Raw genomic sequence first — 57,671 nt, 5'->3', positions numbered from 1 at the left:
AACTGTTCGACCACGGCATCTACCGGACCAGAAACTACGGCATCTGCTCGAGCCACATCGCGCCGGCCCGCGAAGACAACTCGGCCTACAAGTTCGATGCGAGCAAGCAAGGCAACCAGTTGATGTACGCGGCCTGGTATCTGTGGCCGAACGTGACCTTTAATGTCTTCCCCGGCCGCCGCAACCTGTCGTTCATGCACATCATGCCGACCGGACCGGAGACGACCTTCGAGCATTGGGACTTCTTCCTCGACGAGGCGACTCCCAACGAGGAAGAGGTCGCGGCCATGGACTACATCAAGGGCATCCTCCAGCCGGAAGACATCGGCCTGGTCGAAAGCGTCCAGCGCGGCCTCCATTCCCAGGCCTACAGCCAAGGCCGCCTCGTCATCGACAAGGACATGACGTCCAACAGCGAGCACGGCATCCATCACTTCCAGTCGATGTACTACCGCGCCATGACCGCCAACCGCGGATAGCACGCCTTCGAGTTCGCCCGGCGGCACACGGCGCCGGGCGGCACCTTCTCCTAGAAGCCGGGACACGCTCATGAACCACAAGGTGTCGATCCGCCCGCTCGACTGCGCCATCGATGTCCGCCAAGGCCAATCGATCCTCGACGCGGCCCTGAAGGCCGGCCTCGACTATCCCTACGCCTGTCGCCAGGGCACCTGCTCGGCATGCAAGACGCAGGTCCTGTCGGGCGACGTCGAGCAACGCGCCTACGACGTCTCGGCCCTGAGCGACGCCGAGCGCGCGGCAGGCCTCGTGCTCGCCTGCAAGGCCTATCCGAAATCTGATTGCGAGGTGCAACTGGCCGACGAGGATCCGGCACTTCCTCCGCTGTCGAAGGCCGACTGCACGATCACGGGGATCGAGCGCGTGACGCATGACGTCGTGGTGGTCAGGGCTCTGCCCGACGGCGGGCTGCCGGTCCAGTTTCTGGCTGGCCAGTTCGCCGTCCTCGGGCTGCCGGGTTTTCCGGTGCGCGAGTATTCCTTCGCCAATCGCCCGGGCGCGCTGGAGCTGGAATTCCACGTCAGGGCGCGTGTCGGTGGCCACGTCAGCACCCATTTCTACGAACGGACGCGCCGGGGCGACCGCTTTTCCCTCAGCGGACCGTTCGGCAGCGCCTATCTGCGCAAGGAGCATCCCGGGCCGATCGCGCTCGTGGCCGGCGGGACCGGCTTGGCCCCGGCCAAGTCCATTCTCAACGAGGCGCTGGCAATGCCGGCGACCCGCCCGGTGGACCTGTTCTTCTCGGTGCGGTGGCAGCGCGACCTCTATTTCGACGACCAGTTCCGCGACCTGGCGGCCAGCCATCGCAATTTCCGCTTCCATCCTGTCGTGACGGACGAGCCGGACACGCGCTACCCGCGCGATATCTTTGCGGTGATGGCCGAGCACATCGCGGATTTCAGCGCCGCGAAAATCTATACCTGCGGCCCTCCCCCGCTCGTCCGCGCCTGCCAGGAATTCGTGTGCGCCCAGGGGACGCGGCCGGAAGACTGCCACGCTGACCCCTTCGTCAGCCAGGAACCGCAGCAGTTGCTGAATTCGGCCTGACAGCCGACGCGCATCCGGCCGAAAACCCGGCTTCATTTCACGTCATAGCCCAGGAGTCCTCAATTGAAATCACGTGCAGCGGTTGCCTGGGAGGCGAACAGGCCTCTGACGGTCGAGACGATCGAGATCGGTGGGCCGAAGGCCGGCGAGGTTCTTGTCGAGGTCATGGCGACGGGGGTCTGCCACACCGACGCCTACACGCTTTCGGGGCTCGATTCCGAAGGAAAGTTTCCGGCGATCCTCGGTCATGAGGGCGCGGGCATCGTCCGCGAGGTCGGCGCCGGCGTCACCAGCCTGCGGCCGGGCGATCATGTCATCCCGCTCTACACGCCCGAGTGCCGGCAGTGCAAAACCTGCCTGTCGCAGCGCTCCAATTTGTGCACCTCGATCCGCGCCACCCAGGGCCAGGGGCTGATGCCTGACAGGACGACGCGCTTCTCCTGCGACGGCGGCGAGATATTCCACTATATGGGCTGCTCGACCTTCTCCAACTTCACCGTGCTGCCCGAGATCGCGCTCGCCAGGGTGCGTGAGGACGCCCCCTTCGACAAGATCTGCTACATCGGCTGCGGCGTCACCACCGGCATAGGTGCCGTCCTCTACACGGCCAAGGTCCGACCGGGTTCCAACGTCGTGGTCTTCGGCCTCGGCGGTATCGGCCTCAACGTTATCCAGGGCGCCCGCATGGTCGGTGCCGACCGGATCATCGGCGTCGACATCAACCCGGCCAAGGCCGAGATGGCGCGCCGCTTCGGCATGACCGACTTCGTCAATCCGCGCGAGATCGGCAACGACAAGGTGGTGCAGGCTATCCAGGACCTGACCGACGGCGGCGCCGACTATTCGTTCGATGCCACCGGCAACACCGAGGTGATGCGCCAGGCGCTCGAGTGCTGCCATCGCGGCTGGGGTGAATCGATCATCATCGGCGTCGCCGAGGCGGGCAAGGAAATTGCTACCCGCCCGTTCCAGCTGGTCACCGGCCGAGTCTGGAAGGGCACCGCCTTTGGCGGTGCGCGCGGCCGCACCGACGTACCACGGATCGTCGACTGGTACATGGAGGGCAAGATCAACATCGACGACCTCATCACCCACACCATGCCGCTCGAAGAGATCAACACCGCCTTCGAGCTGATGCATGCGGGCACGTCCATTCGCTCGGTCATCCAGTTCTGAGTGCGCCCAGACGCCCCACAACCCCGCGGCGGCGGCCAGCCGGACCCGCCAGCCCCAGCGCATTCCCGGCATGGAGGAGAAGAACATGGTGTCGTTGCATCCCGCCCTGGACCATGGCGTCAAGCCAGGAACCGGCAGCTTTGCCGGCGGAACCCTGGTCTGCGCCTGCGCCGATCGGCCGGTGAAGGTGAAGATCACGGGCGACGTCGCCCACAACCACGCTTGCGGCTGCACGAAATGCTGGAAGCCCGACGGCGCAGCGTTTTCGATCGTCGCGGTGACCGGCCGCGACAATGTGGAGGTGATCGAAAACGGTGACAAGCTGGCGGTGGTCGATCCGAGCGCGCTGATCCAGCGCCACGCCTGCACCGAGTGCGGCGTCCACATGTACGGACCGGTCGAGCGCGACCATCCGTTCCAGGGCCTCGACTTCATCCATCCGGAGCGGTTCGAGGAAGCCGGCTGGATGGCACCGGGCTTCGCCGCCTTCGTCTCCTCGGTCATCGAGGCCGGCGTCGACCCTGCGGAAATGGATGGCATCCGCAAAAGGCTCGGCGATCTCGGCCTCGCCCCCTATGACTGCCTGTCGCCGGCGCTGATGGACTACATCGCCACCTGGACCGCCAGGAAGAATGGTGTGCTCAAGTAGCACCAGGGCCAACAGAGTCCACCGCACAGGTGGGCTCGCCAGACCGCACCAGAGGCGCAAGGCCAACTAGTGCCAAGCGGCATCATTGTAGGTCGTTACCGCCTCTGTATCCTTCATTAGCCGACGCTGAACCGGCAAGACACCAGGTGGAACCGGGATCCGGCAAAAGCCCGTTCGAGGCAGCCGCATCCTGCAGATCGAGACCCTCCGGATGGAGCGCGCGCTCCACGCCGCAGGCGGAGCCGTGGCCAGCGACATCAGCACTTTAGCCAACCCGGGAGGAAACCGATGGTAGCGATAACCGACACCGACATACCCAAGGAAGAGATGCGACGAGCCCTTACCTGGAAAGGAGCATTCTGGATCGCAAGCGGCGCCCCTGCCTTCGTGCTCTTTTCGATCGGCGGCCTGGCGGGAACGGTCGGCAAGCTGGCCATCGTCATCTGGGCCATCTCGATGGTCATGGGATTTATCCAGTCGTTCACCTATGCCGAAATCGCCGGGCTCTTTCCCAACAAATCAGGCGGCGCCTCGATCTACGGCGCCTCGGCCTGGCTCCGTTACGGGAAGTTTATCGCGCCGCTTTCGGTGTGGTGCAACTGGGTGGCATGGACCTCGGTGCTGTCGCTTGGCTCGTCGATCGCGGCAGCCTATGTGCTAAACACCTTCGCGTCCGTCCCCTCGTCGCATTCGGCCGAGGTGATCAACTGGATCACTGCGAACAGCGCGTCGCTGACGGGCCTTGCCTATGACGAGCAGGTGGCCAAGGCGATCGCTGCGCTCACCCCCTCCATCAGGGAATGGACCCTGTTCCACGGCCAGATCGGGCCCGTTTCCTTCTCCCTGAATGCCGCGTTCTGGATCGGCGCGGCCTTCATGCTGCTGGTCTTTGCAATCCAGCACCGCGGCATCCATGGGACCGCCAGCGTCCAGAAGTATCTCGGGCTTGCCGTCATCATCCCGCTGGCGATCGTCGGCATCGTTCCCATCCTGCTCGGCAAGGTGGATGTCGGCAACTTCCTGCCCATGGCGCCGACCAGCGGCGATTGGGACCTGACCAGCTGGACGGTCATCCTGTCCGGCCTCTTCCTTGCGGGGTGGTCGACCTACGGCTTCGAGACGGCCATCTGCTACACGCGCGAGTTCAAGGACCCCGCCAACGACACCTACAAGGCGATCCTGTCCGCGGGCCTTCTGTGCCTGGCACTCTTCATCATCGTGCCGTTCACCTTCCAGGGCGTTCTCGGCCTCCAGGGCGTCACCGACCCTTCAATCGTCGACGGATCAGGGGTTGCGCGCGCCTTGGCCATCATGGTCGGCGGTGGTCCCGTCATCCTCTACGCGCTCATCCTGATGATGGTGCTGGCCGTGCTTTTGTCGATCATGACGTCGATGGCAGGCTCGTCGCGCACCCTTTACCAGGGTTCCGTCGACGGTTGGCTGCCGCGCTATCTCGGACATCTCAACCACCATGGCGCGCCCACCAACGCGATGTGGACCGACCTGGTGTTCAACCTGTTCGTCCTGGCAGTTGCCGTTTCGGATGCGACGAGCTTCTTCTTCCTGCTCGCCGTCTCCAACGTCTGCTACATGATCTTCAACTTCCTGAACCTCAATGCGGGATGGATCCATCGCATCGATTCGCCGGATCGGCGCAGGCCCTACCGAGCCCCTACCCTCATCCTGGCAGCCGGCACGGTGTTGTCCTACGTCAACGCGGTGTTCATGGGCGCCGGCGCCAAGATCTGGCACCCGGCGGCACTCTGGGCCGGCCTGGGGACCGCGCTCCTGATCATCCCGGTCTTCTGGTACAGGCACTACATCCAGGACGGCGGCCGCTTCCCTTCGGCCGATGCCGAGAGCCAGGGTGAAAGGCGCGCCGGCGTGCTGCCCTATGTCGCCCTGTTCGGCGGGCTGGGGATCGTTCTTCTCGCGAACTGGATCTTCGTGCTCTGACGGACGGATCGCATTCGTTGCGCCAGCGATAGGCCGTCGCTGGCGGAACTCCCAACTGAAATTTCCCGTGGACCAAACCTCCTCAACCTGGTCCGTCCCTGCCGACAACGCGTGCGCGATTACCCCATAGTTTCGCAGGCGTTGTCGGTCTTTTTTGCTTTTCGGGAAGCGTCGGCCGGCGAACGGCCCTGCTTCTACCGTCCGAGTTCCTTCATCGCCTCGAGCTTGTTGGCTGCCACGACTTGCAGGTGGATGCGCGATGGCCTCGTGGGGTCGCAGAAGACGGTGTTTCGTGCGACGCGGCTGGTACGACCGCGCCCTTCGGGTGCGCCGGTGTTGGGATTGACGTCGTATTTCGGGAAGTTGGACGACGAGATGTCGAGTCGCAGCCGGTGGCCTTTCCGGAACAGGTTGGCGGTGGCGAAGGGCTCGATGGTGATCTTCATCGTTTCGCCGGGCACGCAAGGCTCGGGTCTGTCGAATCCGTTGCGATAGCGGCAGCGGAAGATACCGTCGGTCAGGATCATGGCAAAGCCAGTCGGGAACTCCTCGCTCGGCGGATAGACGTCGACCAGCTTGGCGGTGAAATCGGTGTCGGGACCATCGGTGGAGACGAACAGCTCCACGGTCAGCGGCCCGACGACGGCCATGTCCTCGGCCAGCGGCTCGGTCTCGAAGGACAGCACGTCGAGCCTTGCAGACAGCGGTAGGTTGGTGTCGTCGCAGCCGAAGAAGCGGCTGTTTTCGCGTTGATCGAAGCCACCGCCCTCGAACACAGGCTGGCCGCTGGTCAGCGCGCCGCCGATGGTGGGCACCGGCTTCCTCGGGTCGAAATCATACACGAAGGGTGCGGCATCAGCTTCAGGCAGAGCGTCCGACAGGCTGCCGTCGTGGTGGAGGTTCAACGTACATACGGCACTCGCCGGCAGCGGCCAATCGGGGGCAGCGATCCAGCGCCCGCCATGGTCGATGCGCCCGTCTCCCGTGCGGCGGCCCGTGCCGCCTCCCATCAGGAACAGTCGGACGCGCGGATCCGCCTCGACGGTGTTGTCGGTGTCTTTCAGCCAGCGGTCGAACCAGCGGCGGCGGAACTCAAGCCAGCTCGCGGCGACATTGCCGCCTAGCGCCGCCGCCGGGCCGAACTCGACATCGCCGGCGAAGGTGGCATTGCGGTTGCCGTGCAGGTTCGGCCCCATGACCACCTGCAGGTGTCGCTTTGCGTCGCGCGCAAGACCCTCATAGTTCTCGAAGGTCGTGCGCACATATGCGTCGTACCAGCTCGACACCAGCGCCACCGCAACCTTGGGAAAGGTGTCGTAGCTGTCGAGCGCATAGATGCCCGGCTGCTTCCAGTAGTCGTCGAAGGTGCCGTGGCGCCATTGCTCCAGCAGATAGTTCTCGTATTCGGGAACCCAGCGTACCGGCGAGCGGCCCTCCGACCAGGGCATGGCGGTGAACCACTTCCTGACGTCTTCTGCCTCAAGGGCACGCAGCAGGTCGGGATTGTCCTTGGCCGCCCCGCTCTCGCTTGCGTGGTTATAGGCCCAGGTCGCCTGCTTCAGCTCGAAGGCGCCGCCCTGGCGGATGCCGCAGGTGTATGCATTGGAGAAGCCGCCGGAATCGAGCACCATCGCCGCAAGACCGGGCGGGTTGAGGCAGGCGAGCGCCATCTGCGTATGCGCCGCATAGGACAGGCCCATGGTGCCGATCCTGCCGTTCGTCCAGGGCTGCCCGGCGAGCCAGGCGACCGTGTCGTAGCCGTCGGGCCCCTCGGCGAGATATTTGACGAATTCGCCCTCCGAGCCGTTGCGCCCTCGGCAATCCTGGTAGGCGACGACATAGCCGTGGCGGACGAAGTGGGTCGCCACCTCGGCCCGCGTCATCGGCCGCTCCATGCCTACCTCGATCTCGGAGCGTGAACGCTCGGCCTTGCCATAGGCCGTGCGTTCGAGAAGGACCGGCAGGGCTTCCCCCACCGGCTCTCCATTTTGCGCCGGACGATAGATGTCTGTCGCCAGACGGACCCCGTCGCGCATCGCCACCATGACGTCGCGGTGAACCACTACGCCCTCGGCAACCGGCTCGGGGGCCGGCAGTTCGAAAACACCCATCGTCTCGGCAGTCGCGTTCATGCTTACTTGACCGTCCGTGCGTAGGCGGCCAGCGTGTCCTCGGCCTTGTTGGCGGTGTAGGCGATGTCGGCGCGGCTGGCCCAGGTCACCACCGGCCAGTAGAGCGGCACGATGGCGACGTCGTTGAAGGCGATCTCTGCTGCCTCGGCCAGAAGCGCATTGCGCTTGTGGGCATCGAACTCGGCGAGTGCTGCCCGCATCTTTTCGTCATAGGCCGGGTTGGAGTAGCGGGCGCGGTTGAACGAGCCGGTGCCGGCCTCCTTGTCGTAGGTCATCAGCACGTTGTTCATGCCCGAAGCGGACGACGGCGTGGTGGTGCCGAAGGAGAAGATGAAGGCGCTGAATTCCTGCTTGCCGGCAGCACCCGCATAGACGTTGTAGGGCTGGGTGACGACGCCGTTCACCTTGAGGCCGCCGCGCGCGAAGAGCTGGCCCAGCGCCTGCGCCACGTCGCCATCGCCGGCGAAACGGTCGTTGGACGAATGGACGGTGATGCCGAAGCCGTCGGGCACGCCTGCCTCGGCGAGCAGCTTCTTGGCGCCTTCGAGGTCGATCGCGCCAGGCTCGAGCTTGTCGGAATGGCCGCCGATGCCTGCCGGCACCAGTTGGCCGGCAGGCACGCCTGCGCCCGAGAGGATGCGGTCGATGAGCAGCTGGCGGTCGACCATCTTGGAGATCGCCTGGCGCACCTTGGTGTCCTTGAGCGGGTTCGGAACAAGCTTCTTGCCGGCGCTATCGGTGACGAAGGGGCTTTCGTCCCGGGCGGAGTCCAGCGCCAGGTAGATGATGCGCGACGACGGGGTCGAATGGAGCGCGATGTTCTCGACGCCCTTGAGCGTGGCAACGTCGGCCGGCGGCACTCCGTCGATCAGGTCGACTGCGCCGGAGCGCAGGGCGGCCACGCGCGCGGCGGCATTGGAGATGGCGCGGAAGGTGACTTTCTCGAACTCCGGCTTTTCACCCCAGAACTCGTCGTTGCGCTGGAGCACGAGGCGGTCGCCCGGCACCCATTCGACGAACTTGTAGGGACCGGTGCCGATGGCCGCCGCGCCGCCGATGAAGTCCTGGCTGGTCTTGCCCTCGGTCGCCTTCTTGGAAACGATGTAGACCATGCCGGCCAGTTCCATGAACTGCGGCGTCGGCTTCTTGGTGGTGAAGCGGATGGTCTGCGGGTCGACGATCTCCATCTTGTCGATTGGGCCGACATTGGCGGTGAACGGCGCCGGGCTGTTCTCGATCTTGGAGACGCGTTCGAGCGAATAGATGACATCCTCGGCGGTCAGCGGCGAGCCGTCATGGAACTTCACGCCCTGGCGAAGCTTGACTTCCCAGGTCAGCGGATCGGTATTCTTCCAGCTCTCGGCGAGGTTCGGATGGATCTGCAGGTTGGCGTCGGGCTCGACCAGGCGGCCGAAGACCTGCTGCGCCAGGTTCTGGTTGTTGCCGGTGCGCGAGAACTGCGGATCGACCGAGGAAGGCTCGGTCGACATGCCGACGGTGAGGTCGGCGGCAAGTGCAGCGCTCGAAAGACTGGTGGCCAGAAGCAGGCCGGCGATTGTGGATCGGATCAGTTTCATTTTTTAGGCTCCCCTTGTGTTGGTTAGGTCGTGATCTCGGCCGGGCGAGCGATTGCAAGCACCGGCGTTTCGTTGAGATGGCAGGCACTGATATGACCCGGAGCGATCTCGCGCAGCAGCGGCCGCTCCATGCGGCAGCGGTCGAAGGCATGCGGGCACCGAGGATGAAAGTGACAGCCGCTCGGCGGGTGCAGCGGCGACGGGATCTCGCCCTTTACCGGGTTGAACTGGCGTCGCCGTTGCTTGATCGTCGGCACTTCCGACAACAGCGCCACCGTGTAGGGATGGTTGGGCGCGGCGAAGAACGCGTCGGCCGGTGCGCTCTCGACGATGCGGCCGAGATACATGATCGCGACGCGGTCGGAGATGTGCTTCACCACGCCGAGATCGTGGCTGATGAACAGATAGGTCAGCCCCAGTTCCTGCTTCAGCTCCATGAACAGGTTGAGGATCTGCGCCTGGATCGACACGTCGAGCGCCGAGACGGACTCGTCGCAGATGATGAAGCGGGGCTTGACCGCCAGGGCCCGGGCGATGCCGATGCGCTGGCGCTGGCCGCCGGAGAACTGGTGCGGGTAGCGCTTGAGATAGGACGGATCGAGGCCGACACGCTCCATCAGTGCCGCCACCATGTCGGGGGCCTGCCGCTTGGGCACCATGCCATGCGCCACGGGTGCCTCGCCGACGATGTCGAGGATCGTCTTGCGCGGGTTGAGCGACGACATCGGGTCCTGGAAGATCATCTGCGAGGTCAGCCGGACGGCCTTGGCCTCCTGCCGCGGCAGCGCCGAGATGTCCTTGCCTTCCCAGTGCAGCGTGCCCGCGGACTGGGGTAGGATGCCCGCCATGATGCGCCCGAGCGTGGACTTGCCGCAGCCGCTTTCGCCGACCAGGCCGACGACCTCGCCGGGATTGATCGCGAGTGAGATGTCGTCGACGGCGTGGACGACGCGCTCCTCAAGCTTGGCGCCGAACATGCGTGCGAGCTTTTCGGCATAGTCCAGTCCGCGCGAGAAGCGCCTGGACACGCCGGTGCCTTCGATCAGCGGAGTCATGCTGCCCTCTCGAATTGCGGGTTGAAGCAGCGATAGAGATGACCGTCGATGGCCGCGGCTTCAGGCTCTGCCTCGCAGGCGGCGGTTGCCGCAAAGCAGCGCAGCCGGAACGGGCAGCCCGACGGGCGCTTGAGCGGCGACGGCGCCATGCCGGGGATCGGCGTCAGCGTCTCGCCACGGTCGAGATTGGCCGGCACGGAACGCATCAGGCCAATGGTGTAGGGATGAATGGGACGGTCGAGCACGTCGTCGACCGTGCCGGTCTCGACGATGCGGCCGGCATACATGACCGCAACCTTTTGGGCGAGGCCAGCGACGACGCCGAGGTCGTGGCTGATCCAGACCAGCGACATGCCGAACTCCGTGCTCAGTCGCTGGATCACTGCCAGGATTTGCGACTGGATGGTAACGTCGAGCGCGGTGGTGGGCTCGTCGGCGATGATCAGTTCCGGCCGGTGCAGCAATGCGATGGCAATCGCCACGCGCTGGCGCATGCCGCCCGAGAACTGGTGCGGATAGGCGGCCAGCCGCTCGTCCGGCGAAGGAATGCCTACGAGGCCGAGCGCCTCGACGGCACGGGCGCGCGCTTCGGCCTTCGACACCTTGTCATGGGCGCGCACTGTCTCGACCATCTGGGTCTCGATCGACAGCACCGGGTTGAGCGTCATCATCGGGTCCTGGAAGATCATGGCGATCCGCTTGCCCCGGATGGCGCGCATCTCATGTGGCGAGCGCCCGACCAGGTCCTGCCCCTGGAACAGGATCTTGCCGCCGGTCACGCGCCCGGGCGGGTCGACAAGTCCGAGGATGGAAAAGCCGGTGATCGACTTGCCCGAGCCGGATTCGCCGACAAGCCCGAGGATTTCGCCACGGCCGACCTCGAAGGACACGCCGTCGACCGCCTTGGCGACACCCTCGCGGGTGAAGAAATGTGTGGAGAGGTTTTCGACCTTGAGCGTCATCTCAGCGCTCCGCCAGACGGGGGTTGAGCACTTCGCGCAGCCGGTCGCCGACGATGTTGATGCTGAAGACGAGCGCCAGAAGCAGCAGGCCTGGATAGACCGAGATCCAGTACTGGCCCGACAGCAGCGTCTGATAGCCATTGGCGATCAAAAGGCCGAGCGACGGCTCGGTGATGGGCAGGCCGATGCCGAGGAAGGACAGCGTCGCTTCCGCCGAAATGGCGTTGGCGATCTGCAGCGTGCCGATGACGATGATTGGCGGCAGGCAGTTGGGCAGCATGTGGCCAAACAGGATGCGCGGCTTGGACAGGCCGAGCGAGGCAGCGGCCTCGACATATTCCTTGCCGCGTTCGACGAGGGCCGCGGCGCGCACCGCGCGGGCGAATTGCGCCCACTGCACGATGACCAGCGCAAGCACCACCTTCCACACGCCCTGACCGAGCAGCGCCAGAAGCATCAGCGCGACGAGAATGGTGGGAAAGCCCAGCATCAGGTCGACGAGGCGCATGATCAGCGTGTCTATGCGGCCGCCGAAATAGGCGGCGGCAAGGCCGAGCGCCGTGCCGACGCCGAGCGCGACCACGCCGGCAAACAGGCCGACGCCCATCGAGGTGCGCAGGCCGTAGACCATGGCCGACAGCATGTCGCGCCCTTGTCCGTCGGTGCCGAGCAGGTAGAGCGTGCCGTTCATGCTTTCCGACATCGGCGGCAGCCGGGCATCGAAGAAGTCGATGGCCGCCAGGTCATAAGGGTTCTGCGGCACGAGATACGGGCCGAAGGCTGCGGCGAGGATGAGGAACAGGCAGGCGACCAGGCCGATGGTGGCCTTGGGGCTTTCCAGGATGCCGCGCAGGGAGCGCGCCCAGAAGGCCTGGTTGTCGTTGAGCTTGAGCACAGCCGCGATCATTGGCCGTCTCCCAGCCGTATGCGGGGATCGAGCATCGAGTAGACGATGTCGACGAGAAGGTTGATGACGATGAACATCGTCACGACCACGAGCAGGTAGGCGACGACAACGGGCCGGTCGAGCACGGTGATGGAATCGATCAGCAGTTTGCCGATGCCGGGCCAGGCGAAGATGGTTTCGGTGACGACGGCAAAGGCGATGACCGAGCCGAATTCCATGCCGACGACCGTCACGATCGGGATCATGATGTTCTTCATCACGTGCACCGAGACGATACGGCGCTCCGACAGGCCCTTGGCGCGGGCGAACTTGATGAAGTCGAGCGGCATCGTCTCGCGCACGCCTGTGCGTGTCAGCCGGATCACCAACGACAGCTTGAACAGCGCGAGGTTGGTTGCCGGCAGGATCAGGTGCTTGAGCCCGTCGAGGCTGGCCAGGCTGGTGGTGACGCCGAAGATCTCGCCGGTCTCGCCGCGGCCCGAAGACGGCAGCCAGCCGAGCCAGATCGAGAAGATCATGATCAGCATCATGCCCTGCCAGAAATTGGGCAGGGAGAAGCCGAGGATCGAGCCGGTCATGATGGTTTCATCGGCGACCGACTTCGGCCTGAGGCCGGCGATGAGGCCGAGCGGAATGCCGAGGATCAGCGCGATGGCCAGAGCCACGAAGGCCAGTTCCAGCGTGGCGGGCAGGCGCTGGAAGATCAGGCCGACGGCGGGCTGGTTGAAGACGAAGGAACGGCCGAGATCGCCTTGCAGCGCATCGACCAGGAACGACCAGTATTGCGCGATCAGCGGACGGTCGAGGCCGAGCGCCTGGATGGCCGCCTCGCGCTCGACAGCGCTGGCGTCGGCGGGGATCATGATGTCGATCGGGTTGCCGATGGCATAGATGCCGATGAAGACGAGGACCGACGTCGCAAACAGCACGAGCAGGCTTTGTACGACGCGGCGGATGATGAAGACGGTCATAGTGCGCGACCGTGTGGCCTGGCTCGCCCGCAAGGGCTTGGCTTGGGTGGCAAAAGAGTGTTCTCCTCGCTGCGCCGGTTCGACCGGCTGCCATTTGAGGATCGAGTTAGCAGTGACGTCGACAGAGGCGCAATCTTATGAGTTTTGTGCATTGCCTGATGCGCCCACGGTGTTTCGGCGGTGACCGGCTTGCCCACGTCAGGCGCGCGCGCATGAACCTGCGCCAGCTCGAAGTGTTCCGGGCCGTCATGCAGACCGGCTCGACCATCGGCGCCTCCGGCGTACTCAGCCTGTCGCAGTCGGCCATCAGCAGGCAGCTGACCAGCCTCGAGCAGGAAATAGGGCTGGAGCTGTTCCGGCGCGAGAAGGGCCGTCTGGTCCCCAAGCCCGAGGCCACCGCCCTGCTTCAGGAAGTCGGCGAATTGTCCGATGTGCTTGCCCGCCTCAAGCGTCGCACCGACGAGCTCAGTGCCGGCTGGTCGGGCAAGACGCTGATCAAGATGGGTTTTCCGCATTCGCTGACGACCACGCTGCTGCCGGGACTGGTGCGCGACTTCCTGGCCGCGCAGAGCGAAGTCAGTATCGAGCTGGTGGCCGGACCCTACGACGCCATCGAGCGCGCGGTCATGGGCCGTACGGTCGATTTCGGCTTCGTCCGACTGCCGACCGAGGATCGTGGGCTGCAGACCATGCCGCTTGTGTCCAGCGGCCAACTCTGCGCACTGCCCGTCGGCCATCCGCTCGCCGAACGCGAGACAGTCAGCGCCGACGACCTGTCGCGCACCGACCTTGTGCTGCTCGGCCGCTTGCGGTCGAGCCGCGAGGACATCGAGGAGCGGCTGCGGCATGCCCAGGGCACGGTGCGCTGCCGCGTCGAGACGCATTCGGTCGAATCCAGTGTGGCGATGGTCGCCGAAGGCATCGGCGTCTCGATCATCCCGGCACTGATCGGCAACCTGCTCAAGTCCGACCGGGTGGTGATGAGGCCCTTCTCGCCGCCACTGTGGAACGATTACGGCATCGCCACCCTGCGCGACACCCAGCTGTCGCGGCCGGTACTCAACTTCATCGACACGCTCAGGGAACGGCTGGTCGGCGACGGCACGATGACGAAGCCGATCGGCTAGTCAGCAGCAGCGCTGCCGGCATCGCCGTGGCGGGATGCCGGAGCTTTGGATTGGCCTCCTTGCCAAGGCTGCGACATCAACCTTCTCCGCCCCGCGGCGCGGTCAATCCGAAAGCAGCGTGCGGGTCAGCTGATGGTTCGCATCGGCAAGGCCGTCGATAATGTTGAAATGGTGACGGTCGGGCTCCACTACGGTCAACGTCGTGGCGCCTAGGCCAGTCCAGATGTTGGCGAGAAGCGCGTTCTGGCGGACGAATTCGGCGCGCTCGCCGCCGCCGACCCAGCAGGTGATGCGGGTGTCGTCCATCGGACGCAGCAAGGCCGGGCTCTCGGCCAGTGCCTCGGCTTCGTCGATCCCGAGTGTCCCGTTCATGCCGGTACTGATCAGCGGGCGCAGGTCGTGCAGGCCCGAGATCGACACGACATGACGGACGCGGGCCTGAACCTGCGGCGCGAGCGGCGAGCCTGCCGCGACCATGCGGGAAACCAGGTGGCCGCCGGCCGAATGCCCGGTCAGCATCAGGGAGCCATCCACCATTTCGGCCGCCTTGCCGATCGCAGCGCCTATCTCCGCGACGATGCCGGCGATGCGGATTTCGGGGCACAGCGTGTAGGACGGCATCGCCACCGCGTAGCCGTTGGCAATCGGGCCTGCCGACAGATGCGACCAGAAGCTCTTGTCGAGCGCCATCCAGTAGCCGCCATGCACGAAGACCACGAGCCCCCTGGGCATGCCCTCGGGCAAGAACAGATCGAGCCGGTTGCGCGGCTTGTCGCCATAGGCGATGTCGAGTTTTGCCCGCCCGGCCGAAGCCAGCGCATCGCGAAACGCCCGGGCCGGTTCCACCCAGGCCGCCGGCCAGCGGTCGCCGCCGGCGATGTTGGCGCCATTGGTATAAGCATTGTCCCAATCGTCGATGTGATGTTCGAGCACCGGCACACTCCCTGGCGGCATCGTTTCAGGCTGCTAGCAATGGCCAGCGTCGGCGGCGTCGTCAATGCTTCCCTCGTCAAAAACTTTAGGCTTGAAATAAATTGGGACTGATGCCATTCTGCGGGCCGTCCAGTCGAGAATGGGAGGTCTCGCTGCGCCGCCCGCAAGACGTGCCGAAGTTTCTTCCACGCCCGCCTTCCTTGAAGGCACTGCGCAGCGGCCGCCGATGCGACCCCTCCCCCAGAGAATGCAGATAGACAGCAAAGCCGGGCACAGTCGCGCCACGGTGAGGAAGCAGATAGGGAACAGCCGCAGAATGCTTGGACCGTCAGCGCATATCGACACCTTCACGCGCGACAACCTCCCGCCGGAGGACCAATGGCCGACGTTCCTGCTCGACGGTTTCGACTATCCCGAACATCTCAATGCCGGCGTTGAGCTGACCGACCGGCTGGTCGAAAAGGGCCTGGGCGATCACACCGCGCTGATCGGCAACGGTCGCCGCCGTACCTACAAGGAACTCTCCGACTGGACCAACCGGCTGGCGCATGCGCTGGTCGAAAACTACGGCGTCAAGCCGGGCAACCGGGTGCTGATCCGCTCGGCCAACAACCCGGCAATGGTCGCCTGCTGGCTTGCTGCCACCAAGGCCGGTGCCGTCGTCGTCAACACCATGCCGATGCTGCGCGCCGGCGAACTGGCCAAGATCGTCGACAAGGCCGAGATCACCATAGCTCTGTGCGACACCCGCCTGATGGACGAGATGGTCGCCTGTGCCAAGGACAGCCCCTTCCTCAAGAAGGTCATCGGCTTCGACGGCACTGCCAACCACGATGCCGAGCTCGACCGTATCGCCCTCGACAAGCCGGTGGTCTTCGAGGCGGTGAAGACCGGCCGCGACGATGTCGCCCTGCTCGGCTTCACCTCCGGCACGACGGGTGTTCCCAAGGCGACGATGCATTTCCATCGCGACCTGCTGATCATCGCCGACGCCTATGCGAGGGAAGTGCTGTCGGTGACGCCGGACGACGTCTTCGTCGGTTCTCCGCCTCTTGCCTTCACCTTCGGCCTCGGCGGTCTCGCCATCTTCCCGCTGCGCTTCGGTGCGGCCGCGACGCTGCTCGAGCAGGCCACGCCGCCCAACATGGTCCACATCATCGAGACCTACAAGGCGACGATCTCGTTCACCGCCCCTACCGCCTACCGCGCGATGCTGAAGGCGATGGACGAGGGTGCCGATCTGTCGTCGCTGCGCGTCGCGGTTTCGGCCGGCGAAACGCTGCCGGGGCCGGTGTTCGACGAATGGACCGAGAAGACCGGCAAGCCGATCCTCGATGGCATCGGCGCCACCGAGATGCTGCACATCTTCATTTCCAACCGCTTCGAGGACATGAAGCCTGCCTCCACCGGCAAGCCGGTAGGCGGCTACGAAGCGCGTGTCGTCGACGCCGACATGAACGAGGTGCCGCGCGGCACGGTGGGCAAGCTTGCCGTGCGCGGCCCGACCGGCTGTCGCTACATGTCGGATGACCGCCAGCTCGAATATGTCCGCGATGGCTGGAACCTGACCGGCGATGCCTTCCTGCAGGACGAGGACGGTTTCTTCCACTTCGCAGCCCGCTCCGACGACATGATCGTCAGCGCCGGCTACAACATTGCCGGCCCCGAGGTCGAGGCGGCGTTGTTTGCGCACCCCGAAGTCGCCGAATGCGCCGTCATCGGTGCCGAGGACGGCGAACGCGGCCAGATCGTCGAAGCCTATGTCGTGCTGGCGCAAGGCGTGGCGGCAGATGCCGCAACCGTCAAGCGCCTGCAGGACCATGTGAAGGCAACGATCGCGCCCTACAAATACCCACGCTCGGTGAAGTTCATCGACGCCCTGCCCAAGACCCAGACCGGCAAGATCCAGCGCTTCCGGCTCCGCGCGGAGAAGATGAATTGAGCAAACCATACGATCCCTCGGCCGAGGGCGCGCAGATGTCGTTCAAGGATCGCATGTCCTACAGCGACTACCTGCACCTGGAAAAGGTGCTGGATGCGCAGGAGCCGCTGTCGACTGCCCATGACGAGATGCTGTTCATCATCCAGCATCAGACCTCGGAGCTGTGGATGAAGCTGGCGCTGCACGAGATCAGCTCGGCCATCCGTTCCATCCGCGCCGATCGCCTCGAGCCGTCCTTCAAGATGCTGACGCGCGTGTCGCGCATCTTCGAGCAGCTGAACAGTGCCTGGGACGTGCTCAGGACGATGACGCCCAGCGAATACACCGAGTTCCGCGACTCGCTCGGCCAGTCCTCGGGCTTCCAGTCGTGGCAGTATCGGGCGATCGAGTTCATGGCCGGCAACCGCAACGTGGCCATGCTGCGCCCGCATGCGCACCAGCCGGAACTCACCGAGAAGCTGGAAGCCGTGCTCGCGCAGCCCTCGCTCTACGACGAGGCGATCCTCCTGCTCGCCCGCAACGGCTTCGACGTCGGCGCCGAGGCGAACAAGATCGACTGGCGCGAGACGCGCAGCGAGAGCGAGGAAGTGCTGGCTGCCTGGCAGGCGATTTACCGCGATCCGCAGCGCTACTGGATGTTCTACGAACTGGCCGAGAAGCTGGTCGACTTCGAGGATTATTTCCGCCGCTGGCGCTTCAACCACGTCACCACGGTCGAGCGCATCATCGGCATGAAACGCGGCACCGGCGGAACGTCGGGCGCCTCGTATCTCAAGAAGATGCTGGAGGTTGAACTGTTCCCTGAACTCTGGAAAGTTCGCACCCGGCTCTAGATCATTTTTTGCGTTACAACGAGAACACGCGGAGGGAGAACCTAATGAAGAAGATTATTGCAGCCGGCATCTTCGGCTTGTCGCTGGCGACGTCCGGCCTGGCCTATGCCGAGCCGGTCAAGATCGGCGTCATCACCACGCTTTCGGGCGGCGGCGCAGGCCTTGGCGTTGACATGCGCGACGCGTTTGCGCTGGCCATGAAGCAGTCGGGCAACAAGGACGTCGAGCTCGTCATCGAGGACGATGCCCAGAAGCCCGAGATCGCCGTGCAGCTGGCTGAAAAGATGATCCAGAGCGACAAGGTCGACCTGCTCACCGGCATCATCTGGTCGAACCTCGCAATGGCCGTGGTGCCGAATGCGGTGGCGCAGGACATCATCTACCTGTCGCCGAATGCCGGCCCGTCGGCACTGGCCGGCGCCAAGTGCAACCAGAACTATTTCAACGTCGCCTACCAGAACGACAACTTCCATGAGGCGATGGGGCAGTACGCCAACAAGGACTACAAGAAGACCTTCATCCTCGCGCCGAACTATCCGGCCGGCAAGGATTCGCTGACCGGCTTCAAGCGCTACTACAAGGGCGAGCTGGCGGGTGAGACCTACACCCAGGTCGGCCAGACCGACTATGCCGCCGAGATCGCCCAGATTCGCGATTCCGGTGCCGACTCGGTGTTCTTCTTCCTGCCTGGCGGCATGGGCATCTCCTTCATGAAGCAGTACGCCCAGTCGGGCGTCAACATCCCGGTGATGGGCCCCGGCTTCTCCTTCGACCAGGACATCTTGCCTGCGGTCGGCGATGCGGCCCTCGGCGTCAAGAACTCGGCAAGCTGGTCCAAGGACCTCGACAACGAGGCCAACAAGGCGTTCGTCGAAGCCTTCCAGGCCGAGTACAAGCGCCTGCCCTCGGTCTATGCCGCCCAGAGCTGGGACACCGCCAACCTGATCCTGTCGGCGCTCGGCAAGGCCAGCGTCAAGGACAAGGACGCTTTCCGCGCCGCCCTCAAGGCAGCCGACTTCAAGTCGGTTCGCGGCGAGTTTACCTTCAACACCAACAACCACCCGGTTCAGAACATCTATGTGCGCGAAGTGATCAAGGAAGGCGACGTGCTGACCAACAAGATCGTCGGCACCGCCTTCGAAAAGCACGGCGACGCTTACGCCGAGCAGTGCAAGATGTAGCCTTGGCAAGGCCCGTTTATTGGCGGGCCAGCCTTGAACGGAGCACTCGACCCCCACTCCGCTTCGCCGCGCTCGGCACCTCTCCCTCTCAAAAGGGGAGAGGAAGGACCAAGTCGCTGGCGACTTTACTCTCCCCCGTCGAACGGGGGGAGGTGGTTTGCGAAGCAAACCGGAGTGGGGGTCGACTTGCTTCGGCATGAAGCGTTGCAGGCCCTCCCGCAGCACTGAACCGACACTCCAGCAAGCGAAAGTATCCCTTGTCCATCGCACTGCTCATCGAGCAACTTCTCAACGGCCTGCAACTCGGGGTGATGCTGTTCCTGATGGCAGCGGGCCTGACGCTGATCTTCGGTGTTATGGGCCTGATCAATCTTGCGCATGGTTCGCTCTACATGGTCGGTGCCTTCGCTTGCGCGGCGGTTGCAGCCGCAACCGGCTCGTTCTGGATCGGCCTCGTCGCCAGCCTGATAGCGGCAGCTGCGGCCGGTGCGATCATGGAAGTGACCGTCATTCGCCGGCTCTACGAGCGCGATCACCTCGACCAGGTGCTGGCGACATTCGCGCTGATCCTGATCTTCTCGGAAGGTACACGCTGGCTGTTCGGATCGTTCCCGCTCTATCTCGATATCCCGCCGTTGCTGCAGGGTGCAGTGCCCCTACCCGGCGGCGGCCAGTACCAGCTCTATCGCCTCGCCATCATCGGCGTCGGCATCGTGGTCGCAATCGGGCTCTATTTCCTGATCTCGCGAACCCGACTCGGCATGCGCATCCGCGCCGGCGAAGCCGACCGCGAGATGATCGCGGCCCTGGGCGTCGACATCAGGACGCTCTACACCGTGGTCTTTGCGCTGGGTGCCGCACTGGCCGGGCTTGCCGGAGCACTGGTCGGCGCGTTGCAGTCGGTGCAGGTCGGCATGGGCGAGCCGGCGCTGATCCTTGCTTTCGTCGTCATCGTCATCGGCGGCATCGGCTCGATCAAGGGGGCGCTGTTCGGCGCCATCCTCGTCGGCGTCGTCGACACCATGGGCCGCTTCCTGCTGCCCAAGGCGCTCGCCCTGATGATACCTGCCGCGCAAGCCGGCCCGATCGGTGCCGCCCTTGCCTCGATGCTGATCTATGTCGTCATGGCGCTCATCCTCGCCTTCAGGCCGAGCGGCCTGTTTGCGGCGCAGTCGTGAGGCGGGCATGACGAACGCATCCCCGACGTCACGCGAAACCATCGTCAATGCGCTGCTGGCGCTGCTTCTGCTGGGTCTCCCGCTCTTGGCCTTCGCCATGGGCGAGCCGTTCTACATCACGCTTGCGACGCGCATCGCGGTGCTGGCCCTGGCCGCCGTCGGCCTCAACATCGCGCTCGGCCTTGGCGGGCTGGTGTCGTTCGGCCACGCCGCGTTCTTCGGCCTTGGCGGATACGCGGCAGGCATCCTGGCGACCCATGCCTTCGACGGGGTGCCGCTCTTTGCCGGCATCCCGGGCACGGTATCGATGCCCGTCATCTGGCTCGTCACCATGGTTGCCTGCGGCCTCGTTGCCTTGCCCATCGGTGCGATCAGCCTCCGCACCGCCGGCGTCTATTTCATCATGATCACGCTCGCCTTCGCGCAGATGATCTACTATTTCGCCATCTCCTGGCCGGCCTATGGCGGCGAGGACGGGCTCTCGATCTACGTCCGCAACGAGTTTCCGGGCGTCAACACGACCCAGCCCCTGCCCTTCTTCCTGATCTGCTATGCCGTGCTGATGGCCGCATTGGGCCTGTTCTGGCTGCTGCGCGGCTCGCGTTTCGGCGCAGCGCTGCAGGCCGCTCGGCAGAACGCGACACGACTGTCGGCCGTCGGCATCGCGCCGTTCAACATCAGGCTGGTCGCCTTCATCATTTCGGCGATGGTCACCGGCGTGGCCGGGGCGCTGTTTGCCGACCTCAACAAGTTCGTCAGCCCGTCGATGATGTCGTGGCACATGTCGGGCGAGCTCATTGTGCTGATCATCCTCGGCGGCAAGGGCCGGCTGTTCGGACCCGTCGCCGGGGCCATGCTTTATGTCCTGTTCGAGTTCGCCCTCGGCGGCATCACCGAACGCTGGCAGTTCTTCCTCGGCCTGATCCTGCTCGGCGTGGTGCTGTTTGCTCGCGGTGGGCTGCTTGGTCTCCTGGCCGGAAAGGCGCGTCATGGCTGAGCCGGTCCTCGAAATCCTGGAGTTGCGCAAGACCTTTGGCGCCCTGAAGGCCACCGACGGCGTCAGCCTGGATCTGAGGCCGGGCGAAATCCACGCCCTGATCGGCCCCAACGGTGCGGGCAAGAGCACGCTGATCCACCAGATATCAGGCTCGATCCGGCCCGACAGCGGCTCGGTCCGTTTCCTCGGCCAGGACATGGCCGGGCTGGACATGGCCGCCCGCGCCCGACTGGGGCTCGGGCGCAGCTTCCAGATATCGTCGCTGGCGCAGGAGTTTTCGGCGCTGCGCAACGTCATGCTGGCGGTGCAGGCGCGGCAAGGCTCGAGCTTCCGCTTCTTCCGTCCCGTCATGGACGACCCGACGCTGACCGAACCGGCCATGGCTATGCTGGAAAGGGTCGGCCTAGCCGGCCGCGCGCAGATGCCCGCCGCCGAACTGTCGCACGGCGAACGCCGCCAGCTCGAAATCGCCATTGCGCTGGCGCTCGGCTCGAAAGCCTTCCTGTTCGACGAGCCGATGGCTGGCATGGGGCCGGAAGGGTCGAAAAGCCTGACGAAGTTCCTCGACGGCCTGCGCCTTGAGGCGCCGATCCTTCTGGTCGAACACGACATGGATGCGGTGTTCGCGCTGGCCGACCGTATCTCCGTTCTCGTTTACGGTCGCGTCATCGCCACCGGTACGGTGGATGAGATCCGCAACGATCCCGAAGTCCGCCGGGCCTATCTCGGAGAAGCCGCGTGAGCCTGCTCGAACTCAAGGGCGTCGAGACTTTCTACGGCGCCTCTCAGGCATTATTCGGCGTCGCCCTCGACGTCCGCGAGGGCGAGGTCGTGGCGCTGATGGGCCGCAACGGCATGGGCAAGACGACGACGATCAACTCCATCCTCGGCCTCGTCCGGCCGCGCACGGGAACGATCAGTTTTGCCGGCCGACAGGTCGCCGGCCTGCGTCCGCACCGCATCGCCCGTCTCGGTCTCGGTCTGGTGCCGGAGGGACGCCGCTGTTTCCCCAACCTCACCGTCTTCGAGAACCTGGTCGCCGCAGCGCGCGGCAGCGAATGGACCTTCGACAACGTTGTGGACCTTTTTCCGCGCCTCGGCGAGCGCCGCGATCAGTATGCCAACACCCTTTCAGGCGGCGAGCAGCAGATGCTGGCCATCGGCCGGGCGCTGATGACCAACCCCAGCCTGCTCATCCTCGACGAGGCGACCGAAGGCCTGGCGCCGGTCATCCGCCAGGACATCTGGGCGGCGATCCGCAAGCTCAAGGCCGCTGGCCAGTCGATCCTGGTCGTCGACAAGACGTTATCCGAACTGTTGCCGGTGGCCGACCGTTGCTTCGTCCTGGAAAAGGGCATCACGGTCTTTTCGGGTGCGCCCGAGGCGCTGACGCCGGAGCTGCAGGACCGTTATCTCGGCGTATGAAAAAGGGCGGCCAAGCCGCCCTTTTCCTTGTCTCTGCGGCGATGGCCGCTCAGGTCACCGCCGACTTGACGGCGAAACGCGCTTCCTTCCAGGCACCGGTACGCAGGATGTCTTCCAGCACCTCGACGGCGTGCCAGACATCCTTGAATCCGACATATAACGGCGTGAAGCCAAAGCGAAGCGTAGCGGGCGCACGGAAGTCGCCGATCACGCCGCGCTCGATCAGCGCCTGCATGATCTGGTAGGCGTTGTCATGCGCAAAGGAGACCTGGCTCCCGCGCCTGGTGCCGTCGCGCGGGCTTTCGAGCGTCAGGCCGTATGCGCCGCATTTCGCTTCGACCAGCTGGATGAACAGGTCGGTGAGCGCGATGCTCTTTGCCCGCAGCGCCTTCATGTCGACGTCATTCCAGATGTCGAGCGCGCCTTTCAGCGCCCGCAGCGACAGGATCGGCTGGGTGCCGCACTGGAAGCGGCGAATGCCGGCATCCGCAGCGTAGCTCTGCTCGAAGGCAAACGGCCGGGCATGGCCCCACCAGCCGCTGAGCGGCTGGCGCGCTTCCGCCAGATGACGGTTTGCGACATAGATGAAGGCCGGCGCGCCGGGACCGCCATTGAGGTATTTGTAGGTGCAGCCGACGGCGAAGTCGGCGTTCGAACCGTCGAGATCGACCGGCAGCGCACCGGCGGTGTGGCAGAGATCCCAGACGATCAGCGCGCCGGCTTCATGCGCCTTCTTCGTCAGCGCCGCCATGTCGCGCAGTTCGCCCGACTTGTAGTTGACGTGGTTGACCAGAACAACGGCGACGCTGTCGTCGATCAACTCTTCGATCGATGGCGCGTCGACTCCTTCCAGCCGCAGGACCGTGCCTGCCCGCGTCGAGGCCACGCCCTCGGCCATGTAGAGGTCAGTCGGAAAGCTGCCGGCCTCGGCGACGATCACCGAACGGTCGGGCCGGAGCCCCATCGCCGCATGCAGCGCCTTGTAGACGTTGATCGAGGTGGTGTCGCAGACGACAGTCTGGCCCGGTGCGGCGCCGACGAGGCGGCCGAGCTGGTCGCCCAGTTCGACAGGCATTTCGAACCAGCCGGCCTTGTTCCAGCTGCGGATGAGGTCCTGGCCCCATTCCTGCCTTGCGGCTTCCGTGAGTTCGGCGAAGGCGGCGGGCGACGCCGCCCCCAGCGAATTGCCGTCGAGATAGACAAGCCCTTCGGGCAGCACGAAGCGTTCGCGCATGGGGCGCAGCACGTCGGCTGCATCCATCGCCTCGATCGCGACGAGATCGGGTATTCCACTCATGATGCGACCAATCCTTGACTATTCGCGAACGGTTTCGCGTGCGGGCGCCGGCCCGCGGCTGCGCTTGAGGCTCGGCAGTGCCAGCATGGCGAGCACGAACAGGCCGGTGGCGAGCTTGAGGTCGGGGGGTGGCATGCCGGCCGCCAGGCAGAACGATACCAGTTGGTAATAGACCACCGCACCGACAAACGGGGCGGCGAGCTGGCGCAGGACCGTCTGCTTGCCGACTATGGCTTCGCCGATCATCAGGGCCGCGAGGCCGTTGATCAGGATGCCGAGGCCCATATTGACGTCGGCAAAGCCCTGCGACTGCACCATCAGCGCACCGCCGGTGGCCGAGAATGCGCTGGCGAGGCCGACGCCGCCGATGGTGGCGACCCAGACGTTGATGCCCTGGGCTTCTGCCATGTCGGGATTGGCGCCGACGGCGCGGATGGCGGTGCCCTTCTCCGTCTTGAAGAACATGTTGAGCAGGATGAAGACCACGGCGCCGATGACGCCGGCGATGATGATCTTGCTGGCCGGGAAACCCGGCTGGACGAAGGGTGCCCAGTCGAACACGGTCGGCGCGCCAAATACCGACAGGTTGGATTTGCCCATGATGCGCAGGTTGATGCTGTAGAGCATCGTCATCATGAGGATGCCGGCGAGCAGCGTGTGGATGCGGAAGCGCAGATGGATGAAGGCGGTGCAGCAGCCAGCCAGGAAGCCGGCGATGATGGCGATCGCGATCGCCGTCAGCGGCGAAGCGCCGGCTGCCAGCAGCACGCCGCAGACGCAGCCGCCGAGCGGGAAGGCGCCCTCGCTGGTGAGGTCGGGGAAATTCAGCGTGCGGAACGGGATCATGATGCCCAGCACGACGAAGGCGAGGATGAGACTCTGCGCCAGCGTGACCGGAATCAGCGCGACGAAGCTCCAAAAGATGGTCTGGATAAGGTCCATGATGATCAGCTCGCCAGCAGCATGCGGTCGGTCTTGACGGCGAAATGGCCGATCAGGTCGGGAACCGTGACCTTTGCCTTCTCGTCGCCCGTTATCTCGAGCCGCAGCTTGCCGGCGTCGAGCATGATGACGCTGTGACCGAAGTCGACGGCGTGCTGCATGTTGTGGGTCACCATCAAGGTGGTGAGCTTGAGCGCGTCGACGGCGCGCACGGTCGCCTGCATGACGATGTCGGCGGTGCGCGGGTCGAGCGCTGCGGTATGCTCGTCGAGCAGCAGCAGCTCGGGCTCGCCGCCAACGGCCATGATCAGCGACAGCGACTGGCGCTGGCCGCCGGAAAGCAGCTCGACGCGGGTGTCGAGGCGGTTTTCGAGGCCGAGGCCGAGCAACGCCAGCCGCTCCCTGTAATCGGCGAGACGCCTGGCGTTGAGGCCCTGGCGCAGGCTGCGCTTCTTGCTGCGCAGTTCGGCGAGAAGCATGTTCTCGGCCACCGTCATCGATGCGGCGGTGCCCTTCATCGGATCCTGGAACACGCGGGCGAGCCGCATGGCGCGCTTGTGCACCGGCATCTCGGTGACATCGTCGCCATTGATGACGATCTGGCCTGAATCGAGCACCAGCGCGCCCGAAATGGCATTGAGCATGCTGCTCTTGCCGGCGCCGTTGGAGCCGATGACGACGCCGAACTCACCGGTGTTGAGCTTCAGGTCGAGGCCGTCCAGGGCAACCTTCTCGTCGGGTTGTCCCTTGTAGAATACCTTGCGTGCAGATCGGATTTCGAGCATCCGTCCCTCCCGAAAAAGGCAACGGCGCGCATGACGCCGTTGCCTGTTTTTGACGAAGTCGAAGATCAGTCGACGATGCAGCCGCAATCGGCCAGCGACTCGGGGATCTCGATGCCGAACGCTGCCATCGCCTTCTTGGAGATCGTCGGTGCGTGGTCGGCATAGGCCGGGCGCGACGGCGCGATGGTCTTGGGGTCAGCGCCCTTGAGGATTTCGGCCGCGATCTTGCCGGCGTTCATGCCGACCTGGGTGTAGTTGACGGCAAAGCTGGCCGGCACGACGCCATTGCGGACCGCACCGTCGTCGGAGTTGACGATCGGGATGCCGGCCTGGCGGGCTGCGGCCGACACGGCGGCGACCGCGGGCTGGAGCAGGTTCGAGGCAGGCGTGTAGATCACGTCCGTCTTGCCGGCGAAGGAAGCGATGCGTTGCTGGATGTCGTTGACGTTGTCGACGCCGACCGCAACGACCTCGAAGCCGGCCGAGGGGGCCACTTCCTTGATCTTTTCGAGCAGGGCGACGTCGTTCGCCTCACCCGGATTGTAGGGCACGCCGAAGCGCTTTGCGTTGGGCAGCAGCTTCTTGGTGAATTCCATGACGGCTGCCATGTCCTGCAGGTCGGTGGCGCCGGTCATGCCTTCGTCGCCTGCATCCCACGACGGAACGAGCTTGGCAGCGACCGGATCGGTGACAGCCGAGAAGACAACCGAAATGCCGGAGCCGGCGAGCGCCTTCTTGGCGATCTGCGAAACAGGCGTGGTGACGGTGTAGATGAGCTTCGGCTGTTCGGCCTGCAGCTTGGCGATCATCTGCGGCACCAGCGAGGCGTCGAAATTGGTGTGGCTCTCGGTGTAGACGACGTCTTTGCCTTCAACAAAGCCGTTTTCCGACAGCGCCTGCTTGAAGCCGGCGATCGAAGCGTTGAGCTGCGGATGCTCGCCGAAATTGGCGATACCGATCTTGATCGGATCGGCAATGGCAGCACCGAGGCTGGCAGCAAGCGCGCCGGCCACGAACAGGCCCGACAGCAGGCCGGTCTTCAGGTTTCTCATCTATTCCTCCCAGATTGACAAGGCGCCGCTCACTGAACGGCGGCATGGACCAGATCATGCGCAGTGGCGGGGCCCCTGTCAAACAATTATATATAATTCTTGCCAGTTGCTCCCATGATATATAATTTTTCGAGTCAGGCGGTCTCGCGGATGGATAGCGATGCAGGATGACGAGCACTCCACCAAGACGGAAGCGGCCTACCGGCTGCTGCGCCGCGACATCCTGACCACGCGCCTGATGCCGGGTGCGCCGCTCAAGCTGAGCGTGCTGCGCAACACCTATGGTGTCGGCTGGACGCCGCTGCGCGAGGCGCTGTCGCGGCTCGAGGCCGAGCGCCTGGTGACGGCGATTTCCAATCGCGGTTTTGCCGTCGCGCCCGTTTCGCGCGGCGAACTCGAAGACCTGGCCCGCGCCCGCATGGTGGTCGAAATCCCGCTGTTGCTGGAATCCATGGACAAGGGCGACGCCGACTGGGAAGCCATGGTCGTCACCGCCCATTATCGTTTGTCGCGCTGCAAGACGGCGGTCGAGGATTCGTCTGACGAAGCAGTCGACGACTGGGACGAAAAGCATGAAGCCTTCCATGCGGCACTGCTGGGGGCGGCCGATTCCAGCTGGCTGCAGCGCTTTCGCTCGACGATCGCCGACCAATTGCGCCGCCATCACCGTTTTCTCGGCCTGGCGCCGACGCTGCGCGCCGCTGCCGGCCAGAAGAACGGCTACGAGGAGGCCATGGCGGCTCTGCAGGAAGCGCAGTCCATCGAACCTCATACGGCCCTGATGGAAGCGGCGCTCGACCGTGACTTCGACAAGGCGAAGGCACTGATGAGCGACCACATCGGTTACACGCTGCATGTCTACGTCCACACTGAAGACAAGAGCGGCAACAGGCATGTCGCGCGCGCCGGCAGCCTGAAAAAGCAGACGGCGGCGCAATGAACGCGCCGCATCGCCCGACGCTGGACGAGATCGCCGCAGCGCGTGCCCGGCTGGCGCCCCATATGGCACGCACGCCGCTGCTGCGCCTCGATCTCGGCCTGGCTGACCGGCAGATATTCCTGAAGCTCGAGACCTTGTCGCCGATCGGGGCATTCAAGCTTCGCCCGGCGCTGAATGCGCTGTTGTCTCGCGACGCCGACGCCTTGCGCAAGGGCGTTGCCACGCCAAGTTCGGGTAACATGGCCTACGGCATGGCCTGGGCAGCCAACAGGCTTGGCGTGCCAATGGCCGCCTACATGTACCGGGGCGCGCCACAGACCAAGATCGACGGCGTACGCCGGTTGGGCGGCGAGGTCCGCTTCATTTCGATGGAGACCTGGTGGCAATACATCATCGGCGCCGAACGGCCCGACTTTCCCGAATTGCTGATCAATCCGGTGACCGACCAGGCCGTGCTTGCCGGCAATGGCTCGATCGGCATGGAAATCCTGGAAGACCTGCCTGACGTCGATTGCGTTCTGACGCCCTATGGCGGGGGCAGCATGACGTCGGGCGTTGCCAGTGCCGTGAAGGCGCTGCGGCCGCAGGCAAGAATCTTCGCCGTCGAGGACGAGAACGCAGCGCCGGTGACGGCAGCCCTTGCCGCCGGCTGCATCGTCGAGATCGAGACGCGCCGTTCTTTCATCAAGAGCATCGGCGGGCCTTCGCTGGTACCGCAACTCTGGCCGGTGGCGCGCGAGCTTATAGACGGCGCAATCACGGTCAGCCTGGAGCAGGTGACGGAGGCGATGCGCCTCTTGTTCGCCAAGGCCAAGGTCGTCGCCGAGGGCGCAGGTGCGGCTTCCGTGGCGGCTGCGATGACGAGCGAGCACGCCAAGGGCAAGGTCGTCTGCGTCGTCTCGGGTGGCAACATCGATGCCGCGGCCTACGCCACGGTGCTCGGTGGCGGCATTCCGGCGCCCTAAATCTTTCAAGCTTGTACGAACCGGCGAAACGGCACTACAAAGCCTGTTCGGACTGGCTTGCTTCCCCGGTCCGCAAGGTTGGGAAAGACCAGGCAGAAGATGGACGAGCGCAAAGAAACGACGAACGCCACCGGATGGGTCGACGGCGAGACCAAGGTGCTCGAGGCCCCCGGCGACCATGGCGCCGAGTTGCGGCTGTGGCTCAGGCTGCTCACCTGTTCGACCTTGATCGAGACCGAGGTGCGGCGTCGGCTGCGTGAGGAGTTCGACTCCACCCTGCCTCGCTTCGACCTGATGGCGCAGCTCGAACGCGCCAGGGACGGCATGGTGCTCGGCGAGGTGTCCAAGCGCATGATGGTCTCGCCCGGCAACATCACCGTGCTGGTCGAGCGGCTGGCCGAAAGCGGCCATATCAGCCGCACGACCTCACCCACCGACCGGCGCGTCCAGATCATCGCGCTGACGCCTTTCGGCCGCGCCGAGTTCGAAAAGATGGCCTCGGCGCATGGCGACTGGATCGCCGACCTGTTCGGCGGCCTTGCCCCGAAAGACGGCGCGGTCCTGCTCGACGAACTCGCCAAGCTCAAGCGTTCGGTCGTCGCTTCGCTCGGCAAGGGCAACTGATCTCGCCGGCCGCAACCTGTCCGAACAGGCTTCCGCGAGTCGCTTTGATGCGCGAGCGGCAGTGTCGAAAATAACTTTAAGCTTGAAGTTTCTCTGAAACGAGTCCATGGTGCAGGCACGGTCAAGGTCGGGCGAGCCCTGTCCTGGCGGCTGCATCACCTTCGGAGGAGAACGGCATGCGCATTGTCTGTATCGGTGGCGGGCCGGCCGGTCTCTATTTCGCACTGCTGATGAAGAAGCAGAACCCTGCGCACCATGTCACCGTCGTCGAGCGCAACCGTCCCTTCGACACCTTTGGCTGGGGCGTGGTGTTCTCCGATGCCACCATGCAGTCGATGCGCCAGTGGGACCCGGCAACCGCCGCGACGATCGAGGATGCCTTCAATCACTGGGACGATATCGAGCTGGTGTTCAAGGACCGCAAGATCCGCACTACCGGTCACGGCTTCGTCGGCATCGGCCGCAAGAAGATGCTCAACATCCTGCAGGAGCGCTGCATCGAGCTCGGCGTCGAGCTGGTGTTCGAAACCGACGTCCAGGGCGACCAGGATTTCCCGGACGCCGACCTGATCATATCTTCCGACGGCGTCAATTCCCGCATCCGGCACAAATATGCCGACATCTTCAAGCCCGACATGGTGATGCGGCCCAACCGCTACATCTGGCTCGGCACCGACAAGCGCTTCGACGCCTTCACTTTCGATTTTCAGCGCACCGAGCACGGCTGGTTTCAGGCCCATATCTACCGCTTCGACGACAACACCTCGACCTTCATCGTCGAGACCACCGATGACGTGTTCCAGGCGCATGGCATTGGCGAGATGGACCAGGACCAGTCGATCGCGTTCTGCGAGAAGCTGTTCGCCGGCACGCTCGAGGGCCACAAGCTGATGACCAATGCGCGCCACCTGCGCGGCTCGGCCTGGCTGAATTTCGGCCGCCTGATCTGTGACAAGTGGAGCCACTTCAACGGCCAAAGCCATGTCGTCTTGATGGGCGACAGCGCCCACACAGCCCATTTCGCCATAGGCTCGGGCACCAAGCTTGCCATCGACGATGCCATCGAACTGACCCGGCAGTTCGACCTCATCGGCCACGACAAGGCCAGCATCCCGGCCGTGCTGGATGCCTATGAGGAGGTGCGTCGCGTCGATGTCGCCCGCATCCAGAACGCGGCGCGCAATGCCATGGAGTGGTTCGAGGTCGTGGGCACGCGTTATGCCGACACGCTGGAGCCCGAGCAGTTCATGTATTCGATGCTGACCCGCTCACAGCGCATCAGCCACGAGAACCTGCGCCTGCGCGACAAGGAATGGCTCGAAGGCTATGAGCGCTGGTTCGCCGAGCGCGCCGGCGTCACCCCGGCGCCCAACGGTTCGGTGCCGCCGCCGATGTTCACGCCCTTCAGCATTCGCGGCATGACGTTGAAGAACCGCATCGTCATGTCGCCGATGGCGATGTATTCGGCGACCGACGGCCTGCCCGACGATTTCCACCTCGTCCATATCGGCTCGCGCGCCATGGGCGGCGCAGCGCTGGTCTTCCCCGAGATGACCTGCGTCTCGCCCGACGCTCGCATCACGCCCGGCTGCCTTGGCCTGTGGAACGACGAGCAGGCGCGTGCCTTCAAGCGCATGGTCGATTTCGTTCACCACCAGACGCCCGCCAGGATCGGCATCCAGCTCGGCCATGCCGGCCGCAAGGGCGCGACCAAGGTTGCCTGGGAAGGCATCGACCAGCCGGTGACGGAAGGCGGCTGGCCTCTGATCTCGGCTTCCGCCCTGCCTTATCTCAAACACTCCGACATGCCGCGCGAGATGACCCGCGAAGACATGGACCGGGTGACCGCCGACTTCGTCAGCGCCACCGAGCGTGCCCGCGACCTCGGCTTCGACATCCTCGAACTGCATGCCGCCCACGGCTACCTGCTGTCGTCCTTCCTGTCGCCTCTGACCAACCTGCGCGATGACGAATATGGCGGCAGCCACGAGAACCGCGCTCGCTATCCGCTTGAGGTGTTCAACGCGATCCGTGCGGTCTGGCCACAGGACAAGCCGATCTCGGTGCGCCTCTCCACCCACGACTGGTACGAGGGTGGCAACACGCCGGAAGATGCGGCGATCTTTGCCCGCATGTTCAAGGACGCCGGCGCCGACATGATCGACTGCTCGTCGGGCCAGGTGGTGAAGGAAGAGCAGCCGGTCTATGGCCGCCTGTTCCAGACGCCGTTCTCCGACAAGATCCGCAACGAGATCCAGGTGCCGACCATCGCCGTCGGCGCGATCTCGGAAGCCGACCACGCCAACTCGATCATCGCCGCCGGTCGCGCCGACCTTTGTGCCGTTGCCCGTCCGCATCTCGCCGACCCGTCCTTCGTTATGCATGAAGCGGCAAAGATCGGCTATGCGGAGCAGGCCTGGCCGAAGCAGTATCATTCGGCCCGGGCGCAATATGTAAACAACCTCGCACGCGCTGCGGCCGCAGCACCCACGGGCAAGGCATGAGCGATCAGGGCAAGAGCGGGCGCCACGCCCTGGTCACCGGTGCGGGCAGCGGCATCGGTCGCGCCATCGCCCTGGCCCTCGCGGCAAACGGTCATCGCGTCAGCCTCTGCGGCCGGCGTGCAGCGCCGCTTGAGGCCGTACGCGCCGAGATCGCCGCTGCCGGCGGCGAGGCCTTCGTGATCGATGGCTTCGACGTCACCGACGGGCAGTCGATCGACAGTGGCATCGGCAAGGCCAGCGCTTGGGGCGGCCACATCGCCGTATTGGTCAACTCCGCCGGCGAGGCGCCATCGGCGCCATTCGACAAGACCGATCTTGGCATGTGGAGCCGGGTGATCGGCATCAATCTCACCGGTACCTATCTGGTTACCCAGGCAGCCCTCGCCTCGGTCAAGCGCGCCGGCAACGGGCGCATCGTCAATGTGGCCAGCACTGCCGGCCTTACCGGCTATGCCTATGTCTCGGCCTACTGCGCTTCCAAGCACGGTGTGGTCGGTCTGACCCGCGCGCTGGCGCTGGAGCTGGCGCGCACCGATGTCACCGTCAATGCGGTGTGCCCGGGGTTCACCGACACGCCGCTGCTCGACGGGGCGGTTGAAACGATCACTGGCAAGACCGGGCGCACGGCGGATGAAGCACGAGCCAGCCTGGCCCGGGCCAATCCGCAGGGTCGCCTGGTGACGCCTGAGGAAGTGGCCGACACCGTGCTCTGGCTCGCCTCGGAAAAGGCAACGGCAATCACAGGCCAGGCGATTCCGGTCGCCGGCGGCGAAGTTTTGGGAGGATGACGATGACCAACCCGATGCAGGACAAGAAGCGTCCCTTCCAGGGCCATCAGGCGAAACACTTCCGGTTCGAAACCGATGCCGATGGCCGCGTCGCCACGATCACGCTCAACCGTCCCGAGAAGAAGAACCCGCTGACCTTTGAAAGCTACGAGGAACTGACGGATCTGTTTCGTGCGCTCGGCCGCGCCAGCGACGTCCGCGCCGTGGTGTTGACCGGTGCCGAGAACAACTTCTCCTCCGGTGGCGACGTCTTCGACATCATCGAGCCGCTGACCAAGATGTCGATGCCCGATCTCATCGACTTCACCCGCATGACCGGCGATCTGGTGCGCCAGATCCGTGCCTGCCCGCAGCCGATCGTCGCCGCAGTCGACGGCATCTGTGCCGGCGCCGGCGCGATCCTTGCCATGTCGTCCGACTATCGTCTCGCCACGCCCGAGGCGAAGACCGCCTTCCTGTTCAATCGCGTCGGCCTTGCCGGCGCCGACATGGGAGCCTGCGGCATCCTTCCGCGCATCATCGGCCAGGGCCGCGCCGCCGAACTGCTGTTCACCGGCCGCGTCATGTCTGCTGCCGAAGGCCATGCCTGGGGCTTCTACAATGCGCTGCACGAGCGCCCTGCGCTTTTGGGCGCAGCGCAGAAGTTCGCCCGCGACATCGCCGACGGGCCATGGTTCGCTCATACCATGACCAAGAAGATGCTCGACCAGGAATGGGCGATGGGCATCGACCAGTTGATCGAATCCGAAGCGCAGACGCAGGCGATCTGCATGGCGACCGGCGATTTCCGCAGGGCTTTCGAGGCATTTGCCGCCAAGTCCAGACCTGAATTCAAGGGAAACTGAGCCATGGCTGCGCATCTGATGCCGGCCGGCGCGCCGGCCCGCGACCATCTCGACTGGCCGTTCTTCGCCGACAGCCACCGGGCGTTGGCGGCCGAACTCGACGGCTTCATCTCTGGCGGTGGGCTCGGCGACATCGATCATGCCGACGCCGACGGCGCCTGCAAGAAGCTCGTGCGCGCTTTGGGCAAGGCGGGCATCCTGCGCAACTGCGTGCCGGCTGCCTTCGGCGGCATGTCCGAAGAGATCGACAGCCGTTCGCTGTGCCTGATCCGGGAGACGCTGGCCTATACCGACGGCCTCGCCGACTTTGCCTTTGCCATGCAGGGCCTGGGCACTGGCGCGATCAGCCTGTCCGGTTCGGACGAACTCAAGCAGGCAATCCTGCCCAAGGTTGCCCGGGGCGAGCTGATCTCCGCCTTCGCGCTGACCGAGCCGGAAGCCGGCTCCGACGTCGCCGCGATGTCGACAACTGCCCGCCGCGACGGCGACTACTATGTTCTCGACGGCGAGAAGATCTTCATCTCCAACGGTGGCATCGCCGACGTCTACACCGTCTTTGCCCGCACCGGCGAAGCTCCTGGCACGCGCGGCATTTCGGCTTTCGTCGTCTATGCCGACACGCCCGGCTTCTCGATTGCCGAGCGCATCGAGACCGTCGCCCCGCACCCGCTCGCGCGCGTGCGCTTCGACAATTGCCCTATCCCTGCCTCGCAGCTTCTGGGCACGTCGGGCGAAGGCTTCAAGATCGCCATGCGCACGCTCGACATCTTCCGTCCTTCGGTTGCAGCAGCAGCACTCGGCTTCGCCCGCCGTGCGCTCGACGAGGCCGTGGCCCACGCTAAGTCTCGCAAGATGTTCGGGGCAACTCTGTCCGACCTGCCGACGGCGCAGAGCACGCTGGGCGAGATGGCCACCGCCATCGACGCCGCCTCGCTGCTGACCGTGCGCACGGCCTGGCGCCGAGACGTGCAGAAGCTGCCGATCACGCGCGAGGCCGCCATGGCCAAGCTGACGGCGACCGAGAACGCACAGTGGGTCATCGACCAGGCGCTGCAGATGTTCGGCGGCCGCGGCGTCCGTGTCGGCGAGATCACCGAGCGGCTCTACCGCGAAATTCGCGCGCTGCGCATCTATGAAGGCGCAACCGAAGTGCAGAAGCTGATCATCGGCCGCGAGCTGATGAAGGCCGCGAGATAGGGAGCGCAACCATGCCCTTCCGTACCACCAGGCCGCTGCGTTTCGGGGACTGCGACCCCTCGGGCATCGCCTATTTCCCGTCCTATCTGAACATTCTCGTCGGTGTTCTCGAGGAATTCTTCGGCTCGGTCGGCGCGCCGTGGAAAGAACTCGTCGGCGAGCGCCGCATCGGCACGCCGACGGTCAGGCTCGACCTGACCTTCGTCCATCCCGGCTTCCATGGCGACACGCTCGACTTCGCGCTTTTCGTTCGCCGCATCGGCCGTTCGTCGCTCGACCTCAAACACCGGGTCTCGGCTGGCGGCACGCTGCTTTGGAGCGCCCGCCACAGCGTGGTCGCGACCTCGCTCGACACCCACAAATCACTTGCCTGGCCGGACGATCTCCGTGCCGGCATCGAAAAATATCTGGAGACGTCAGATGCATGAAATCCTGCAGCCTGAGGGATGGGCAAAACCGGTCGGCTACTCCAATGGCGTCGCCGCCAGTGGCCGCACCATCTTCGTTGGCGGCCAGATCGGCTGGAACGGCAATTGCGAATTCGAGACCGACGATTTTGTCGGCCAGGTGCGCCAGACGCTGGAAAACGTCGTCGCGGTGCTAAAGGCCGGCGGCGCCGAGCCGCGCCACATCACCACGATGACCTGGTACTTCACCGACAAGAAGGAATACACCGAGAACCTGCGCGGCCTCGGCCAGGCCTATCGCGACGTGATTGGCCGCCACTTCCCGGCCATGGCCGCCATGCAGGTGGTGGCGCTGGTCGAGGATCGGGCCAAGATCGAGATCCAGGCAACCGCCGTCATTCCCGAGTAAGGCCCGATGAGCGCGATGCGGTTTTCCGAAAGCGTCACGGGCATTATCCAGGACGGCGTGCTCGTCGTCACCATCGACAACCCGCCGGTCAACGCCATCTCGGCGCATGTCCGCCAGGGACTGGTCGAGGCACTCGACCATGGCGCATCGTTGGGTCTCGTGGTCGGCATCGTCGTCACGGGCGCCGGCCGAACCTTCGTCGGTGGCGCCGACATCAAGGAATTCGGCCAGCCTCCGGTCGAGCCGACGCTGCCCGAGGTCATCGAGCGCATCGAGAGCTGCGGCAAGCCCATCGTCGCGGCGGTCAACGGTGCGGTGCTTGGCGGTGGCTGCGAGATCGCGCTTGCCTGCCACGGCCGCGTCGCGAACGACAAGGCGAGCTTCGGCATGCCCGAGGTCAAGCTCGGCATCGTACCCGGCGCCGGCGGCACCCAGCGCCTGCCGCGCCTGATCGGCACAGTCGCCGCCATCGACCTGATCGGCAGCGGCCGTGCAATCAAGGCAGCTGAAGCGCTCTCGCTCGGTCTCGTCGACGGCGTTGCCGTCGATCATCTCGACGCCGCGCTCAGCCTCGTCCACGACCTCGCCGGCGAGCCGCTGCGGCGCACCGGCCTGCTCGGCGTGCCCCCAGCCGAACCGGCTGCCGTCGAAGCAGCGACGAAAAAGGTGCTGTCCAGGGCACGCGGCCAGACGGCCCCCGCCGAAGCCGTTCGCCTCGTCAAGGCTGCGACCGATGTCGAGTTGAGGCAGGGCCTCGCCGACGAGCGCTCGACCTTCCTGCGGCTCCGTGATTCCACGGAAGCGGCGGCGCTTCGCCATGTGTTCTTCGCCGAACGGCAGGCAGGCAAGGTCGAAAAGCTCGAGGGCATCGTGGCCCGTAATATCGAGACGGTGGGCATCGTCGGCACTGGCCTGATGGGCGCGGGCATCACCGTTGCGGCACTCACGTCAGGCTATCGCGTCGTCGGTGTCGAGCAGACGCAGGAGGCGGCCGACAAGGGGCGCGAACGCATATCAGCCACCCTTGAAAAGTCGGTCCAGTCGGGCCGCCTCGCGGCTGCGGCGCGTGACGGATGCCGGGCCCGGCTGACCGTCACCGCGGACGCCGGCGAACTGGCCTCCGCCGACTTCGTCATCGAAGCCGTGTTCGACGATCTCACCGTCAAGACCGAGCTGTTCCAGCGCCTCGATGGCATCGTCAGGCCGGATGCCATCCTCGCCACCAACACCAGCTACCTGAACCCTGACGAGATCGCGGCCGCGACCGCGCATCCCGAGCGTGTCGTCGGCCTGCATTTCTTTTCGCCGGCCAACATCATGCGGCTGGTCGAAGTCGTCGATTGCAAGGCGACCGTGCCAGATGTGCTGGCCAGCGCGCTGGCCTTGGCCAGGAAGATGGGCAAGCTGCCGGTCGTCTGCGGCGTGACCGAAGGCTTCATCGGCAATCGCATCTTCTCGGCCTACCGCCGCGAAGCCGAATTCATGGTCGAGGACGGCGCTGCCCCGCACGAGATCGATGCCGCGCTCGAAGCCTACGGCTTCCCGATGGGCATCTTCGCCGTCTACGACATGGCGGGGCTGGAAATCGCCTGGGCGCGGCGCAAGCGGCAAGCGGCGACGCGAGATCCGAATGCGCGCTACGTCGAGATTGCCGACAAGCTGTGCGAGGCGGGGCGTTTCGGCCGCAAGACCGGCCGCGGCTGGTACGATTATTCGGGCGGCGAACGCGCTGTCGATCCGGCAGTCAAGACGCTGATCGAGGCGGCTCGTGGGGCCAAGGGCATCGAACCGCGCCACTTCTCGGCGGACGAGATCGTCACGCGGTTGCTCAAGGCGATGGCCGACGAGGGTGCGGCGCTGCTCGCCGAAGGCATCGCGGGACGCCCCGGCGACATCGATCTGGTGATGATCAACGGCTACGGCTTCCCCGCCCACAAGGGCGGCCCGATGTTTGCCGCCGACCTTGACACGACGTCCTGAGCGTTACTGTCGCTGCCGGGACTTGCGTCGCCTGCCTAGAAATGGAAGTTGGCGCCGATCCTGACGGTGTGGACACGCAGGGCTATGTTCACCGGGTCAGGCAGACTGTAGCTGTCGCTGCCGAAGTCGCTGTAGACATACTCTGCCTTCAGCGAGACGCTGTCGGTGACCATGGTTTCGACGCCAGCGCCGACAGCCCAACCGGTATGGAAACCGTTGCCGCCGAAAAGCTGCCCGCCGCCATTGAGATCGAGGTCGAAGCCGGCAAATGCGACACCCGCGGTTCCGTAAACGAGCACACGTTCGGTCGGCGTGAAGCCGACACGGCCGCGTATGGTGGAGAGCCAGTCGACATTCCCGTCGAGGCTGAACCCCTGGCCTGCATTCGAGAAGCCAATACCTGATACGGCGATGTCGCCTTCAACGCCGAGAACGATACCGTTCATCCTGGTGTTGGCGCCGATCTGCACGCCGCCGAGCCAGCCATCGATGTCCCGGTAGGAATCGGGACCCGAGGCATCGACGTTCCGTGCCCTGCCCCAGCCATAGCCAGCGTGAACGCCGGCATAAAGGCCGTTCCAGTATTCGGCTGACGGGACACCTGCCGCAACGGCGTCGGCTGCTGAAGCAGCAGAAGACAGGGTGAAAAGCACTGCACTTGCAAGGACGATGGATCGGATCATGATCGCTCCTATAAGTGGAAATCTTCTGCCCCCACGCACAGAGAATCAGAACCGGTTGCGGCCGCCAATCCCGGCTGGCGATCAAAGCGGCATTTCACAAGTCATTGTTATCATTGTGCAACACTGGTTTCTGCGTGTTGTGGCGTCGTCTTGGCAAAAGAAGTAGAATGTCCCGTGATGTACAACCAGAGCGGTCATGAAGACCTCGAAGTAGAGGCCAAGAGGCGCTACAGTCGATCCACGGCAGGCGCTGCTGTCCCTTGCCGCCGCCTTCGGTGCCCGACAATCTCGTGCAACTCACAGGAAATAGGTGTTTCTGGCCGCACAAAAGGCTCGTGCGCGCCGAACGCGCAGCACGCAGGGCGAATCACCGCTACCGCAGGCGCGGTTCGCCGGCTGCGCCCTCCAACGTATCGTGGGTTAAGGAGAAGGAATTTTCCTGACTACTGGCGGCCCAGGCTCTTTTCGGTCTTGGCGTCGAAGAGATAGAGGCTGCCGGGCGCGGCGCGGCAGGTCAGCTTGCTGCCGGCCACGGGGATGAATTTGCCGGGGGCGGTGGCGATGACGGCGTTGCCGTCGACATCGAGATGCACCAGCGTTTCCGGTCCGAGCGGCTCGACGGCCGTTACAGTTCCGGTGAGCTCCAGTCCGCCATCGGCCTTTTCGACGGCTGCGGTCAGCTCATGCGGGCGCACGCCGATCAGAACGTCGCCGCCGGCGGAGGGGTCTACGCCCTTGCCGTTCTTGCGGCCCGGCACCAGGTTCATCGACGGGCTGCCGATGAACCTGGCGGTGAACACGTCGACCGGGTTTTCGTAAAGGTCGGTCGGGGTGCCGACCTGCAGGATGTGCCCGTCGCGCATGACGACGATGCGGTCGGCCATGGTCATCGCCTCGACCTGGTCGTGGGTGACATAGACGGTCGTCGTCTTGAGCTTCTGGTGCAGCCGCTTGATCTCGATGCGCATCTGGGCGCGCAACTGGGCGTCGAGGTTGGACAGCGGTTCGTCGAACAGGAAGGCCGAGGGGTTGCGCACCATGGCGCGGCCGATGGCGACGCGCTGGCGCTGGCCCCCGGAGAGTGCCGCCGGGCGGCGGTCGAGGTATTTTTCCAGGCCGAGGATGCGGCCGGCTTCTTCGATCCGCTGGTCCTTCTCCGCCTTGGACAGCTTCGAGGTGTAGAGCCCGAAGCCGATATTCTGGCGCACGGTGAGGTGCGGATAGATGGCGTAGTTCTGGAACACCATGGCAATGTTGCGCTGCTTGGGCTCGCGCTCGTTGACCACTTCGCCGCCGATCTTCAGCGTGCCTCCGGAGATGTCCTCCAGGCCGGCGATCATGCGCAACGTCGTCGACTTGCCGCAGCCCGACGGGCCGACGAAAACGACGAATTCGCCGTCAGCAATATCGAGGTCGATGCCGCGGACGACTTCCGCCTTGCCGTAGCGCTTGACCAGCTTTTCGAGTTCGATCGTCGCCATCAGCGCGCCCCTGCCAGTGCCTTGAATTTCTCGCCGAGTTCCTTCGCGGCTTTCGCCTCGTGCCCGGCATGCTCTTTTGCAACGGCTTCGAAGGCCGCTGCCTTGTTCCTGTAGACTGTAAGCGCCTCGGCCATCGGCGCCGGTGCCGGACCGCCGAAGCGGTCGCGAACGGCGACGAAATGTTCCGGCGAGACGATTTCCTCGAACTTGTCGCGGCCGAAGGACGGTTCGCGCCCGGTCGAGTGCTTGAACGCGTCGAGGAACGGCGCGTAGCCGTCCTTTGCAAGCCCGCCGCCGACAGCCACGACCGACTTGGCCACGGTCGCAGCGATCTCGTGCGCCTCGCGGAACGACAGGCCTTCGATGCGGACCAGCGAATCCGCCAACTCGGTGATGGTGATGCAGGAGCGGCGGATGTTGTCGGCGACCCGCTCCGGATCGATCTCGATCGCAGCGACGAAGGCGGCGAGCAGGTCGAGCACGCGCGAAGCCGCGGTGAACGCCTCGTAGCCCATCGACTGCGTCTCGCCTTCGCTGTCGTTCATGTCGGTGAACGGCGTGTTGTGGATGACGTTGAGCACCGTCCGCGCCCGGCCCATGGTCTGGCTGGCCAGCAGGCGCATGTGCTCGATCGGCACCGGGTTGCGCTTCTGCGGCATGATCGAGGAAATCTGGACGAAGGCGTTGGGCACGTAGATCTGCCCGACTTCGAAGGCGGTCCAGAACTGGAAATCTTGAATCAGCCGGCCGAGATGCAGGAACATCAGCTCGATCGCCGAATAGGTCGAGGTGATGTAATCGGACGCAGCGATGCAGCTGTAGGAGTTTCGCAAGGGAGCGGCGAAGCCGAGAAGTTCGGCGACGCGCTGGCGGTCGATCGGGAAGCCCGAGGTGGTGATGGCGGCGGCGCCCATCGGCGACAGGTCGACGATCTTCCGCGCTTCTTCGAAACGCTCGATATCGCGGATCAGCACCTCGATGGCAGCCGACAGATAGTGTCCGAAGGTCGATGGCTGCGCCGGCTGGCCGTGGGTGTAGGCGACGACAAGGGTCGCCTTCTCGCGCTCGGCGGTCTCGATCATCGCCGCCAGCAAGGCCCGCGCCTTGGCCGTCAGCGCGTCGATGCGTTGCTTCAGCCCGAGCTTGAACAAGGTGTGGTCGATGTCGTTGCGCGAGCGCGACGTGTGCAGGCGCCCCGCGACATCAGGGCCGAGACGCGCCTTCAGCTCCTTTTCGATCAGGAAGAAGAAGTCCTCGACCTCGCCGGTGTATTCGAGCGTCGTCGGGTCGACCTCGCGGTCGATCGCCTCAAGCGCGCCGGCGATGGCCGATGCCTGCCTGGTGTCGAGGATGCCGGTTTCGGTCAGCATTACCAGATGGGCACGGTCGATGGCGCGAAAACCCTCGACATGGTGGGTCTTGGCGCCATCGAAGAGCGGCCGCAGCACCGTTTCCTTGTAGACGGGGTCGGGGAAAACGCTCTTGTCGGCGAGCTTGGGGTTCAGTTCAGGCATGTCTTATCCCTTGAGCCCGGCGAGCATGACGCCGCGGACGATATAGCGCTGGAGCACGATGAAGACGATCAGTGTCGGCAGGGTGGCGATGGCAGCACCCGTCATGATCATTTCCCACTGGATGGATTGTTCGACGGCGAAGCTCGATAGCCCGACCGGCAGCGTGTAGAGCTCGCGGCTGGTGGTCACGATCAGCGGCCAGAAGAAGGCCGTCCAGTTGCCGAGGAAGGTGAAGATGGCGAGCGCAGATAGCGCCGGCGTCACCAGCGGCATCGCCACCTTCCACCAGATCTGGAACTCGTTCAGCCCGTCGACGCGCGCGGCTTCGAGGAAGTCGTTGGGCACGCCCTCGAAGAACTGCTTCATCAAGAATGTGCCGAAGGCGGTCATCATGCCGGGGAACATGATGCCCCAATAGCTGTCGAGCCAGCCGAGCTTGCTCGACATCAGGTACCACGGGATGACCAGCATCTCGGTCGGGATCATCAGCGTCGACAGGATGGCGAGGAATATGAAGTAGCGGCCGCGGAATTCGAACTTGGCCAGCGTGTAGCCGACGAGGCTGTCGAAGAAGACGTTGGAGACGGTCACCGCGACCGCGACGACCATCGAGTTCATGAACCAGCGCATGAAGCGCCCATCGGCCAGGATGGCGATGTAATTCTGCAGCGTCGGCGCCGAGGGGATGAGCTTGAGGTCATAGACCTGCCCCGCCGTCTTCAGCGACGTCGAGAACATGAAGGCCAGCGGAGTGACCATGATCAGGCCGCCGATGAACAGAAGCGTCCACGCGACGATGCGGCCGGGGCGGAGATTGGCGTGGGACAGCGCCGGGGACTGGGTAACGGCGCTCATTTCTTTTCCCTCAGGATCCACAGCTGCAGCAGCGATACACACAGCAGGATGGTGAACAGGACCACCGTCTGCGCCGCCGCATATCCCATCGCGTAGGAAGAAAATGCCGTCTGGTAGATCATCAGTACCAGCGGCTTGGTCGAACCAAGCGGGCCGCCCGGGTCGTTGGTCGTCATGTTGTAGACCTGGTCGAAGATGCGCAGGAAGCCGATCGACGAGAACACGACGAGGAACACGGTGGTCGGCTTGAGCAGCGGCAGCGTGATCTTGCGCAGGATTGCCCATTCGCCGAGCCCATCGATGCGTGCGGCTTCATAGAAGGTGTTGGGGATCGAGCGCAGGCCGGCCATGAAGATGATGATCTGGAAGCCGAGGCCGGCCCAGATCGCGGTCACCATGATCGACGGCAGGGCCTGGTCGACCGAGCGAATGAAGGGCTGCTGCGGAATGCCGATTGTGCCGAGCGCGTTGTTGATCACGCCGATAGGTGCCGGCTGGTAGAACCAGCGCCACACCCAGGCCATGGCGGCCGCCGTGGTCAGGTAGGGCAGGAAATAGAGCCCGCGGATCAGCCCGTGCATGAAGCGCACGCGGTCGAGGTGATAGGCAATCACGAACGACAAAAGCAGGCTGATCGGCGTGCCGACGAGCAGGTAGGCGAAGGTGTTCTTGAACACCTTCCAGAACTGCGGATCGGCGAACAGTTTCTCGTAGTTGGCAAAGCCGATGAACTGTGGCGGCTTGAGCAGGTCCCAGTTCGTCAATGAGAGCCAGAAGGCCTCGATTGTCGGGTAGAAGCGGATCACCGAATAGAACAGGATGGGCAGGGCGAGGAAGCTCCACACCCAGACCAGCCGCTTCGTCCGCATGGAACGACGGTTCCAGAAGGTCCCGTCGGGGCGGCTTGCCGCCGCCCCCTGTCGATCCGCTGTCACAGACATCAAGCCTTTGCCTTACTTGGGAGCCGCAGCGTCGATGATCGCCTGCTCGGCAGCCGCGCCCTGCGCCAGCGAATCCTTCACCGACTGGCCTTCGAGCAGAATGCGGTTGGCCATGTCGATGGTGTTCTGGCGCTGCGCAGCCTCGTCCACGAACATCGTGGTGCGGGCATATTCGAGGCCCTTGAGGAACGGACCATAGATCGGGTCCGCAAGGTTCGCGTCGGTCATTGCGGCGGCGCGGCGCGCCGGCAGTTCGCCGACCGTCTTCAGCCAGACGTCCATGGCTTCGGGCGAGGAGATGTAGGTCAGGAACTTCTTCGAGGCCTCGAGCTTCTCGCCGCTGGTGGTCGCGCTGATGCCGTTGGCGAAGTAGCTGGCGTAGTTCGAGCGCACGCCATCGGCATTCGCCGGCAGCTCGGTGACGCCCCACTCGAAGCCTTCGATCGACTTGAATGCGCCGAGGCGGAAGGTGCCGTCGATGGTCATCGCCGCCATGCCGGCGCGGAACGCCGCCTGGCCCTCGTCCATGAAGCCGGCCTGGCCGATCTTCTTTTCGAGCTGCAGATCGGTGTAGAACTTCAGCGCCTTTTCGCCGGCCTCGGTGTTGTAGGCCACCTTGCGGTCGTTGTCGGTGTAGGGCTCGCCGCCGAACTGGCGAACCAGCACTTCACGCCACCACTGGTGGTCCTGGCCGCCCATGTCGAGGGTCGAGCCGGCGACGATCAGGTTGCCGCTGGCGTCGCGCTTGGTCGTCTTCTCGGCTGCCGCGACGAACTCGTCCAGCGTCTTGGGCGGGTTTGCCGGGTCGAGACCCGCCTCGGTGAACAGCTTCTTGTTGTAGAACAGCGCCAGCGAGCGAACCGCCGTCGGCAGGCCGTAATAATCGTCGCCGCGCTTCATGGCGCTGACGATCGGGAAGAAGTCGGCCTCGATCTTGTCGTGCGGGAAAGCGTCGGTCGGCAGCGGCTGCAGCAGGCCGCCGGCAACGAACTTGTCGAGCCAGCCGTAGAACAGCTGCATCACGTCGGGGCCTTGGCCGCCCATCTTCGCTGCGATCACGCGCGTCTGGTAGTCGGCGTAGGGGAAGGTCGTCTGCTTGACGGTGATGTCGGGATTGGCCTTCTCGAAATTCTCGATCAGTTGGTCCATCGCCTTGACGCGGGTGTCGAACACATACTGCCAGTACTCGATCTCGACAGCCTGGGCCGCGTTGAGAGCCAGCGTGCTGAACCCGGCAATAAGCCCGGCGAACAAAGTTGCTTTGCGCATGTAAACCTCCATCTGGACCCGCCGGTGAGCTCCGGACTGAGGGTCGTGATTATCCCCTGGGACCGTAACCTCGCACGCAACCGAAGTCCGGACCATTCTCCTGATCCATGGCGCCTGTCCAGGGACGGGCGACGTCCTGCAAGCCAGTGCCATGAGCTGCGGTTTCACGCCGCCCGCCACCCTATACGCTCTTCTGCCCCCGCCCTTTTGTCAATAAGATAATTTACTTGAATTAATCTGTTGCCCGGGCCCACGCTTCCACGTTATCAATTTTGCGAAACAGGTCAGGATGAGCGAAATGGCGTTTCAGCCAGGCAGCACACATCAGGTCACATTGGGCAAGAATCCCGAGCGGAGCCGCGATCACAATCGCCGCGTCGTGCTGGACGTCGTCCGCCGTCATGGTTCGCTGGGACGCATGCACATCGCCAGGCTGACGCATCTGACGGCGCAGGCGATCGCCAACATCGTCGACGAACTGGTCGGCGAAAACCTGTTGATGGAGACCGGCCGCCTGCGCTCCGGCCGCGGCCAGCCGCCGATCCAGTTCGCCGTCAATCCCGACGGCGCCATGACCATGGGCATCGAGATGGCCTCGGACCACATGGTGTCGACCGTGCTCGATCTCTCGGGCCAGCCGCGGTCCAAGCGCATCATGCCCGTCCGCGACACCAGCCCGCAGCAGGTCATCGCGCATATCCGTGCCGAGCTCGAGACGGTGCGTGCCGCGTTCAAGTCGCCGCTGCTCGGCATTGGCGTCGTGATGCCCGGGCCATTCGAGATCGAGGGCATGACCTCTGTGGGCCCGACGACCTTGCCGGGCTGGGCGAACATCGACGCCGCGAACCTGCTCACCGAAGCCTGCGGCGAACCGGTGACGGTTGAAAACGACGCCAACGCCGCAGCAGTCGGCGAGCGGCTGTTCGGCGCCGGGCACTCGATTTCCAGCTTCGGCATGATCTATTTCGGTGCTGGCCTCGGCCTGGGCATGGTTCATGACGGCGCGCCGTTCCGGGGCGCCTTCGGCAATGCCGGCGAAATCGGCCATGTCGTGGTCGCACCCCGCGGCAGGGCCTGCCCCTGCGGCCAGCATGGCTGCCTCGAACGCTATGCCTCGGTCCATGCGCTGCGCGAGCTGCTTTGCGATGCTGCCGTCCCCGATTGCGACTTCGCCGATCTCGCCCGGCTCCATGCCGAACGCCATCCGGTGCTGCTGGAATGGCTGGACGAGGCGGCGACCTATCTCGCGCCGATGATCGCCATGATCGAGAACATCCTCGACCCCGAAACGGTGATCCTCGGCGGCATGCTGCCCGACGCGATCATCGACGAGCTGATCGCGCGGATGGGGCAGCTGCCGATCTCGGTGGCGAGCCGCAGCAGGCGGGCCCTGCCCCGCGTCTTGCGTGGCCAGACCGGGCAATACACGGCGGCGCTGGGGGCCGCTGCCCTGCCGCTGTTCGAGGTGGTCACGCCGAAGCTGGAAACAGCCGCCACGCGACCCGTCGAATAGCCCGACCTGCTGAAATACCGGAGGACCTGAATGCTGAGCGCCCGCGAACGTATCGAAAGACAGAAATCCAGCCCGTCGCTGCTCAGGCTTCACCGCGCGCTCAGCCGGCTGAATTCCACCGTTACGATGATGAACACCGGCGCGCATCCGGACGACGAGCAGAGTGGGCTGCTCGCCTGGTTCCGCCTCGGCCTCGGCATGCGCGTCATCGTCGCCTGCTCGACTCGCGGCGAAGGCGGCCAGAATTCGCTCGGGCCGGAGCGGCTCGGCGTGCTCGGCATGATGCGCACGCGCGAGATGGAGGAGGCTGCCCGCGCGCTCGACGCGGATGTCCATTGGCTCGGCCACGGGCCGGACGATGCCGTCCACGACTTCGGGTTCTCCAAGGACGGCGACCAGACCTTTGCCCGCTGGGGCGAGACGCGGACGGTCGAGCGGCTGGTGCGGGCCTACCGCAGCGAGCGGCCCGACATTGTCATCCCGACCTTCCTCGACGTCCCCGGCCAGCATGGTCATCACCGCGCTATGACGCGCGCCGCCGAGGCAGCGATCAGGCTCGCAGCCGATCCGAAGGCGTTTCCGGAGCATCTTGCCGAAGGCATGAGCCCTTGGCAGGTGGCGAAATATTACTTGCCGGCGTGGTCCGGCGGTGGCGACACCTATGACGACGAAGTGCCACCGCCCGATGCGACCGTCACCGTCGACGCATCTGGCCGCGAACCGGCCACCGGTGCCGAATACGACCGTATCGGCGAATGGTCGCGCTACTATCACGCGTCCCAGGGCATGGGCCATTGGCCCGAGCGTGCCGACACGCGCTGGCCGCTGCACCTGCTGATCGCCGCGAATGGAGCACAGGCCGAAACGTCGGTACTCGACGGTCTGCCGGTGACCTTCGCCGATCTCGCAGCGTCGAGGGATCTTTCCTATGAGGCCGCACAGGCATTGAAGGCGGCGGGTTCGGCCATCGAAAAGGTGATCTCTGCCTTCCCCGATGCGGATGCGATCATCGAGGCCCTCACCGAGGCCGCCCGGCAGCTAGCGGCTGCCCGCGCCAGTGCTTCGCCGGCTTTCCTCGAGCTTCACCGTCACCGCCTCGACCGCAAGTCGCGAGAAATCGATACAGCTCTGATAGAGGCGGCCGGCATCTTCGATCGGGCCGTGCTTGTGCCCTCGGTCCTGTCTCCGGCTGAAACCGCAACGCTGACCGTCGATCTCGCGCCGGGCAGCGACGCCCGTTCCGTCGCCATCGATCCGGCATTGCCTGGCTCTGTCAGCGCCAGGCCCGCCGCCGGCACGGGAAGCCGCCGCAGCTTCGAGGTTTCGGCTGCTGCCGAGGCAGCCTACTCCAAGCTCTATCCGCCGGCATGGTCGGCGCTCGGTGGCAATGGCGAGGCGCATGTCGTCATTTCGGCCAGCTTCGACGGCTACGTCGCTCGTGCCACGTTCGACCTCGAAGAGCCGTTTGCCGTGATGCCGGCGAGTTCCGTCATCATGGAACCCGAAGCCATCATCGCGCCGCTCGACGGGAGCAGGTCCGAATGGCCGATCTCTCCGACCGTTGTCGGCAAGGGCACGCCCGTGTCGTTCACCATGGATGGCGGCTGGTCGCTGGCACAGGGCGGCCAGGCCATCCGCGCGCCGGACCAGTTGGTGCCCGGGCTCAGCACCATCACCCCGCTCGTCGGCGGCAGGCCGGCCCTGAGGCTGACCCCGATCGCCTATCCGCATATCGGCCGCGTCACCCACCGCCAGCCGGAGGCGCTGCGTATCTTGGCCCTCGACCTCAGGCTGCCGCAAGGCGCCCGAGTGGGCTATGTCGGCGCCGGCGCCGACCGCGTTGCCCTGTGGCTTGCGCGCATCGGGCTCGATGTCACTGAACTCGATGCCAAGGCGCTTGCCGGCGACCTCTCGCAATACACAACCATCGTCGTTGGCATTTTTGCCTTCGGCTTCCGCAAGGATTTGGCCGCCGCAACCGAGAAGCTGCACCGCTTCGTCGACGCCGGCGGCCACCTTGTCACCCTCTACCACCGCCCGACCGACGGTTGGGATCCACTAGCGACGCCGCCGAGGAAACTCGAGGTCGGCTCGCCGTCTTTACGCTGGCGCGTAACGGATCCGAATGCCGAGGTTACGGTGCTGGTGCCGGACCACGTCCTGCTCAACGGACCGAATCTCATCGGCCCGCAGGACTGGTCCGGCTGGAACAAGGAGCGCGGCCTCTATTTCGTGGCCCGCTGGGACGAGGCCTATCAGCCGCTGCTGTCCATGCACGACGTCAACGAGCAGCCGCTGATGGGTGCGCTTGTCTCGGCGCAGATCGGCAAGGGACGTCACACCCACACCAGCCTCGTCCTGCACCACCAACTCGACAAGCTTGTACCTGGAGCGTTCCGCCTGATGGCAAATCTTGTCCAGCCAGCCTGACGCCGACGTGCCGCCCCAGGCGGGGGAGGAGCGGCACAAGGCCAACCGCGAGGGCGTGGCCTGGGTGCTCGCCGACATGCTGCTGGTTGCCGGCGGCATGACGGCGCTCGTCAAGGCGCAGGGGCTTGTCTATCCGGCATTCCAGCTCGTCTTCATCCGGGCGATGATCGGCCTGGTTTTCATCCTGCCCCTGATCTGGCGGCACCGTCACCACATCCGCCACACCAAGCATCCCTGGCAGAACGTCTCGCGGGTCAGCTGCAACGCGATCGCGTTGACGACCCAGTTCATGGCCTACACGCTGCTGCCTCTGGCGGTGGTCAACGCGCTGAGCTTTTCGCGGCCGCTGATCACCATGGCGATGGCGGTCGCCTTTCTCGGCGAGACGGTGTCACGGCTGCGCTGGGTCGGTGCGGTCTTCGCCTTTGCCGGGGTCCTGGTGATGATGGCGCCTGGCGGCGTTGAATGGAATTTCGGCCTGCTCGCTGTCTTCGGCACCGTAGTGTTTGGCTCGCTTGCGATCATTCAGACGCGCGCATTGCGTGACGAAAACACCACCGTGATGATGGTGTTCTATACAGTCGGCCTCGCCGTCATCACCGCTGGACCGGCGATCTTCGTCTGGCAGCCGGTCAAGGCATTCGACTGGATTCCGCTGCTCGGCATCGGGCTCTTGGCGCAGGCCGGGCAATATTGCTTCCTGCGCGCCTATCGCCTCGCCGACGCCAGCGTACTCGCGCCGATCGGCTACCTGTCGATCATCGTCACGACTGCCGCCGGTTACATCTTCTTTGGCGAAGTACCCGATATCCGGATCGTCATTGGTGCAGCTGTCGTCCTCGCTGCATTGCAGACGACAGCCTATCTCGAACGGCGCAACAGCCGGCGCAAGGGCTGAGCCCGTTCATGCCAGCATGCGCTTCACGCGGGCGGCGGTTCGGGCCACGCCCTCGATGATGCGGCTGCGCGGGATCGACGAATAGCCCATGCGGAAGAAACGGCAGGGCCCGTCGTCGGCCGGGAAGAACGGCGAGCCTGATTCGATCAGCACGCCATCCTGCCTGAGTTCCTTCATCAAAAGGTCGGCGTCCAGTCCCTCGGGTCCCTCTATCCAGAACGACGTTCCGCCGAAGGCGGATGAGCCGGCGATGATGAAGCCCTCGCGCTGCAACGCTTCGGCCATGACGATGTGGCGCTTGTGGTATTCGGCACGCATGCGGTGCAGCACGGCGTCATGATGGCCGAGCGCCAGGAAGTAGGCGGCCGTACGTTGCAGGTGTCCCGGCGGATGGCGCAGCATCAGCGCCCTCAGCGCTCGTGCCTCGCGGATGACCGGCGCCGGGGCGACGAGGTAGCCCAGCCGCAGCCCGGGAAACAGCGACTTGGAAAAGCTGCCGATGTAGAAGACCCGGCCGCTGCGGTCGAACGACTTCAGCGCCGGCGATGGCGGCGCCAGGAAGCTCATCTCGAACTCGTAGTCGTCCTCGACAATGATGAAGTCCTCGGAAGCGGCAGCGGCCAGCAATGCGGCGCGGCGCTCGACGGGCATGGTGGCGCCGGTCGGCGAATGGTGGCTGGGCGTGACGAAGACGGCGTCGACATGTGATGGCAGCGCCGCTGGCGGCAGGCCCTCCTTGTCGACGTCGATGGCCGACACCTCGGCCCCGCTCAGCCGCAGCGATGCGCTCATGTCGGGATGGCAGGGGTTTTCGCAGACGGCGTGCGCGCCCTGGCGCAACAAGAGCTGGGTGACGATCCAGAGTGCGTTCTGCGCTCCCACCGTCACAAGGATTTCGTCGGGATGGGCGCGGATGCCCCGGCTCGGCAGAGTCCGCGAGCAGATGTAGTTGACCAACTGCACGTCGTCGGCGGCGGCGAAATCGCCGGCCATGAGTTCGAAATCTTCCCTGGCCAGGGCCCGGCGGGCACAGTCGCGCCAGGCCGTCAGGTCGAACAGCGACGGGTCCATCTGGCCGTACAGGAACGGATAGGGATAGCGCCGCCAGTCCAACGGCTTGCGCATCTGCTTGGCGACGATGAAACTGGAGCGCAGCTTGGCCGACCAGTCGATCTCGTCGGCGCCAACGTCGGCTGCCGCCGCCTCGAGCCCGCTCGTCGGCGGATTTCCGGCGACGCGATAACCGCTGCGGTTCGACGTCTCGACGTAGCCCTGCGAGGCCAGCTCCTGGTAGGCCAGCGTCACGGTGATGCGCGAGATGTTGAGATAGTCGGCCAGCTTGCGCGTCGAGGGCAGCTGCGCGCCGGGATGCAACCGGCCTGACAGCACCGCCGAGACCACGGTCTCGCGGATCTGCGCCTGCAGCCCGATCCGACTGGTGCGATCGAGAAAGAAGATCGTCTCCGAAATTGTCGCTTGCGCCATGGTTCCAACGCACGTTCAATCTGGAGTCATTCAACTTCCAATCTGGATATAAGGCAAATCAAGTGTTCCATTTAACCCTATAGCCAGAACCAAGACCGGCACCAAAGCCGGCAAGTTCCCGGACAACCGGTAGCAAAACAAAGAGGGTAACGATGATACATTTTAAGCATTTCAAGCAATTGGCCGGCGCCGTGACAGTAGCGGCCGGTGTCTTCACATCTTGCCTTGCCTACGCCCAGACGACCGTCGTGGTCGGCTACCAGCAGATCGTCGGTCCGTTCGTAACCGCGATCGCCGACGGCCGTTTCGACGCCGCCGCCAAGGAGGCCGGCTACACGATCGACTGGCGTCAGTTCAGTTCTGGCGGCGACATCTCGACCGCGCTTGCCTCGGGCAACGTTCCGATCGGCGTCATCGGCTCCACCGGCACCACCGCCGCCGCCACTCGTGGCGTCGAGCTCGAACTGTTCTGGATCCTCGACAACATCGGCAAGTCGGAAGCGCTCGTCGTGCGCACCGGTTCGGGTATCGAGAAGCCGGAAGACCTCAAGGGCAAGAATGTCGGCGTGCCGTTCGTGTCGACCTCGCACTTCCACCTGCTGGTCGGCCTCGAGCAGGTCTGGAAAGTCGACCCGCGCGAAGTCAACATCCTCAACATGAAGCCGCCGCAGATCATCGCTGCCTGGCAGCGCGGAGACATCGACGCCGCCTATGTCTGGCCGCCGGCCTTGTCCGAATTGCTCAAGAACGGCAAGGTGATCTCGGACTCCGAAGTCATCGGTGCCGCATCGGTGCCGACCTTCGACGGCCTTGTCGCCGACAAGAAGTGGGCTGCGGAAAATCCGAAGTTCATGGCTGCCTTCACCAAGGTGCTGGCCGAAGCCTATGCCGACTACAACAAGAACAAGGCAGCCTGGACGGCTGACTCGCCGCAGGTCCAGGGTATCGTCAAGCTGATCGGCGGCGACGGTGCCGGTGCGGTCGAAGCGCTCAACCTGCTGTCGTTCCCGAATGCCGACGAGCAGGCCTCGGACACCTGGCTCGGTGGCGGTGCGGTGCGCGCGCTCAACGAAAGCGCCAAGTTCCTCGTCGCACAGAAGCAGATCGATAAGGCGCTCGACGATTACGCGCCCTTCGTCAACAGCAGCTACGCCAAGGACGCGTCCAAGTAGCATTGGACATGCCGCCGGCCGAATGCTGGCCGGCGGCACCCTCTCCACCACTCGATTGCATTTTCTTCGAAAGGCTCGACGCGATGGAAACCCTCAACGTCAGCAATGTCAGTCTGACCTATCCAGGTCTCTACACCGACCAGGCGGTGATTGCGCTCAAGGGCGTGAACCTCGAGGTCAAGAGCGGCGATTTCGTCGTCGCGCTCGGTGCCTCGGGCTGCGGCAAGACCACCCTGCTCAACCTGATGGCAGGCTTCATGACGCCGACCGACGGCGACATCACGCTCGGCGGGCGGCAGGTCGTCGGCCCCGGCGCCGACCGCGGCGTCGTCTTCCAGAAGCACGCTTTGCTGCCCTGGCTCAACGTCATCGACAACACCGAATTCGGGCTCAAGCTGCGCGGCGTCGACAAGGCGACCCGGCGCGAGCTCGCGACCAAGAACCTTGCTCTGGTCGGACTGCAGGATTTTCACCGCCACATGATCTACCACCTCTCGGGCGGCATGCAGCAGCGCGTCGGCATCGCCCGTGCACTGACCTGCGACCCGGCAATGCTTCTGATGGACGAGCCGATGGCGGCGCTCGACGCGCTGACCCGCGAAACCATCCAGGAGCTGCTGCTCAAGGTCTGGCAGCTCACCAACAAGATGTTCTTTTTCATCACCCACAGCGTCGAAGAGGCGCTGTTCCTCGGCTCCCGACTGATCGTCATGTCGCCGCGTCCGGGCCGGATCACTCACACCTACGAGCTCGATTTCAATCGGCGCTTCCTCGAGGAGGGCAACGCACGTGCAATCAAATCCAGCCGCGATTTCATCGACATGCGCGAGCAAATCCTCGGCATCATCTATGGCGACGAGCGCCAGTCCGGTAACCCGGAACTCCTCCATGCTTGAGCGTCTGTCCCGAGCTAAGTCGGTGCGCCCCGGCAAGATCTACGGCGCGCCCGGCGACGGCATGAGCGGCCATATCAGCCTGATCACGGCGCTGGTGCTGTTCGGTGCCTGGCTGCTGGTCACGGAGATGGGCTGGGTCAAGCCGCTGTTCCTGCCCTCGCCGCTCGCCGTCTGGGACAAGTTCGTCGTCGCCATGACTGAAGGGGTCTCCAATTCGACGCTTATCCAGCACACGCTGGCGAGCCTCGGCCGCGTGCTTGGCGCCTTCTTCCTGGCGCTGGTGACGGCCGTTCCGGTCGGCATCCTGATGGGCGTCAACCGCACCGTGCGCGGCCTGTTCGACCCGATCATCGAATTCTACCGGCCGCTGCCGCCGCTCGCCTACCTGCCGCTGATCATCATCTGGCTCGGCATCGGCGAATTTCCCAAGGTGTTCCTGATCTACCTCGCGATCTTCGCGCCGATGGCAATCGCCGCCCGTGCCGGCGTGCGCTCGGTGTCGACGGAACAAATCCATGCCGCCTATGCCATGGGCGCCACCCGCGCTCAGGTCATCAGCCAGGTCATCCTCAAGGCTGCCCTGCCCGAGATCTTCACCGGCATGCGGATCGGCATCGGTGTCGGCTGGACGACGCTTGTCGCGGCCGAAATGGTCGCCGCCCACCGCGGACTTGGCTTCATGGTGCTCAATGCCGCCGAGTACCTCGCCAGCGACACGGTCATCATGGGCATCATCGTGATCGGCATCTTCGCCTTTGCCTTCGACCTCATGCTGCGCTACCTGGAAAAGGCGTTGATCCCCTGGAAGGGCAAGATCTGATGGCAAAGCCCGTGCATCCGGCGATTTCGCCGCCCGGCTGATCCCGGCCCAGTAACGACGACCACCAGACGAAAACCAGTTTTGCCGGCTTGTCCGGCAACGGCGAAGCCATGCCCAAGGGCTGCTGCCGTATAGATAAGAGGACTACGACATGTCGATCACCGCCGACGACCTTGCCAGCCTGTTCGACGCCTTCAACCGGCACGACATCGATGGCGTCATGCGCTTCTTCGCCGAGGACTGCGTCTTCAACGGCGTCGCCGGCCCGGACGTCCATGGCACCCGCTTCGTCGGCACCGAGGCGATCGCCTCTGCCTTCAGCGGTGTCTGGAAGGCGATGTCCGACGCGCACTGGGCCCATCACGGCCACTTCGTCCACGGCGACCGTGCCGTCTCCGAATGGACGTTCTCGGGCACCAACGGCGATGGCAGCCGCGTCGAGGCCGAAGGCTGCGACCTGTTCACGCTCGACGGCGGCAAGATCGTGCGCAAGCAGGCCTTCCGCAAGAACCGGCCGTTGCTTCCGGCACAGCGCTGAAGACGGCCAGGGAGGACGAGGAGATGGAACAACAGCTTGCCCGGCCGGTGGCTCAAAGGAAGCCCTTCGATCCGGCCTATGATCCTGTACGCGCCGCCAATCCCGGCGACGGCAAGGACTACGCGCCGACTTACTGGATCGCGACCGCCGGCCCGCTGCCGGAAGACGACGGTCCCGTCACACAGGACATGGACGTCGATGTCGCGATCATCGGCTCGGGCTACACCGGCCTGTCTTGCGCCATCCATCTTGCCAGGGAGCACGGCATCAAGGCGACGGTGCTGGAAGCCAACGGCGTCGCCTGGGGCTGTTCGACCCGCAATGGCGGCCAGGCGCAGATCTCCGCCGGGCGCCTCAAGCGCTCGCAGTGGATCGAGCGCTGGGGCGTCGATGTCGCCAAGAAGATGCATGTCGAGATTGCCGAAGCCTTCGACCTGTTTCGCGACCTGATCCGCTCGCCCGAGATCGACTGCGACCCCCAGGATGGCGGCCATCTCTATATCGCCCATCGCGACAAGGTGTTGCCGTCGCTGGAGAAGGAATCGCGTCTGCTGAACGAGGTGTTCGGCTATCCGACCCGCATGATCGGGCGCGACGAGGTCCACAGCGATTTCGTCCGCGACGCCGAGGCCAAGGGCGCGATGTACGAACCCGACGGCATGGGCATCCACGCCGCAAAGCTCGCCTTCGGCTATCTCAGGCTGGCCCGCAAGCTCGGTGCCAAGGTGCACACGTCGAGCCCGGTGCTTGGCAGCGAACTCAAGAACGGGGTCCATCACCTGCGCACGCCTGGCGGCATCGTCCGCGCCCGCACTGTGTGCATCGCCACGGCAGGCTACACGTCGCCCGGCCTGCACGACCTGACCCGGCACAGGCTGATGCCGATCCTGTCCAATTCGATCGTCACCCGGCCGCTGAGCGACAGCGAGCGCGAAACGCTGAATTTCCAGACCCGCATCCCGCTGACCGACACCCGCACGCTGCGCCACTACTACCGCATGCTGCCCGACGGCCGCGTGCAGATCGGCAGCCGCAGCGCCATCACCGGTCGCGACGCGGTCAACCCAAGGCACCTCGACCGCCTGCTCGAAGGGCTTTACCGCAAATTTCCGGTCCTGCGCGGCATCGAGGTCGACTACTCCTGGTGGGGCTGGGTCGATGTCAGCCACGACATGATGCCGCGCATCTTCCGTCCCGACCCCAAGCAGCAGCTGTTCTACGCCATGGGCTATGGCGGCAACGGCGTCATGTATTCGGCTCAGGCCGGCCGCCGCATGGCCCAGATGGTTGCCGGCAAGGGCGGCGAACTCGATCTGCCGATCTTCACCTCGCCGCTGCCGAGCCACGGCCTGCTGACGCCGTTCAGGCGTCTCGGCCAGTGGGGAATGTACCGCTGGTATTACCTCAAGGACGAAATCCTCTAGCCCTCCCAGGCCGCCCCCGACCCGCACTTGAAAGGAACAAAACAATGAAGATGACCACCGAAGAAGCATTCGTCAAAGTTCTCCAGATGCATGGCATCGAGCATGCGTTCGGCATCATCGGCTCGGCCATGATGCCGGTGTCGGACCTGTTCCCGAAGGCCGGCATCAAGTTCTGGGACTGTGCCCATGAGACCAATGCCGGCATGATGTGCGACGGTTTCAGCCGCGCCACCGGCACCATGGCGATGGCCATCGGCCAGAACGGCCCCGGCGTGACCGGCTTCATCACCGCGATGAAGACCGCCTACTGGAACCACACGCCGATGCTGATGGTGACGCCGCAGGCATCGAACAAGACCATCGGCCAGGGCGGCTTCCAGGAAGTCGACCAGATGGCGATGTTCGAGGAAATGGTCTGCTACCAGGAAGAGGTGCGCGATCCCTCGCGCATTCCCGAGGTGCTCAACCGGGTCATCGAAAAGGCCTGGCGCGGCTGCGCCCCGGCGCAGATCAACATCCCGCGCGACTACTGGACCCATGTCATCGATGTCGACCTGCCGAGCATCGTCCGGCTCGAGCGGCCGTCGGGCGGACAGCAGGCGATCTCAGAGGCGGCCAGGCTTCTGTCCGAGGCGAAGTTCCCGGTCATCCTCAATGGCGCCGGCGTCGTCATCGGCGAAGCCATCGCGGATTCGATGGCGCTGGCCGAACGGCTCGACGCGCCGGTCTGCTGCGGCTACCAACACAACGACGCATTCCCCGGCAGCCATCGCCTCGCCGCCGGCCCGCTCGGCTACAACGGCTCGAAGGCTGCAATGGAGCTGATCGCCAAGGCCGACGTCGTGCTGGCGCTCGGCACCCGCCTCAACCCGTTCTCGACCTTGCCGGGTTACGGCATTGACTACTGGCCGAAGAATGCCGCGATCATCCAGGTCGACATCAATGCCGACCGCATCGGCCTGACCAAGAAGGTCTCCGTCGGCATCTGCGGCGACGCCAAACAGGTCGCCCGCCAGATCCTCCAGCAGCTGAGCCCGTCCGCCGGCAATGCCGGCCGCGACGAGCGCAAGGCGGCGATCCACCAGACCCGCTCGGCCTGGCTGCAGCAGCTGTCGTCGATGGACCATGAGGACGATGACGTCGGCACCGAGTGGAACGCGACCGCGCGCCTGCGCGAAGCCGACCGCATGTCGCCGCGCCAGGCCTGGCGCGCGATCCAGGCAGCCCTGCCGAAGGAAGCCATCATCTCCACCGATATCGGCAACAACTGCGCCATCGGCAACGCCTATCCGAGCTTCGAACAGGGCCGCAAGTACCTGGCGCCTGGCATGTTCGGCCCCTGCGGCTACGGCTTCCCGTCGATCGTCGGCGCCAAGATCGGCCGTCCCGACGTGCCGGTGGTCGGCTTCGCCGGCGATGGTGCCTTCGGCATCTCGATGAACGAGATGGGTGCCATCGGCCGCGAGGGCTGGCCAGCGATCACCATGGTGATCTTCCGCAACTACCAGTGGGGTGCCGAAAAGCGCAACACCACGCTCTGGTACGACAACAACTTCGTCGGCACCGAGCTCAACCCCAACCTCAGCTACGCCAAGATCGCGGATGGCTGCGGGTTGAAGGGTGTCGTTGCCGACACGCCGGCGGCGCTGACGGCGGCCCTTCACAAGGCGATCGAGGACCAGGGAAAGGGCGTGACCACCTTCGTCGAGGTCATCCTCAACCAGGAGCTCGGCGAGCCGTTCCGCCGCGATGCGATGAAGAAGCCGGTGCCGGTTGCCGGCATCGAGCGGTCCGACATGCGGCCGCAGCAGCTCGCCTGACTTGCCGACGACCCTCGCCTGCCCGGCTCGCCGGGCGGGCGAGGACCTTAGCATCATGACCGGGAATGAACTGATGAACACCGCCGCCGCAACCCAACGCTTCAACGGCCTGCCTTCGGTGGTCCAGACCTGGTGGCCCGGCCTCGCGGTCACCGGTGCCGTGGCGATCGCCGCGCAGTTCCTGTCCGACCACTATGGTGCCCCGGCCATGCTGATGGCGCTGCTGCTCGGCATCGCCTTCCACTTCCTGTCGGAGGAGGGCCGTTGCGTCGCCGGCATCGACGTCTGCGCCAAGAAGGTGCTCAGGATCGGCGTCGCCCTGCTCGGCATGCGCATCAGCGTCGACCTGCTCGTCGGCCTCGGCGCCGGCACCATCTTGCTGCTGGTCGCCGCCATCGCCGCGACCATCGTCTTTGGCCTGATCGCTGCCAGGCTGCTCGGCCGCGGCTGGCGCCTTGCCCTCATCACCAGCGGTTCTGTCGCCATCTGCGGGGCGTCGGCGGCGATGGCCATTGCCGCCGTGCTGCCCAAGAACGAATTTTCCGAGCGCAACCTGATCTTCACCGTGCTGTCGGTGACGGTGCTGTCGACGCTGGCGATGATCGCCTATCCGATCATCGCCCAGACGAT

Annotated in this window: 51 protein-coding genes (1 of these 51 running past the window's edge); 33 read left to right on the top strand and 18 right to left on the bottom strand. The window is 64.8% G+C overall.

The genetic code is table 11. The annotated features are described in order from the left end of the window. The 5 genes from GGR00_RS19795 to GGR00_RS19775 form a co-directional block, all read left to right on the top strand. Positions 1-479: the 3' end of an aromatic ring-hydroxylating oxygenase subunit alpha gene (locus GGR00_RS19795; protein WP_184700531.1), read on the top strand. The gene continues 664 nt to the left of window position 1, outside the view; the window shows 479 of its 1,143 coding nt (coding positions 665-1,143); its start codon lies off the left edge, out of view; the stop codon is at positions 477-479. Between the two features lie 70 nt (positions 480-549). Next, complete coding sequence (locus GGR00_RS19790; RefSeq protein WP_184700530.1) at positions 550-1,566, top strand: 2Fe-2S iron-sulfur cluster-binding protein; 1,017 nt, start codon at positions 550-552, stop codon at positions 1,564-1,566. A gap of 63 nt (positions 1,567-1,629) precedes the next feature. Then, positions 1,630-2,742 carry an S-(hydroxymethyl)glutathione dehydrogenase/class III alcohol dehydrogenase gene (locus GGR00_RS19785; protein WP_184700529.1) on the top strand — a complete coding sequence of 371 codons (1,113 nt, stop codon included), beginning with the start codon at positions 1,630-1,632 and terminating at the stop codon, positions 2,740-2,742. Positions 2,743-2,827: 85 nt separating this feature from the next. Then, positions 2,828-3,391, top strand: a complete 564-nt coding sequence (gene gfa / locus GGR00_RS19780; protein ID WP_377864236.1) for an S-(hydroxymethyl)glutathione synthase — start codon at positions 2,828-2,830, stop codon at positions 3,389-3,391. A gap of 288 nt (positions 3,392-3,679) precedes the next feature. Continuing rightward, entirely contained in the window at positions 3,680-5,347 is a 1,668-nt protein-coding gene (locus GGR00_RS19775; RefSeq protein ID WP_184700527.1) for a trimethylamine N-oxide permease, read from the top strand. 194 nt (positions 5,348-5,541) lie between these two features. Here GGR00_RS19775 and GGR00_RS19770 read toward each other — a convergent pair whose 3' ends face one another. The 6 genes from GGR00_RS19770 to GGR00_RS19745 are packed head-to-tail and all read right to left on the bottom strand — an operon-like array spanning position 5,542 to position 12,951. Beyond that, the gene (locus GGR00_RS19770; protein WP_184700526.1) at positions 5,542-7,479 is read right to left on the bottom strand and encodes a CocE/NonD family hydrolase; all 1,938 of its coding nucleotides are present in this window, start codon (positions 7,477-7,479) and stop codon (positions 5,542-5,544) included. 2 nt (positions 7,480-7,481) lie between these two features. Beyond that, positions 7,482-9,056: an ABC transporter substrate-binding protein gene (locus GGR00_RS19765; protein ID WP_184700525.1), complete on the bottom strand. Its 1,575-nt coding sequence runs from the start codon at positions 9,054-9,056 to the stop codon at positions 7,482-7,484. 23 nt (positions 9,057-9,079) lie between these two features. Beyond that, entirely contained in the window at positions 9,080-10,111 is a 1,032-nt protein-coding gene (locus tag GGR00_RS19760; RefSeq protein WP_184700524.1) for an ABC transporter ATP-binding protein, read from the bottom strand. Next, positions 10,108-11,073, bottom strand: coding sequence for an ABC transporter ATP-binding protein (locus GGR00_RS19755; RefSeq protein ID WP_184700523.1), 966 nt, complete (start codon positions 11,071-11,073; stop codon positions 10,108-10,110). Before GGR00_RS19755 ends, GGR00_RS19760 begins: the two co-directional genes overlap by 4 nt. A 1-nt stretch (position 11,074) precedes the next feature. Then, entirely contained in the window at positions 11,075-11,980 is a 906-nt protein-coding gene (locus GGR00_RS19750) for an ABC transporter permease (RefSeq protein WP_184700522.1), read from the bottom strand. Continuing rightward, positions 11,977-12,951 carry an ABC transporter permease gene (locus tag GGR00_RS19745; protein WP_184700521.1) on the bottom strand — a complete coding sequence of 325 codons (975 nt, stop codon included), beginning with the start codon at positions 12,949-12,951 and terminating at the stop codon, positions 11,977-11,979. The genes GGR00_RS19750 and GGR00_RS19745 overlap by 4 nt, the downstream gene beginning before the upstream one ends. 212 nt (positions 12,952-13,163) lie before the next feature. Between GGR00_RS19745 and GGR00_RS19740 the strand changes: the two genes are divergently transcribed. Beyond that, entirely contained in the window at positions 13,164-14,078 is a 915-nt protein-coding gene (locus GGR00_RS19740) for a LysR family transcriptional regulator (protein WP_184700520.1), read from the top strand. 102 nt (positions 14,079-14,180) lie between these two features. On the opposite strand, the gene GGR00_RS19735 is transcribed toward GGR00_RS19740, so the two are convergent. Continuing rightward, entirely contained in the window at positions 14,181-15,011 is an 831-nt protein-coding gene (locus tag GGR00_RS19735; protein WP_184700519.1) for an alpha/beta hydrolase fold domain-containing protein, read from the bottom strand. A gap of 316 nt (positions 15,012-15,327) precedes the next feature. Here GGR00_RS19735 and GGR00_RS19730 point away from each other — a divergent pair, with 316 nt between their 5' ends. The 7 genes from GGR00_RS19730 to GGR00_RS19700 all read left to right on the top strand — a co-directional run bounded on the left by GGR00_RS19730 (position 15,328) and on the right by GGR00_RS19700 (position 22,567). Continuing rightward, positions 15,328-16,953, top strand: a complete 1,626-nt coding sequence (locus tag GGR00_RS19730) for an AMP-binding protein (protein WP_184700518.1) — start codon at positions 15,328-15,330, stop codon at positions 16,951-16,953. After that, the gene (gene kynA, locus GGR00_RS19725; RefSeq protein WP_281389271.1) at positions 16,950-17,786 is read left to right on the top strand and encodes a tryptophan 2,3-dioxygenase; all 837 of its coding nucleotides are present in this window, start codon (positions 16,950-16,952) and stop codon (positions 17,784-17,786) included. The genes GGR00_RS19730 and kynA overlap by 4 nt, the downstream gene beginning before the upstream one ends. A gap of 44 nt (positions 17,787-17,830) precedes the next feature. Then, a complete protein-coding gene (locus GGR00_RS19720) occupies positions 17,831-18,967 on the top strand; it encodes an ABC transporter substrate-binding protein (RefSeq protein WP_184700517.1) in 1,137 nt (378 codons plus the stop codon). Between the two features lie 257 nt (positions 18,968-19,224). Then, positions 19,225-20,145 (top strand): branched-chain amino acid ABC transporter permease, encoded by a 921-nt coding sequence (locus GGR00_RS19715; protein ID WP_184700516.1) that lies wholly within the window; start codon positions 19,225-19,227, stop codon positions 20,143-20,145. A gap of 7 nt (positions 20,146-20,152) precedes the next feature. Continuing rightward, positions 20,153-21,142: a branched-chain amino acid ABC transporter permease gene (locus tag GGR00_RS19710; RefSeq protein ID WP_184700515.1), complete on the top strand. Its 990-nt coding sequence runs from the start codon at positions 20,153-20,155 to the stop codon at positions 21,140-21,142. Beyond that, positions 21,135-21,884, top strand: coding sequence for an ABC transporter ATP-binding protein (locus tag GGR00_RS19705; RefSeq protein WP_184700514.1), 750 nt, complete (start codon positions 21,135-21,137; stop codon positions 21,882-21,884). The genes GGR00_RS19710 and GGR00_RS19705 overlap by 8 nt, the downstream gene beginning before the upstream one ends. Next, positions 21,881-22,567, top strand: a complete 687-nt coding sequence (locus tag GGR00_RS19700) for an ATP-binding cassette domain-containing protein (RefSeq protein ID WP_184700513.1) — start codon at positions 21,881-21,883, stop codon at positions 22,565-22,567. The genes GGR00_RS19705 and GGR00_RS19700 overlap by 4 nt, the downstream gene beginning before the upstream one ends. 49 nt (positions 22,568-22,616) lie before the next feature. On the opposite strand, the gene kynU is transcribed toward GGR00_RS19700, so the two are convergent. From kynU to GGR00_RS19680, 4 genes are all read right to left on the bottom strand, one after another. Continuing rightward, entirely contained in the window at positions 22,617-23,864 is a 1,248-nt protein-coding gene (gene kynU, locus GGR00_RS19695; RefSeq protein WP_184700512.1) for a kynureninase, read from the bottom strand. An 18-nt stretch (positions 23,865-23,882) separates the two neighbouring features. Next, positions 23,883-24,806: an ABC transporter permease gene (locus GGR00_RS19690; protein WP_184700511.1), complete on the bottom strand. Its 924-nt coding sequence runs from the start codon at positions 24,804-24,806 to the stop codon at positions 23,883-23,885. A 5-nt stretch (positions 24,807-24,811) separates the two neighbouring features. Further along, positions 24,812-25,591, bottom strand: a complete 780-nt coding sequence (locus GGR00_RS19685) for an ABC transporter ATP-binding protein (RefSeq protein WP_184700510.1) — start codon at positions 25,589-25,591, stop codon at positions 24,812-24,814. Positions 25,592-25,656: 65 nt separating this feature from the next. Beyond that, positions 25,657-26,643 (bottom strand): ABC transporter substrate-binding protein, encoded by a 987-nt coding sequence (locus GGR00_RS19680; protein WP_184700509.1) that lies wholly within the window; start codon positions 26,641-26,643, stop codon positions 25,657-25,659. A gap of 160 nt (positions 26,644-26,803) precedes the next feature. On the opposite strand from GGR00_RS19680, the gene GGR00_RS19675 reads away from it, so the two are divergent. The 10 genes from GGR00_RS19675 (at position 26,804) to GGR00_RS19630 (ending at position 37,302) form a co-directional block, all read left to right on the top strand. Then, positions 26,804-27,583, top strand: coding sequence for a GntR family transcriptional regulator (locus GGR00_RS19675; protein ID WP_184700508.1), 780 nt, complete (start codon positions 26,804-26,806; stop codon positions 27,581-27,583). Next, a complete protein-coding gene (locus GGR00_RS19670; RefSeq protein WP_184700507.1) occupies positions 27,580-28,548 on the top strand; it encodes a threonine ammonia-lyase in 969 nt (322 codons plus the stop codon). The genes GGR00_RS19675 and GGR00_RS19670 overlap by 4 nt, the downstream gene beginning before the upstream one ends. Before the next feature lie 99 nt (positions 28,549-28,647). Further along, positions 28,648-29,172: a MarR family winged helix-turn-helix transcriptional regulator gene (locus tag GGR00_RS19665; RefSeq protein ID WP_184700506.1), complete on the top strand. Its 525-nt coding sequence runs from the start codon at positions 28,648-28,650 to the stop codon at positions 29,170-29,172. Positions 29,173-29,348: 176 nt separating this feature from the next. Further along, positions 29,349-31,676, top strand: a complete 2,328-nt coding sequence (locus GGR00_RS19660; RefSeq protein WP_184700505.1) for a bifunctional salicylyl-CoA 5-hydroxylase/oxidoreductase — start codon at positions 29,349-29,351, stop codon at positions 31,674-31,676. Next, entirely contained in the window at positions 31,673-32,464 is a 792-nt protein-coding gene (locus tag GGR00_RS19655) for an SDR family NAD(P)-dependent oxidoreductase (protein ID WP_184700504.1), read from the top strand. The genes GGR00_RS19660 and GGR00_RS19655 overlap by 4 nt, the downstream gene beginning before the upstream one ends. A gap of 2 nt (positions 32,465-32,466) precedes the next feature. After that, positions 32,467-33,309 (top strand): enoyl-CoA hydratase family protein, encoded by an 843-nt coding sequence (locus tag GGR00_RS19650; protein WP_377864219.1) that lies wholly within the window; start codon positions 32,467-32,469, stop codon positions 33,307-33,309. 3 nt (positions 33,310-33,312) lie between these two features. Beyond that, complete coding sequence (locus tag GGR00_RS19645; protein ID WP_184700502.1) at positions 33,313-34,506, top strand: acyl-CoA dehydrogenase family protein; 1,194 nt, start codon at positions 33,313-33,315, stop codon at positions 34,504-34,506. 11 nt (positions 34,507-34,517) lie between these two features. After that, the gene (locus GGR00_RS19640) at positions 34,518-34,934 is read left to right on the top strand and encodes an acyl-CoA thioesterase (protein ID WP_184700501.1); all 417 of its coding nucleotides are present in this window, start codon (positions 34,518-34,520) and stop codon (positions 34,932-34,934) included. Continuing rightward, positions 34,927-35,322: a RidA family protein gene (locus GGR00_RS19635; RefSeq protein WP_184700500.1), complete on the top strand. Its 396-nt coding sequence runs from the start codon at positions 34,927-34,929 to the stop codon at positions 35,320-35,322. The genes GGR00_RS19640 and GGR00_RS19635 overlap by 8 nt, the downstream gene beginning before the upstream one ends. Positions 35,323-35,328: 6 nt before the next feature. After that, complete coding sequence (locus GGR00_RS19630) at positions 35,329-37,302, top strand: 3-hydroxyacyl-CoA dehydrogenase NAD-binding domain-containing protein (protein WP_184700499.1); 1,974 nt, start codon at positions 35,329-35,331, stop codon at positions 37,300-37,302. A gap of 35 nt (positions 37,303-37,337) precedes the next feature. On the opposite strand, the gene GGR00_RS19625 is transcribed toward GGR00_RS19630, so the two are convergent. The 6 genes from GGR00_RS19625 to GGR00_RS19600 form a co-directional block, all read right to left on the bottom strand. Further along, positions 37,338-37,985, bottom strand: coding sequence for an outer membrane protein (locus GGR00_RS19625; RefSeq protein ID WP_184700498.1), 648 nt, complete (start codon positions 37,983-37,985; stop codon positions 37,338-37,340). 443 nt (positions 37,986-38,428) lie between these two features. After that, positions 38,429-39,466 carry an ABC transporter ATP-binding protein gene (locus GGR00_RS19620; RefSeq protein ID WP_184700497.1) on the bottom strand — a complete coding sequence of 346 codons (1,038 nt, stop codon included), beginning with the start codon at positions 39,464-39,466 and terminating at the stop codon, positions 38,429-38,431. Next, complete coding sequence (argH, locus tag GGR00_RS19615; protein ID WP_184700496.1) at positions 39,466-40,980, bottom strand: argininosuccinate lyase; 1,515 nt, start codon at positions 40,978-40,980, stop codon at positions 39,466-39,468. Before argH ends, GGR00_RS19620 begins: the two co-directional genes overlap by 1 nt. A 3-nt stretch (positions 40,981-40,983) precedes the next feature. Next, positions 40,984-41,835: a carbohydrate ABC transporter permease gene (locus GGR00_RS19610; protein WP_184700495.1), complete on the bottom strand. Its 852-nt coding sequence runs from the start codon at positions 41,833-41,835 to the stop codon at positions 40,984-40,986. Further along, positions 41,832-42,770 (bottom strand): ABC transporter permease subunit, encoded by a 939-nt coding sequence (locus GGR00_RS19605; protein WP_184700650.1) that lies wholly within the window; start codon positions 42,768-42,770, stop codon positions 41,832-41,834. The genes GGR00_RS19610 and GGR00_RS19605 overlap by 4 nt, the downstream gene beginning before the upstream one ends. An 18-nt stretch (positions 42,771-42,788) precedes the next feature. Further along, the gene (locus tag GGR00_RS19600; RefSeq protein WP_246441497.1) at positions 42,789-44,045 is read right to left on the bottom strand and encodes a sugar ABC transporter substrate-binding protein; all 1,257 of its coding nucleotides are present in this window, start codon (positions 44,043-44,045) and stop codon (positions 42,789-42,791) included. 298 nt (positions 44,046-44,343) lie between these two features. Between GGR00_RS19600 and GGR00_RS19595 the strand changes: the two genes are divergently transcribed. The 3 genes from GGR00_RS19595 to GGR00_RS19585 are packed head-to-tail and all read left to right on the top strand — an operon-like array spanning position 44,344 to position 48,886. Continuing rightward, a complete protein-coding gene (locus GGR00_RS19595) occupies positions 44,344-45,558 on the top strand; it encodes an ROK family protein (protein WP_377864214.1) in 1,215 nt (404 codons plus the stop codon). Positions 45,559-45,588: 30 nt separating this feature from the next. Then, complete coding sequence (locus GGR00_RS19590; RefSeq protein WP_184700492.1) at positions 45,589-47,988, top strand: PIG-L family deacetylase; 2,400 nt, start codon at positions 45,589-45,591, stop codon at positions 47,986-47,988. A gap of 7 nt (positions 47,989-47,995) precedes the next feature. Next, positions 47,996-48,886, top strand: a complete 891-nt coding sequence (locus GGR00_RS19585; RefSeq protein WP_343065600.1) for a DMT family transporter — start codon at positions 47,996-47,998, stop codon at positions 48,884-48,886. 6 nt (positions 48,887-48,892) lie between these two features. Here the strand turns inward: GGR00_RS19585 and pdxR are convergent, their stop codons facing one another. Further along, positions 48,893-50,371, bottom strand: coding sequence for a MocR-like pyridoxine biosynthesis transcription factor PdxR (gene pdxR, locus GGR00_RS19580; protein WP_184700490.1), 1,479 nt, complete (start codon positions 50,369-50,371; stop codon positions 48,893-48,895). A 152-nt stretch (positions 50,372-50,523) separates the two neighbouring features. On the opposite strand from pdxR, the gene tauA reads away from it, so the two are divergent. The 7 genes from tauA to GGR00_RS19545 all read left to right on the top strand — a co-directional run. Beyond that, positions 50,524-51,543 carry a taurine ABC transporter substrate-binding protein gene (gene tauA / locus GGR00_RS19575; protein ID WP_184700489.1) on the top strand — a complete coding sequence of 340 codons (1,020 nt, stop codon included), beginning with the start codon at positions 50,524-50,526 and terminating at the stop codon, positions 51,541-51,543. An 83-nt stretch (positions 51,544-51,626) separates the two neighbouring features. Next, positions 51,627-52,439 (top strand): taurine ABC transporter ATP-binding protein, encoded by an 813-nt coding sequence (locus tag GGR00_RS19570; RefSeq protein WP_108610351.1) that lies wholly within the window; start codon positions 51,627-51,629, stop codon positions 52,437-52,439. Then, positions 52,432-53,259 (top strand): ABC transporter permease subunit, encoded by an 828-nt coding sequence (locus GGR00_RS19565; RefSeq protein ID WP_184700488.1) that lies wholly within the window; start codon positions 52,432-52,434, stop codon positions 53,257-53,259. Before GGR00_RS19570 ends, GGR00_RS19565 begins: the two co-directional genes overlap by 8 nt. Positions 53,260-53,416: 157 nt before the next feature. Continuing rightward, positions 53,417-53,797 carry a nuclear transport factor 2 family protein gene (locus tag GGR00_RS19560; protein WP_184700648.1) on the top strand — a complete coding sequence of 127 codons (381 nt, stop codon included), beginning with the start codon at positions 53,417-53,419 and terminating at the stop codon, positions 53,795-53,797. Positions 53,798-53,820: 23 nt separating this feature from the next. Further along, positions 53,821-55,221 carry an NAD(P)/FAD-dependent oxidoreductase gene (locus tag GGR00_RS19555; RefSeq protein WP_184700487.1) on the top strand — a complete coding sequence of 467 codons (1,401 nt, stop codon included), beginning with the start codon at positions 53,821-53,823 and terminating at the stop codon, positions 55,219-55,221. A 44-nt stretch (positions 55,222-55,265) separates the two neighbouring features. Continuing rightward, positions 55,266-57,041 carry a sulfoacetaldehyde acetyltransferase gene (gene xsc / locus GGR00_RS19550; RefSeq protein ID WP_184700486.1) on the top strand — a complete coding sequence of 592 codons (1,776 nt, stop codon included), beginning with the start codon at positions 55,266-55,268 and terminating at the stop codon, positions 57,039-57,041. Between the two features lie 73 nt (positions 57,042-57,114). Beyond that, positions 57,115-57,671, top strand: a 557-nt coding sequence (locus GGR00_RS19545) for a putative sulfate exporter family transporter (protein WP_184700646.1), incomplete at its 3' end; no start/stop codon positions are given.

The sequence above is a fragment of the Aminobacter aganoensis genome (genome assembly GCF_014206975.1).
GTDB lineage: Bacteria > Pseudomonadota > Alphaproteobacteria > Rhizobiales > Rhizobiaceae > Aminobacter > Aminobacter aganoensis.
This window is presented reverse-complemented; position numbering and strand designations above follow the sequence as displayed.

What these genes read in the sequence shown, in the direction of transcription:
- kynU (WP_184700512.1), bottom strand. Translation starts at nt 23,864, where the DNA reads ATGAGTGGAATACCCGATCTCGTCGCGATCGAGGCGATGGATGCAGCC.
- GGR00_RS19720 (WP_184700517.1), top strand. Translation starts at nt 17,831, where the DNA reads ATGAAGAAGATTATTGCAGCCGGCATCTTCGGCTTGTCGCTGGCGACG.
- pdxR (WP_184700490.1), bottom strand. Translation starts at nt 50,371, where the DNA reads ATGGCGCAAGCGACAATTTCGGAGACGATCTTCTTTCTCGATCGCACC.
- GGR00_RS19680 (WP_184700509.1), bottom strand. Translation starts at nt 26,643, where the DNA reads ATGAGAAACCTGAAGACCGGCCTGCTGTCGGGCCTGTTCGTGGCCGGC.
- GGR00_RS19650 (WP_377864219.1), top strand. Translation starts at nt 32,467, where the DNA reads ATGACCAACCCGATGCAGGACAAGAAGCGTCCCTTCCAGGGCCATCAG.
- GGR00_RS19590 (WP_184700492.1), top strand. Translation starts at nt 45,589, where the DNA reads ATGCTGAGCGCCCGCGAACGTATCGAAAGACAGAAATCCAGCCCGTCG.
- GGR00_RS19660 (WP_184700505.1), top strand. Translation starts at nt 29,349, where the DNA reads ATGCGCATTGTCTGTATCGGTGGCGGGCCGGCCGGTCTCTATTTCGCA.
- tauA (WP_184700489.1), top strand. Translation starts at nt 50,524, where the DNA reads ATGATACATTTTAAGCATTTCAAGCAATTGGCCGGCGCCGTGACAGTA.
- argH (WP_184700496.1), bottom strand. Translation starts at nt 40,980, where the DNA reads ATGCCTGAACTGAACCCCAAGCTCGCCGACAAGAGCGTTTTCCCCGAC.
- GGR00_RS19655 (WP_184700504.1), top strand. Translation starts at nt 31,673, where the DNA reads ATGAGCGATCAGGGCAAGAGCGGGCGCCACGCCCTGGTCACCGGTGCG.
- GGR00_RS19730 (WP_184700518.1), top strand. Translation starts at nt 15,328, where the DNA reads ATGCTTGGACCGTCAGCGCATATCGACACCTTCACGCGCGACAACCTC.
- GGR00_RS19645 (WP_184700502.1), top strand. Translation starts at nt 33,313, where the DNA reads ATGGCTGCGCATCTGATGCCGGCCGGCGCGCCGGCCCGCGACCATCTC.
- GGR00_RS19750 (WP_184700522.1), bottom strand. Translation starts at nt 11,980, where the DNA reads ATGATCGCGGCTGTGCTCAAGCTCAACGACAACCAGGCCTTCTGGGCG.
- xsc (WP_184700486.1), top strand. Translation starts at nt 55,266, where the DNA reads ATGAAGATGACCACCGAAGAAGCATTCGTCAAAGTTCTCCAGATGCAT.
- GGR00_RS19620 (WP_184700497.1), bottom strand. Translation starts at nt 39,466, where the DNA reads ATGGCGACGATCGAACTCGAAAAGCTGGTCAAGCGCTACGGCAAGGCG.
- GGR00_RS19770 (WP_184700526.1), bottom strand. Translation starts at nt 7,479, where the DNA reads ATGAACGCGACTGCCGAGACGATGGGTGTTTTCGAACTGCCGGCCCCC.
- GGR00_RS19665 (WP_184700506.1), top strand. Translation starts at nt 28,648, where the DNA reads ATGGACGAGCGCAAAGAAACGACGAACGCCACCGGATGGGTCGACGGC.
- GGR00_RS19600 (WP_246441497.1), bottom strand. Translation starts at nt 44,045, where the DNA reads ATGCGCAAAGCAACTTTGTTCGCCGGGCTTATTGCCGGGTTCAGCACG.
- GGR00_RS19675 (WP_184700508.1), top strand. Translation starts at nt 26,804, where the DNA reads ATGCAGGATGACGAGCACTCCACCAAGACGGAAGCGGCCTACCGGCTG.
- GGR00_RS19775 (WP_184700527.1), top strand. Translation starts at nt 3,680, where the DNA reads ATGGTAGCGATAACCGACACCGACATACCCAAGGAAGAGATGCGACGA.
- GGR00_RS19705 (WP_184700514.1), top strand. Translation starts at nt 21,135, where the DNA reads ATGGCTGAGCCGGTCCTCGAAATCCTGGAGTTGCGCAAGACCTTTGGC.
- gfa (WP_377864236.1), top strand. Translation starts at nt 2,828, where the DNA reads ATGGTGTCGTTGCATCCCGCCCTGGACCATGGCGTCAAGCCAGGAACC.
- GGR00_RS19690 (WP_184700511.1), bottom strand. Translation starts at nt 24,806, where the DNA reads ATGGACCTTATCCAGACCATCTTTTGGAGCTTCGTCGCGCTGATTCCG.
- GGR00_RS19630 (WP_184700499.1), top strand. Translation starts at nt 35,329, where the DNA reads ATGAGCGCGATGCGGTTTTCCGAAAGCGTCACGGGCATTATCCAGGAC.
- GGR00_RS19640 (WP_184700501.1), top strand. Translation starts at nt 34,518, where the DNA reads ATGCCCTTCCGTACCACCAGGCCGCTGCGTTTCGGGGACTGCGACCCC.
- GGR00_RS19740 (WP_184700520.1), top strand. Translation starts at nt 13,164, where the DNA reads ATGAACCTGCGCCAGCTCGAAGTGTTCCGGGCCGTCATGCAGACCGGC.
- GGR00_RS19710 (WP_184700515.1), top strand. Translation starts at nt 20,153, where the DNA reads ATGACGAACGCATCCCCGACGTCACGCGAAACCATCGTCAATGCGCTG.
- GGR00_RS19610 (WP_184700495.1), bottom strand. Translation starts at nt 41,835, where the DNA reads ATGAGCGCCGTTACCCAGTCCCCGGCGCTGTCCCACGCCAATCTCCGC.
- GGR00_RS19570 (WP_108610351.1), top strand. Translation starts at nt 51,627, where the DNA reads ATGGAAACCCTCAACGTCAGCAATGTCAGTCTGACCTATCCAGGTCTC.
- GGR00_RS19625 (WP_184700498.1), bottom strand. Translation starts at nt 37,985, where the DNA reads ATGATCCGATCCATCGTCCTTGCAAGTGCAGTGCTTTTCACCCTGTCT.
- GGR00_RS19555 (WP_184700487.1), top strand. Translation starts at nt 53,821, where the DNA reads ATGGAACAACAGCTTGCCCGGCCGGTGGCTCAAAGGAAGCCCTTCGAT.
- GGR00_RS19635 (WP_184700500.1), top strand. Translation starts at nt 34,927, where the DNA reads ATGCATGAAATCCTGCAGCCTGAGGGATGGGCAAAACCGGTCGGCTAC.
- GGR00_RS19685 (WP_184700510.1), bottom strand. Translation starts at nt 25,591, where the DNA reads ATGCTCGAAATCCGATCTGCACGCAAGGTATTCTACAAGGGACAACCC.
- GGR00_RS19790 (WP_184700530.1), top strand. Translation starts at nt 550, where the DNA reads ATGAACCACAAGGTGTCGATCCGCCCGCTCGACTGCGCCATCGATGTC.
- GGR00_RS19595 (WP_377864214.1), top strand. Translation starts at nt 44,344, where the DNA reads ATGGCGTTTCAGCCAGGCAGCACACATCAGGTCACATTGGGCAAGAAT.
- GGR00_RS19565 (WP_184700488.1), top strand. Translation starts at nt 52,432, where the DNA reads ATGCTTGAGCGTCTGTCCCGAGCTAAGTCGGTGCGCCCCGGCAAGATC.
- GGR00_RS19670 (WP_184700507.1), top strand. Translation starts at nt 27,580, where the DNA reads ATGAACGCGCCGCATCGCCCGACGCTGGACGAGATCGCCGCAGCGCGT.
- GGR00_RS19765 (WP_184700525.1), bottom strand. Translation starts at nt 9,056, where the DNA reads ATGAAACTGATCCGATCCACAATCGCCGGCCTGCTTCTGGCCACCAGT.
- GGR00_RS19745 (WP_184700521.1), bottom strand. Translation starts at nt 12,951, where the DNA reads ATGACCGTCTTCATCATCCGCCGCGTCGTACAAAGCCTGCTCGTGCTG.
- GGR00_RS19755 (WP_184700523.1), bottom strand. Translation starts at nt 11,073, where the DNA reads ATGACGCTCAAGGTCGAAAACCTCTCCACACATTTCTTCACCCGCGAG.
- GGR00_RS19760 (WP_184700524.1), bottom strand. Translation starts at nt 10,111, where the DNA reads ATGACTCCGCTGATCGAAGGCACCGGCGTGTCCAGGCGCTTCTCGCGC.